40 protein-coding genes, 1 tRNA gene, 1 pseudogene and 1 riboswitch are annotated in these 47,842 nt (G+C 37.4%); of the genes and pseudogenes, 22 read left to right on the top strand and 20 right to left on the bottom strand.

The window, feature by feature from the left end; translation table 11 throughout:
- Positions 1-123: 123 nt before the first annotated feature.
- The 5 genes from IQ247_RS15220 to ndhL form a co-directional block, all read right to left on the bottom strand.
- Positions 124-1,290 (bottom strand): hypothetical protein, encoded by a 1,167-nt coding sequence (locus IQ247_RS15220; protein WP_193921336.1) that lies wholly within the window; start codon positions 1,288-1,290, stop codon positions 124-126.
- Complete coding sequence (locus tag IQ247_RS15215) at positions 1,287-2,222, bottom strand: DUF11 domain-containing protein (protein ID WP_193921335.1); 936 nt, start codon at positions 2,220-2,222, stop codon at positions 1,287-1,289. The genes IQ247_RS15220 and IQ247_RS15215 overlap by 4 nt, the downstream gene beginning before the upstream one ends.
- Positions 2,223-4,198: 1,976 nt before the next feature.
- A complete protein-coding gene (locus IQ247_RS15210) occupies positions 4,199-4,837 on the bottom strand; it encodes a heterocyst differentiation related protein (RefSeq protein ID WP_193921352.1) in 639 nt (212 codons plus the stop codon).
- 812 nt (positions 4,838-5,649) lie between these two features.
- Positions 5,650-5,955, bottom strand: coding sequence for a DUF3007 family protein (locus tag IQ247_RS15205; RefSeq protein WP_193921333.1), 306 nt, complete (start codon positions 5,953-5,955; stop codon positions 5,650-5,652).
- A gap of 27 nt (positions 5,956-5,982) precedes the next feature.
- Positions 5,983-6,234: an NAD(P)H-quinone oxidoreductase subunit L gene (ndhL, locus tag IQ247_RS15200; RefSeq protein WP_193921332.1), complete on the bottom strand. Its 252-nt coding sequence runs from the start codon at positions 6,232-6,234 to the stop codon at positions 5,983-5,985.
- 1,298 nt (positions 6,235-7,532) lie between these two features.
- On the opposite strand from ndhL, the gene IQ247_RS15195 reads away from it, so the two are divergent.
- Entirely contained in the window at positions 7,533-8,861 is a 1,329-nt protein-coding gene (locus IQ247_RS15195; RefSeq protein ID WP_193921330.1) for a Sll1247 family protein, read from the top strand.
- Here IQ247_RS15195 and IQ247_RS15190 read toward each other — a convergent pair.
- Complete coding sequence (locus tag IQ247_RS15190) at positions 8,858-9,790, bottom strand: lysylphosphatidylglycerol synthase domain-containing protein (RefSeq protein WP_228059761.1); 933 nt, start codon at positions 9,788-9,790, stop codon at positions 8,858-8,860. The genes IQ247_RS15195 and IQ247_RS15190 overlap by 4 nt on opposite strands.
- Positions 9,791-10,441: 651 nt before the next feature.
- Here IQ247_RS15190 and IQ247_RS15185 point away from each other — a divergent pair.
- Both IQ247_RS15185 and IQ247_RS15180 read left to right on the top strand, forming a co-directional pair.
- Positions 10,442-10,915, top strand: a complete 474-nt coding sequence (locus IQ247_RS15185) for a DUF6658 family protein (RefSeq protein WP_193921328.1) — start codon at positions 10,442-10,444, stop codon at positions 10,913-10,915.
- A gap of 115 nt (positions 10,916-11,030) precedes the next feature.
- A complete protein-coding gene (locus tag IQ247_RS15180) occupies positions 11,031-11,618 on the top strand; it encodes a hypothetical protein (protein WP_193921326.1) in 588 nt (195 codons plus the stop codon).
- 110 nt (positions 11,619-11,728) lie between these two features.
- On the opposite strand, the gene larC is transcribed toward IQ247_RS15180, so the two are convergent.
- On the bottom strand, positions 11,729-13,054 hold the full coding sequence (gene larC / locus IQ247_RS15175; protein ID WP_193921324.1) for a nickel pincer cofactor biosynthesis protein LarC: 1,326 nt from the start codon (positions 13,052-13,054) through the stop codon (positions 11,729-11,731).
- A 133-nt stretch (positions 13,055-13,187) separates the two neighbouring features.
- Between larC and IQ247_RS15170 the strand changes: the two genes are divergently transcribed.
- From IQ247_RS15170 to rbfA, 5 genes are all read left to right on the top strand, one after another.
- A complete protein-coding gene (locus tag IQ247_RS15170) occupies positions 13,188-13,853 on the top strand; it encodes an L-threonylcarbamoyladenylate synthase (protein ID WP_193921322.1) in 666 nt (221 codons plus the stop codon).
- Positions 13,854-14,312: 459 nt separating this feature from the next.
- Positions 14,313-15,545: a HetZ-related protein gene (locus IQ247_RS15165; protein WP_228059760.1), complete on the top strand. Its 1,233-nt coding sequence runs from the start codon at positions 14,313-14,315 to the stop codon at positions 15,543-15,545.
- Positions 15,546-15,834: 289 nt separating this feature from the next.
- Positions 15,835-16,068 carry a hypothetical protein gene (locus IQ247_RS15160; RefSeq protein ID WP_193921320.1) on the top strand — a complete coding sequence of 78 codons (234 nt, stop codon included), beginning with the start codon at positions 15,835-15,837 and terminating at the stop codon, positions 16,066-16,068.
- Positions 16,069-16,200: 132 nt separating this feature from the next.
- Positions 16,201-16,407, top strand: coding sequence for a DUF751 family protein (locus IQ247_RS15155; protein ID WP_193921318.1), 207 nt, complete (start codon positions 16,201-16,203; stop codon positions 16,405-16,407).
- A gap of 85 nt (positions 16,408-16,492) precedes the next feature.
- Positions 16,493-16,888: a 30S ribosome-binding factor RbfA gene (gene rbfA / locus IQ247_RS15150; protein ID WP_193921316.1), complete on the top strand. Its 396-nt coding sequence runs from the start codon at positions 16,493-16,495 to the stop codon at positions 16,886-16,888.
- 171 nt (positions 16,889-17,059) lie between these two features.
- On the opposite strand, the gene fcmC is transcribed toward rbfA, so the two are convergent.
- The 3 genes from fcmC to IQ247_RS15135 form a co-directional block, all read right to left on the bottom strand.
- Entirely contained in the window at positions 17,060-17,575 is a 516-nt protein-coding gene (gene fcmC / locus IQ247_RS15145) for a filament morphology membrane protein FcmC (protein WP_193921314.1), read from the bottom strand.
- A gap of 5 nt (positions 17,576-17,580) precedes the next feature.
- Positions 17,581-18,732 (bottom strand): filament morphology actin-like protein FcmB, encoded by a 1,152-nt coding sequence (gene fcmB, locus IQ247_RS15140; RefSeq protein ID WP_193921312.1) that lies wholly within the window; start codon positions 18,730-18,732, stop codon positions 17,581-17,583.
- 1,437 nt (positions 18,733-20,169) lie between these two features.
- On the bottom strand, positions 20,170-21,234 hold the full coding sequence (locus IQ247_RS15135; RefSeq protein WP_228059762.1) for a Gfo/Idh/MocA family protein: 1,065 nt from the start codon (positions 21,232-21,234) through the stop codon (positions 20,170-20,172).
- Between the two features lie 520 nt (positions 21,235-21,754).
- Here IQ247_RS15135 and queC point away from each other — a divergent pair.
- Positions 21,755-22,444, top strand: coding sequence for a 7-cyano-7-deazaguanine synthase QueC (gene queC / locus IQ247_RS15130; protein ID WP_193921310.1), 690 nt, complete (start codon positions 21,755-21,757; stop codon positions 22,442-22,444).
- Between the two features lie 25 nt (positions 22,445-22,469).
- Here the strand turns inward: queC and IQ247_RS15125 are convergent, their stop codons facing one another.
- Positions 22,470-23,810 (bottom strand): hemolysin family protein, encoded by a 1,341-nt coding sequence (locus IQ247_RS15125; protein WP_193921308.1) that lies wholly within the window; start codon positions 23,808-23,810, stop codon positions 22,470-22,472.
- Positions 23,811-23,977: 167 nt separating this feature from the next.
- Positions 23,978-24,679 (bottom strand): hypothetical protein, encoded by a 702-nt coding sequence (locus tag IQ247_RS15120; RefSeq protein ID WP_193921306.1) that lies wholly within the window; start codon positions 24,677-24,679, stop codon positions 23,978-23,980.
- A gap of 224 nt (positions 24,680-24,903) precedes the next feature.
- Between IQ247_RS15120 and IQ247_RS15115 the strand changes: the two genes are divergently transcribed.
- Positions 24,904-24,976, top strand: a tRNA-Ile gene (locus IQ247_RS15115).
- A gap of 97 nt (positions 24,977-25,073) precedes the next feature.
- Here IQ247_RS15115 and IQ247_RS15110 read toward each other — a convergent pair.
- Positions 25,074-25,505: a hypothetical protein gene (locus tag IQ247_RS15110; RefSeq protein ID WP_193921304.1), complete on the bottom strand. Its 432-nt coding sequence runs from the start codon at positions 25,503-25,505 to the stop codon at positions 25,074-25,076.
- Positions 25,506-25,615: 110 nt separating this feature from the next.
- Here IQ247_RS15110 and pyrE point away from each other — a divergent pair, with 110 nt between their 5' ends.
- Positions 25,616-26,242, top strand: a complete 627-nt coding sequence (pyrE, locus tag IQ247_RS15105; RefSeq protein WP_193921302.1) for an orotate phosphoribosyltransferase — start codon at positions 25,616-25,618, stop codon at positions 26,240-26,242.
- A gap of 361 nt (positions 26,243-26,603) precedes the next feature.
- On the opposite strand, the gene thiC is transcribed toward pyrE, so the two are convergent.
- Positions 26,604-27,986 (bottom strand): phosphomethylpyrimidine synthase, encoded by a 1,383-nt coding sequence (thiC, locus tag IQ247_RS15100; RefSeq protein ID WP_193921301.1) that lies wholly within the window; start codon positions 27,984-27,986, stop codon positions 26,604-26,606.
- Between the two features lie 7 nt (positions 27,987-27,993).
- A riboswitch (TPP riboswitch) is annotated at positions 27,994-28,091 on the bottom strand.
- A 284-nt stretch (positions 28,092-28,375) separates the two neighbouring features.
- Between thiC and IQ247_RS15095 the strand changes: the two genes are divergently transcribed.
- The 4 genes from IQ247_RS15095 (at position 28,376) to IQ247_RS15080 (ending at position 34,818) form a co-directional block, all read left to right on the top strand.
- Positions 28,376-28,996: a pseudouridine synthase gene (locus IQ247_RS15095; protein ID WP_193921299.1), complete on the top strand. Its 621-nt coding sequence runs from the start codon at positions 28,376-28,378 to the stop codon at positions 28,994-28,996.
- A 250-nt stretch (positions 28,997-29,246) separates the two neighbouring features.
- On the top strand, positions 29,247-30,926 hold the full coding sequence (locus tag IQ247_RS15090; protein ID WP_193921297.1) for a sensor histidine kinase: 1,680 nt from the start codon (positions 29,247-29,249) through the stop codon (positions 30,924-30,926).
- A 284-nt stretch (positions 30,927-31,210) separates the two neighbouring features.
- The gene (locus tag IQ247_RS15085; RefSeq protein WP_193921295.1) at positions 31,211-33,232 is read left to right on the top strand and encodes a serine/threonine phosphatase; all 2,022 of its coding nucleotides are present in this window, start codon (positions 31,211-31,213) and stop codon (positions 33,230-33,232) included.
- 359 nt (positions 33,233-33,591) lie between these two features.
- The gene (locus IQ247_RS15080; RefSeq protein ID WP_193921293.1) at positions 33,592-34,818 is read left to right on the top strand and encodes a protein kinase domain-containing protein; all 1,227 of its coding nucleotides are present in this window, start codon (positions 33,592-33,594) and stop codon (positions 34,816-34,818) included.
- A gap of 163 nt (positions 34,819-34,981) precedes the next feature.
- Here IQ247_RS15080 and IQ247_RS15075 read toward each other — a convergent pair whose 3' ends face one another.
- Together IQ247_RS15075 and IQ247_RS15070 are read right to left on the bottom strand one after the other, a co-directional pair.
- Positions 34,982-35,200, bottom strand: coding sequence for a DUF4327 family protein (locus tag IQ247_RS15075; protein ID WP_193921291.1), 219 nt, complete (start codon positions 35,198-35,200; stop codon positions 34,982-34,984).
- Between the two features lie 1,486 nt (positions 35,201-36,686).
- Complete coding sequence (locus IQ247_RS15070; RefSeq protein WP_193921289.1) at positions 36,687-37,226, bottom strand: class I SAM-dependent methyltransferase; 540 nt, start codon at positions 37,224-37,226, stop codon at positions 36,687-36,689.
- A 395-nt stretch (positions 37,227-37,621) separates the two neighbouring features.
- Between IQ247_RS15070 and IQ247_RS15065 the strand changes: the two genes are divergently transcribed.
- Entirely contained in the window at positions 37,622-37,849 is a 228-nt protein-coding gene (locus IQ247_RS15065; RefSeq protein WP_193921287.1) for a DUF2281 domain-containing protein, read from the top strand.
- Positions 37,846-38,250: a type II toxin-antitoxin system VapC family toxin gene (locus IQ247_RS15060; RefSeq protein ID WP_193921285.1), complete on the top strand. Its 405-nt coding sequence runs from the start codon at positions 37,846-37,848 to the stop codon at positions 38,248-38,250. The genes IQ247_RS15065 and IQ247_RS15060 overlap by 4 nt, the downstream gene beginning before the upstream one ends.
- A 43-nt stretch (positions 38,251-38,293) precedes the next feature.
- Here IQ247_RS15060 and IQ247_RS15055 read toward each other — a convergent pair whose 3' ends face one another.
- From IQ247_RS15055 to IQ247_RS15045, 3 genes are all read right to left on the bottom strand, one after another.
- Positions 38,294-40,498: an O-linked N-acetylglucosamine transferase, SPINDLY family protein gene (locus IQ247_RS15055; protein ID WP_193921283.1), complete on the bottom strand. Its 2,205-nt coding sequence runs from the start codon at positions 40,496-40,498 to the stop codon at positions 38,294-38,296.
- Between the two features lie 98 nt (positions 40,499-40,596).
- On the bottom strand, positions 40,597-41,145 hold the full coding sequence (locus tag IQ247_RS15050; RefSeq protein WP_193921281.1) for a type IV pilin-like G/H family protein: 549 nt from the start codon (positions 41,143-41,145) through the stop codon (positions 40,597-40,599).
- A gap of 250 nt (positions 41,146-41,395) precedes the next feature.
- Positions 41,396-42,727, bottom strand: a complete 1,332-nt coding sequence (locus IQ247_RS15045; RefSeq protein ID WP_193921279.1) for a class I SAM-dependent methyltransferase — start codon at positions 42,725-42,727, stop codon at positions 41,396-41,398.
- Between the two features lie 699 nt (positions 42,728-43,426).
- On the opposite strand from IQ247_RS15045, the gene IQ247_RS15040 reads away from it, so the two are divergent.
- The 5 genes from IQ247_RS15040 (at position 43,427) to IQ247_RS15020 (ending at position 47,640) form a co-directional block, all read left to right on the top strand.
- The gene (locus tag IQ247_RS15040; protein WP_193921277.1) at positions 43,427-44,068 is read left to right on the top strand and encodes a Uma2 family endonuclease; all 642 of its coding nucleotides are present in this window, start codon (positions 43,427-43,429) and stop codon (positions 44,066-44,068) included.
- Between the two features lie 80 nt (positions 44,069-44,148).
- Positions 44,149-44,361 (top strand): hypothetical protein, encoded by a 213-nt coding sequence (locus tag IQ247_RS15035; RefSeq protein ID WP_193921275.1) that lies wholly within the window; start codon positions 44,149-44,151, stop codon positions 44,359-44,361.
- The gene (locus IQ247_RS15030) at positions 44,351-44,779 is read left to right on the top strand and encodes a type II toxin-antitoxin system VapC family toxin (protein ID WP_193921274.1); all 429 of its coding nucleotides are present in this window, start codon (positions 44,351-44,353) and stop codon (positions 44,777-44,779) included. Before IQ247_RS15035 ends, IQ247_RS15030 begins: the two co-directional genes overlap by 11 nt.
- 298 nt (positions 44,780-45,077) lie before the next feature.
- Positions 45,078-46,445, top strand: coding sequence for a thioredoxin-disulfide reductase (gene trxB, locus IQ247_RS15025; RefSeq protein ID WP_193921273.1), 1,368 nt, complete (start codon positions 45,078-45,080; stop codon positions 46,443-46,445).
- A 307-nt stretch (positions 46,446-46,752) separates the two neighbouring features.
- A complete protein-coding gene (locus tag IQ247_RS15020) occupies positions 46,753-47,640 on the top strand; it encodes an ABC transporter permease (protein WP_193921272.1) in 888 nt (295 codons plus the stop codon).
- Positions 47,641-47,659: 19 nt separating this feature from the next.
- Here the strand turns inward: IQ247_RS15020 and IQ247_RS15015 are convergent.
- A pseudogene (locus tag IQ247_RS15015) lies at positions 47,660-47,842 on the bottom strand (hypothetical protein); the annotation flags it as partial.

The raw sequence follows: 47,842 nt of genomic DNA, 5'->3' as shown, positions 1-47,842 counted from the left end.
ACTCAACTACCTTCCTCCCTGATTTCGCTTACGCTCAATTTTGGTCGGAAGGTGTTTCTTTTTTGACCCGTGATTCATCTCGCCGCCAAATCGGAGATTATGGCGGGAGTCTTCTCACGGAGTTTAGGTAAACAACCATTCTCCAACTTTACCAGTCGCGAATATCTGGGAATCCAAGTCTACCTCGGTTCCATCATCTGCATCCGGGTCAAGGAATTCTCTCCGACTACCCCAGAAATTCGTACCTCTAGCACCAATGCGGAGGTTTATAATACCCGTGACTAGGGAAGGTCGTAAGTAAGTGGTAAATTCTACTTGAGTATAGGCTTCTATCGGTTCGTCGATCAGTTCGTTATTAAATAGAGTCGTATCTCTAGTGCTGTCTAAAAGGATTTCCCCATCAATTGCTCGCTCTCTCTGTCTTAGGGTAGATGTGGGTTTTTTGATTTCATGAACAGCCGCCCGGATACGGACAGTTTGAGGTTTCAGCCCTGACTGTAAAGTGCCAATAAACTCACCATTGACCACAAGTGCCTGGTATCCTGGTGCATCTGGGTCTTGATCGGAACCAATAAATTCACCCGCGCTGCTTGTTAGAGTTACCAATACATCTTTGGGAATAACCTCCCCTTTCTCGTTGATAATCTGTCCCCGGATCTGAATTGTTGAACGTCCATCAGCTTGGACTACCGGGTCTCCTACAGGTGAAATATCCAGTTGCACCTCACTACGACTTCTTTCTCTCCTTGCAGGTGTCGAATTTTCTTGGAGAGGATTTAGGGGTTCTGCTTGGGTTTTCTGGTCGTTAGGAGCAGTAGGAACCGACTGCTGTCGCTCAAATAATGACTCTCCTTGTTGTCCAAACAAAGAGTCTGACTGCGAATTTCCCCCAGAGCTAGGAGATACTAAACTGTCTCCTATTTGTGCAAGTTCGACTGATTGCTGTGGAGTTGGAGAAATCTCTTGACTTTTATCCTCTTCTGATGGCTTGGCAGACAGTGAAACTTCAGAGATGGAAGGTTTTCCCTGCTCTTGACTTTTTACCTCTTTTCCTGTATCGAGAGCCTCTCTTAATCTAAGACTAATGTCTAATTGAGTCTTTTCATCTGACTCAGCAGCTACAGCACCGTTAGAAGACATTGCAGAAAATCCGACAATCGCCATAACTATCGGTAAAATTCCCGCGCTACCTAGCTTTAATAAGACAGATAACATCGTATGGAAAAATTGTTTTTGGTGACGATAGTTGTTACTATTGCTCAATCGCACGTGAGATAATTTCTTAATCATTGCTTACCCTCCGAAAATGCAGGCGTAACCGCAAAATTCACCCGCACCATACTTCCAGGTGATAATTTCACTAAGCGTGACGGGCTATTTGTCTCAATAAAATATTTATTCGGAGCCAGAGAGTAGCCTGGTAAACTAGTCAAATCCAGCGCCGCTGAACGATAACCGGAAATCACATTAGCTAAAGAATACAAACCATTGGCATCGGTAACAATACGGTTGCCATCATCCATGTAAATCACCGCATTCGGTATCCCAGGTTCGTTTGGCTGTTGTTCACCGTCAAAGTTTTTATCAATAAATACTCTGCCAATCAAGGTACCGCAGTCGGATAAAATTCCCGATCTAATCCGCAATCTGTGGCTTGATTGGTTACTTCGCAAACCCCCAGCTTGGGCTTGTGCTAAGTTTGTTCCGCTTCCGCGTACAGCATCTGGAGTTAGCTCAGCCGCGTAATTAATTACTAAGCTTTCTCCCGGTTGCAAAGTAGTTGTCGAGTTGATTGTGACATTTGTACCTCTACTCGAAGCATTAATACTTGGTTCGCTAAACTCCACCGCTCGATCACCAACAGAACCCCGCAGTGACTGAGAAACAAATCGCAATCCTAACGGTAATCTATCGGTAACGCTGACATTTGTCGCTGGCGATCGACCAACATTTTCAATCCGCAATGTATAAATTACCGTATCCCCAGGTTCCGCAGCAGCGCGATCGCCAGTTTTGATCAACCGTAAATCTGCCGGAGAAGCGCTCAGAATTACTTGATTAGAATCAACTCTTTGATCGGGTAAATTATCGGCTCCACCACTTGCGGTATTCTCTATCACTGTTTGACCAACAGTCGGTATAATTCCATAAGTAATAACACTCAAGGAACCGATGGTTAAAAAGAGGCTTTTACGCCTTAGCCATGAGATTAAAGATATCATTGGAAGGCATCAATGCAATAAATAGCTAGGTTTTCTCAAGTATTGGCTTTAACTAAAAAGCCATTTTTTCTCAAATTCAAATTCTTAACTAGTAGCCAAGAATTGTATCGCTAAAGTTCACTAAGTTATACATAATATCGAAGAAAATTTTATTTTTGATTTCTCCTTGTGTGCAAAATGTATATTTTTTTGCAATCAGAGCATATTATCAACTACTTGTCAAGATAAAAACCAGTTGCAGATAGGTTTAAATCCCGATATTTTAATGTCCTCAAATCAAACAAGCTCAACGAATAAACTAACGGATTAGGGCTTTTTATCTCAAAATAATTAACCCTTATCCCCAGATTCAACTAAAAATAGTAGGAAAAATGTTTCTATGCAATCCGTACATTAAAAACATTTTTTACTACGTTTCTGTGAATTTATTTACGTAAATATACGCTTTGAGACGAGAACAAATCTGGATTATGTGGGGACGGAAATTCACCTATTGGACTGCATATCGTCAATAGGGAAATAACCTGACTACCTGGTTTAAATTGCGATCGCAGTTGTTTATTACTCGTGGATAAAACGTGTAATTTATTCGTTAAAGGTATTACGTTTAAATTTTTATTGATTGAAATGAGAAAAATTTTGTATCAATAAAGCAATAAGTGTGTTTGTCTGAGTAATTTGATATCCGCCGTTTAGTTTTAGGTATTAAATAAGAAATATTCATCTTTGCCTCCATTACCTTCACACCACTGTCATAAAATTGCTTAAGGTAGAGTATCCCACGTATGGGTTCTTTTTGAGTCACTAATTACATACAGACAATAATTAAAAGTTGTCAGATTAATTATTCTCAGGGTTTGCTCAGACTTCTACACACCTATCGAAGTATATATTTAGAAAACTGAACTTAGCATTTAGTTGTGCTTTAGAGAATCTTTACTTAATTTTCAGCTATATTTTAGATTCTCATAAATTAGCATCTTAGAGGTGTTCCTTAGACTGTATGTTTCCAATTTACAATTTCGGGACTACTCAATAACTTACTTTGCTGAATCTTTATTTTTTTAGGTCACACTTCAGTAATATTACTCAGAAAATACTTCCAAGTAATCAGGGATGTTATATTTTATTATGTATTTTTTTTACATTGTCATTCATCAGTAATAAAACCGCTAGTGAGAATACTTAAGTTTTTCCTCAGCAGTAAATAAAACAATAAGTAAATATATGCAATATTTTTTTGTCTATGATATTTGATTTAGACTTAGGATTTTCTAAGCTTGTCATAATCAGCAATTTTGATGAAGACTTAGTTTATTCTTTGCTTACACCGTTTTTATAAAAAATATTTACCATATTAACTGTAATATATTTTACAATTAAGTTCTATTTTTGTATATTGCATTTTACAAATAACTCAGGGATTAAAAGTTTATTTTTATACTTTTAATTAGTATAAAAACTTAGGCTCAGGTGTAATAATTTTATATAGACAGTTTATAAAGTGTCTACTATGTGGGAATATTATTGTGTATTCTTTACTTCTTGTTGTCTGTTTTTACTGAAAACGAGATGAATCTAGCGAAGTCATAACATCATCATTTTCATAACAAAAACTTATGACGTTTTAGATTGACAACAGTGGATATAGCGGTGTTCAATTGGGTGCAATACAAATAAAATTGGTAAAAATCGGGCAAAGAGGAATGTCCACACCACAATTTGAATATATTCTACTCAACCGCAAACCGCTATATTACTCGTCAATAAACTCAATTTTTTATAGCGTAAAAAAATGAAGGAAGATAAGCAATTCGCGCATCTTCCCCCACTAATAGTAAGGTGATTATAATTATTTTTAATTTTCGCAACAAAATGTAGCGAAACTTAATGCCAATAATGATTAATAATCAATCTAATATTGTAAAAACTGGTTGCGCTGTCATCGTGCAAATGCAGCGCGATCGCACTGGATTTTAGTAAGTATCGTCGTATTCAGGAGTTTCGATACGTCTTTCGGAGCGAGGAGGTAAAAACTCCGCACGGCGTACCGGAGGAGATATTGTATGACCAGAGCCATTGTAAGGATGAATGACCTGTACTGTTCTTGTAGGACGATGTTTTGGAGAGAATAAAGCTGAGACTCCAGCAACTACAATACCACCACCAACAGTCAGTGCCATACCTCCAACAGCCCAAAGTATATTAGAAGACCACCAAGCTTCTTGGGGCTGTAGCGCAGTTTGTTGTGCGGCATTTTGGTTTTGTTGAGCGTTTAATTGTGATTGGTAGTAAGTTTGTATTTGAGACTGAAACTGTTGAGTTTGATTCTTCAACTGGTCGTTTTCTCGTTGAAGCATATCAAGTTGGTTTTTTTGACGTTCTAACTGCGTCCGCAACTCAACCGTATCTGAACCAGGAGGAATCTGGTTTGGATAAACTGGTAAGCCAGGATAAGTACCTGGTTGAGCCATGTAGGGTGGTGCGACTATGGGTGCTTGGACTTGGGGAGTACTGTTAAAATTCGGCACGGAATTACCAGAACCCTTCAACAGCAAAAGAGCTGCTAGCCCAGCGACTGCAACTCCGCCAATAAATGCCATACTTTCACTCATAGCGCTTTCTCCCATAACGCGACAAAATTAAAATCATTGATAATCTATACTCTCTCACACTCATCATTTATACCTTATTCAATTCCATATAATAACCAAAACATAAAACTTAGTACCAAGTACTTTTTTTACTACTGGTAATAGCTTTATATATTCAAAATCATATCTGTAAAATTGTCTAGTACAGATAGCAAGATCAAACATTGTTGTGATCATTTTTTCATATAAGTTTTTCTTGTTATCAATAAATATTAGTAATCAAGCATCTTTAGCCGAAATTACCCACTAGAATCATTTTCCAGCTTGTTTGAGCGGTAAAATTACCCGGTTTTGAACACTGACTTTTAAAAAACATCGCTAACTTAACACAAAAATAGTTGTCCTAGGAGAATTACGGTGAATCAAAGTAAGAATACTTATAAAATATCAATTATGTAAAAAAAAGCCTCAGTCTATATAGTTATTTCGCACGTTTGCTTAATTCTTCACTGCCAAAGAAACCGGAATTTTATCATCTTACTCCTATCCCGCTAGAAAATTACCTATTTCTCTTTATCTCTTTGCTTTGCATTCTCTCTCTTGAAAAGTTGCTCTACTTGGGGATACCCCAAGACCGCACTTTTCGCTGTGTCTCTGCGGTTTTTTTTCGGTAATCTTTTAACGGGAAGGGAGTAATATCTAAAGTAGCTTGTATATCACAGTGGATATTTTTGACCAAAGATTTATCTTAATTTGGGATTTAAGTTTTTGTTCGGGGTAAAATCCCCGTTAGCTTCAGGGGGGTTGGGTGTAATTGCAAATAATTTTCAAGCTTATTTATCTTCCTGATGTTCCACCTCAGCTAAAAGTTGATCTCTTTGTTCGGGAGAAAGTTGGTCTAGCTGATGTTGCAAAAAGGCTTTTTCGTATTCTTCTCGTTGTTGATGATAGGTCATTTTATTTCCCACCGCACGAAAAACATAGCTGAGCAGCCAGCCAATTAAACCTCCAACTAATAAAACTTGGCTCCAAATACCAGCGCTAAAGCTATTAAAACCCAGAAGCTTAAAAGTTACATAAGCTAAACCACCTAAACCAAAAACGCCAAATACAATTCCAATAGCGTCAATGCGTCGCATTTTTAAATATGACCTACCAATACATGATTAAACTTCAATTTGTCGCCGCCGTGGTCGAAAATTAACAAACGGTGATAGAAGCAATAAACCGGGAAAGAACAAGAACACGAGAAAATACATGAAGCCACGTTCAAAGGAACTAACTGAGTACCAGCGAAATTTCATGTAGGTTAAAACCATGACTGGAATGACCAACAGGTAGGAACCTGCCAAAAGTAGGTACATCAAAGGTACCATGATGGTTTCGCTGTTTAAATAAGTGAGTAGACTTGATTGCATATATTTTCCATTATTAACTGGTTGAATATATTTTCTATCATAAACTTAAGCTGGGACTCAAGGAAGTATCGCTGGTCGCAATATTCCCCATGATCTGAAAGTAAGGTATTAGATTAATAGTCTGTCCCATTAGTTTTCAAGGTTTGTTGTTGGGATGCGCGCCCTTGATTGGAGCGATAAATCGTTACTACAAACCCATTAATTATGATGGGTTGCTTTTTAGTCCATTTGAATGGGCTTTTGCTGTTAGATGGGGAATTATATTCCCCAGCGGAGTCAAAACGGCAGGTGAGAGACCAGCAGATTGTATGCTCCTAGAGTATCACAATCACCGTTTTAGATGAATTTCAAGCCTTCGTGATGTGAATCACGACTCAAATATCAGAAAAGCGTCAAAAAAAATTTGGAAAAATGTTGGACAAAATACGTAATTAATGCTCAAATAGATGAGGAGATATTTGCTGCTAACAGCTGATATCGACGAGTCCCCAAAAAAACATGGGGGTGTGGCGGAATGGTAGACGCTACGGACTTAAAAAGTTGAGCCTTGTTGAAGAAATTCTACAAGTGGATGCTCTCAAATTCAGGGAAACCTAAATTTTACGTTTAAATATTACGTAAGATATGGCAATCCTGAGCCAAGCCGAATTAACTTTAATAGTTCGGAAGGTGCAGAGACTCGACGGGAGCGACCCTAACGTAATTGCAAGCAATTGTTTAATTATTTGTAAAGTCGAGGGTAAAGGGAGAGTCCAATTCTTAAAACCTAATGTTTGAGAAAACAATCAAGGTAGTAGCGAAAGCTGCGGAAGAATGAAAATCCGTTGACTGTAAAATGTCGTGAGGGTTCAAGTCCCTCCACCCCCATTAATGTTATTTATGGTTTTGTTGTCCCAGATGTAATTGCATTTGGGATGTTTTTATATTTGTATTTGTATTTGTATTTTGCGATGGTGAGTGTGAGAATATAGATCCCCGACTTTTTGGAGAAGTTGGGGATCTAAACACCGTGATTTCGATACATACAAATAGGATTGCTATAAAAAATTATTTTCCTGATTTTAATAAATAAACAAGAATTAACTAATTAAGGATACGGTCGAATCCCAGTATAATTTTAAATTTTCAAGCGCGGTAATTACACAAGTGGGTGCAATATTTTTATCCTAAAATCATAAGTTTATCAAATTTATGTAAAAAATACATAAGTTTAAAATAATCAGATTGAAGCTCCTGTTTGTGAAGGATAAGCTAGTAAGAATATAAGCAGGAGACTTTTGGGTCTATATAACCATAATATGATTGTTGATAGCTTACCGATAATACAGGGTAAAAAGCATCTTCTTGACTTGAATCATAGAGGATTGGATGTGCAGGCTGCACAAGAAAAAGTTTATAGCTTTTTTGTAGAAATGGTTCAAAACCATGAACCAGAAGATGTTTTACAAGAATTTAAGAACTTATTTGTAGATTGCTTAGATTCAGGTAGCTCAGATTACGAGTTAGGAATCTACGACATTTTTATCGGTAGTAACGAACCGGAATTTCGTAATACTCTGAAACGGACTTGTTATATACTGATTAATAATTGGGAAAATCGTCGTCAATATAAATATATTCAACAGTTAATTGATTTATTTACGAAGTATACACCCAAAACAAATTTAACTAGTTCGAGAAAAATTAATATTTTTAGAGCTTGGTTAATCAACTTTGTTAATAGTAAGGATTGTCAAGAACTAAAATTATTTGCGATTAAACACGAAGACCAAAGCAAACTGCATTGGACAAATCGCTATAGTTCTTATTTATTAATAGCTCAGTCAACGGATAAAAACAACCCCAAAGAACAACAACAAGCAGCAAAACGTCTTTCTAAACAATTAAAAGATAAATTTAAATTTGAATTAGCAATGTATATTGCTCGTTCTCAATCTGCTGCTTCAAATGTTAATCGTTACCAAAATCCAAGTATTTTGGGAGATGAAGTTTTACGTTTGATTAAAGTACTTGTTGTCAGAAAGGGTGCATTTAGTTATGAAAATATTGCGAATATCTTTATTAAACAGACTAGGAATCAAAATTTAAAAGATTTTAAAGAAAGCTTGCTTAAATATTTGCTATATTCCCTCAGTCAACAAGATTTTATTGAAACTTTGCAACAGCAGTTATCGGAAAAATTGTTAGTGTGGAAAACAGAATATAACCAAGAAACTATTAATCAGAATTTATTGCTGAGAATTTGTAATAAAATTATTGATTATTTAATTTCAGAGAATGGGAAAGAACCCTCCCAGTTATTTACTTTACTGCTTTCTCAAGGAAATCCACTCAACTTAGTAATTGTACTGCTAAAAATAGTTTTAATTAGCAAAAATTCCCGTCGTCATTTAGAAATGCGGATTGCGAATTTGATTTGTTATTATGATATTTATCCTGAAGAAGAATGTAAGTGGGTAATTAATTTCATAGAAATATTTACGATAACTTTTGCAATTTATGCAGATAATGTGGAATACAATTTAATTAAAATGCAAGAAGATTCTGCTGGTGATGAATTGCCAACAAATTTAGATACTTATCGAATATTTTCTCAATTAAAGCTACTTAGAAAAGAAAATTATTAAATAAGACGTTCATCCAACCAAGCAAAACTAGCAGCAATAGTTTCGGCTAAAATGCTAATTAAACGATATAAGCCACTAGCAGCAATTATCAACGCGGTGGGAAAAAAGTGCTGTAAAAGTGCTATCGCAGTTGTTTCAAATATTCCTAAACCAGCTGGAGCGCCGGGAACGACTAATCCTAATAACCAAGCAAAACTGAATGCTCCGATGATTAAAGGAATTTGACTTGGATTAATTGGGGCTATTGCATATAAAGTAAAAATAAAACCCGCGCTACGCAGTAATAGAAATCCCAATTCTCCTAATAAAGGTAGTAGCGGATAACGATTTAGACTTAAAGAAACACCATTTAAATTATCTGAACTAGATTTGTTTTTGCGACGGTGTGCAAAACGAATTAATGGATTAAGAAATAAAGGGTGAAGTATAGATAGTACAACAACTAAACCGAATATTTGCCCTATTAATAAAATAATAGAACCGGATGCCAAGGTAAATTTGCTGCATAAAATTACAAGTATTAAAGCTGCCGCTAACATTAATAAGGGTTCGAGCAGTACGCTGATTGTAGCAGCACTAGTACTAACCCTGAGATTTTTTGCAGCCATAATTCTTGCGATGTAATGTCCTACATTGCCTGGTAAATATTTAGCAATATTTGTTTTGAGGTAAGCTTGAATAAGTTGTATTGAACTTATTGATTGATGCAACTCTTGAAGAATCCAAGTCCATACCCACCCAGCCCAAGCGTGTGCTAACAAAGTTATTCCAGTCGCAATTGCTAAAATTGACCATCCAACTCCATCAATACGAATAGCTGCAATTTCTTGCCAATTATTTTTCAAAGCATTTGCTAAAAAAAATAACGTTCCACCTAAAAGTAGCCAGCGTAAAACTTGCTTAATCATTTCTTTAATTTTGCTGTTCATTTTTTTTTCGATAGACTAACATCAAAAATAATATGTTAAATTAGCAAAAATTCCTAGTTTATTTGACTATTTAGTTTTTTAGTAGAGAAATTAATTAGTGATTTTTTGATGATAAATATTAATTTGCATATACTTGATTTATTTGTATTTATTCATAATTTATCTTAAGTAAGTTAATTTATAAATGATTAAAGTTCATATTTGAATTAAGATTTTATTAAATAATTCTTTAGAGGATGTTTTAAAAATCTAATTTAATACTTTACTGGCGACTAGAAGTCGCGGCTAAGCAGGTTATTAATTAACTAGTCCACCCAGGTGTACTTTAGTTATTTAGTAGCGGTTTAAACCGTCGGATAGCTTCAAAACATCCTCTGAGATGGATTTATAATCATATAAATTTATAACTAAATTTTTATATATTTTGATAATTATTGATGTGTGATTGGCATAATTCAGTAAGAATTTGATTATTTAGTGATTATTTAGACTTATATCCTTCCAAAGTCAGAGAAAGGTATTGTAAAACTAATCAAAAGAATAAGACTTTCGCTAGAGGAAACATCTGCTTTTTTTGATGTAATCTTGACAATTGATGACCCAATTAAGCATGGATATAAATTTAATGAGATTAATGGGAGGAGAACCTAGGTGAATCGTTTAACCGGATTTTTCCAGAAATTACAACTACGTCAAATTGTGACAATATTCATTGCTGGAATATTATTGTGTATGACCAGCATAGTTTCTAGTAATGGTCAATATGCTTTAGAAGTAAATTCAAATAATGCGGCATTGCAAGCAGATAAATTAGCTCAACTAGATATTGACTCGCAATTATTGATTGCTGCAAATAAATCTGATGGATTGCTCTATCCTGGTGCTGAGACACCTCAAGGTAGAATAGCTAAAGAGAAAGAATTGCCAATTAAGAACTTAGAAAATATCAATGATCCTGAACCTGGTGGATTGATTCAACGTAGTCCAGACTTGGGGAATCGTGTAGAAGAACGGATTGATGCTGTGAAACAATCTGTAGAAGAAGCTTCCAGTTTTCTTAAGGATAAGGCTCAAGAAGCAAACGCTAGACCGGAAATACAGAGAAATCCGGCTTTAGGTAAATAAAACTAACTTTTCAACAACTAAAGAATCAATTAATATTTGAAATTTGGTTGTTTGTTATTTTATCAAGTAATCAATTGCTCAAACATTAAAGTAAAAAAAGAAAAAGGAGTAAACAATGAATAAAGTATTTGCTGCAATCAGAAAAATTCAAATTAAGCAGATTTTTACTGCTTTTGTATTAGGAACCTTGCTATTTATTACCCAAGCTTGTAGTTCTGTAGATGCGAAATCTCCTGATTCTACCTATCGAGGAGGAATGAATCAGTATAGCGATGTAGACCCAAGAAGTAAAGATGTGGAAGCTGCTGCAAAATTGAAAGCTAAGGGTTTGAGAGATAATGCTGAAGTTAACGTTATCGACCAAACTGGTAGCTTATCAGGTAATACTCGTCGCACTTTGGATAAGAAAGGAGAAAACCTCGAAGATTTCGGCAAAAATGTTAAAGAAAGTACCGGATATGCAGTAGATAAAGCACAAGATAGTGCCGAAGATTTTGCTGAAGGAACTAAGAGAGGAATTCAAAACATCAAAGAAAATACTTCTAATGCTTTTGGTAAAGTTACTAATAATGCAGAAGAAGCAGCCAAAGATGCAAAAATAAATGCTCAACGGGCTGCTACAGATGCGAGATTAGGTACTGAACGGGCTGCTGAAGATGCTGGGAATGCAGTACAAAGAACCATCAGAGATGCAGTTAATTAATATCAGTTAATACAACTGTTTAATTAGCTTTTGATTGGGTAGGATATTGAAAACCTACCCGATTTTTGTTGTTGCTGAAATAATCCTTAGAAGTCGGGTTTTTAAAATACTTACTTTTGTTGATTTTTTGCATACCAAGATTGTAATGCTAACCTGTGAATTTCTTGCCAGGAAATACCATATTTTTGAGCTAATTCCGCACAGTCTGCATATTCAGGATGTACATTTGTTATAGTTTTATTTTTTATCGTCCCCCTCCAAGCTACCTTAACTTTAACTTTGCCATATGCTGTTTCTAATTCTTGGATTTCTCTTTGTAATACTGCACGTTGTTGAGTCAAGCGACGAATTCCTAATGTGGTAGTTTCACGAAATAAAACTGTTTCACATTTCACTAAACTTTCTGGTTGACAAATAACCGTTAATAAAATTCCCGGACGAGATTTTTTCATTCCTACAGCTTGGGTAAAAACATCCAGCGCCCCAACTGCAAATAATGCTTCAAATATATAACCAATTGCTTGAGGACTAATATCGTCTATTTGGGTTTCTAGAACTGAAATATTTTCTAAATAAGGACTCGAATTATTTTGATAATTATCTTGAGGATGATTCTCAAATTGATGATTTACATGATCACGTTCAGCGACGCTAGCTCGATGGTGATTAACTGGTTTTTGTATAGTTTCACCCAACCAAACACGTAAAATATTTGGTATTGGTAAATCTAAATTACCCGCACCCAAACCAACTTTTTTCAAAGTCATATCTGGTGGCGAACCAAATTCTGTTGCTAAAGCTGTTACAATAGCCGCACCTGTTGGTGTGACTAATTCCCGTTCGATACCGTTGCTATAAACGGGACAGTTTCGTATTTCCCATAATTTCAATACCGCAGGTACTGGTACAGTCATCATTCCATGTGCAGCGCGGACAGTTCCTCCCCCAGTCGGTAGTTTAGAGCAGTATAGTAAAGGTAATCCTTGGTCATTGCTGTCAATATCCAACCAATCTAAGCCCAAGCAAGTACCAACAATGTCCACAATCGCATCCACAGCACCTACTTCATGGAAATGTACCTTTTCTGGAGCAATACCATGTACTTCTCCTTCTGCGACTGCTAGCTGTCGAAATATTGCCAAACTCCAAACTTCAGCTTTTTGTGGTAAACCAGCCGATTCGATCATTTGCTCAATTTCTGGTAAATGTCGTCCGTGGTGATGGTGATGATTATCAAGTAAATCTACATGAACTTTAGTTGCTTGCTGCAAATTGCGGTGAACTGGTTGAGTCCATAATTTATATTCTTGTGCAATTCCTAACTTGTTGAGGTTTTCAATTAAATATTCAATACTTACTCCCAAACTTACTAAAGCCCCCAAACACATATCACCAGAAATCCCAGTTGGACATTGAAAATAAACAATTTTACTCATGATTACAGTGAACAGTGAACAGTTAACAGTTAACAGTTATCAAATTAAAATTAAAATTAAAATTAAAAGTTGATTTTGCTTTTAATTTTTGAATTATTTGAATTAATTTATTACATAATCAAATTTTTAATTCATGGCAAAAATTTTGACTCTTCATCCTGATAATCCGCAAATTCGTAGAATAGAAGATATTATTGCAGCGCTACAAAGTGGTGCAGTTATGCTTTACCCTACCGATACAGTTTACTCCATTGGTTGCGATTTAAATGCTAAATCGGCGGTGCAGCGAGTACGACAAATAAAACAGCTAGCCAATGATAAACCACTGACATTTTTATGTCCTTCTCTTTCTAATGTGGCTACTTATGCTTTTGTCAGTAATACAGCTTATCGGATTATGAAACACTTGATACCAGGAACTTACACGTTTTTACTACCAGCGACCAAATTGGTACCGAAGTTAGTACAAAACCCCAAACGCAAAACAACTGGAATTCGAGTACCTAATAATACGGTTTGTTTGACGTTATTGGAGGCTCTAGGAAACCCAATTATTTCTACTTCCGCTCATATTCCAGCTTCAGATAGTGACGATGAGGACACATGGATTGAACAAGAATCCTTATCGCGGGTAGAGTTATTTGACCGGATGGAAGGTTTAGTAGATGTAATTATAGATACCGGCGAAGAACCTGGTTGTCAAGTCTCTACTATTGTAGATATGACTGAAGAACAGCCAGTAATTATACGTCAAGGATTGGGTTGGGAGCAAGCTGCAACATGGATAGAAGGAAGTTAGAATCACAACTGCTGTAGAAACCGGGTTTATTGCTACGTGTGTAAAGGAATCATGAATAAACAAGCAATGCTCAAGGTTAGTGGAAAACATCGTTCCCGTATGTAGGGGATTTATTTGCTGACAAAAATCAAAAAACCCTGTTACTTCACCTTGTCTTTTTAATTAGTTTAAATACTCCAATTTCTAAATTGTCACATTCACCAAGGTAAAATGAGCATAGGTACAGCGCGGTTCAAAACCTTACATCACAAAGCTTTGAAGCTATTTCCAGTATTTATACTTAGGAGTGTGACAGTAGCGTTTTGAAGAAACCCTAAGAAAGCGACACACCGGCATATCCGGAACTTACGGATATTTCTTACATTCATAAGTGTGAGCAGCGAGCAAGGTTGAGTCTTGATAAGCTTTTCCCCAGGCTGCGAGCTATGTAGTTACGGTGCAGTACCAAAAATAAAAAAAATGATGAAAACAAACTTTGCTAATCTACCGGAATCTACATCTGCTGTTGAAAACGAAGCTGCAAATTTACAGCCCCAGGGAAATAACCAGGATAGTAACAATGTGTTAATTCAGCAGATATGTCAAGAGTTGGAATCTCAAGTTAAAGCTACTCCTGAAACTATTCAATTAATCGCTACACGTATAGCCAAAGAAGTAGAACGCATTTGCGAGAAAAGCTACCGCATTCAAACATCCGGACAAGTTAAATCTTGGTTATTTAGTTTAGCGCGGCATCGCTTGCAAAAATGCTTGCATTATTATCAATTAGGTTCCAGACGCGGTAGAGTAGAATTACATAGCACTCTTGGTTCAATGGTTTACCGCCATATCAGTCTTCCCGGTTGTCAGTTGGGTTTTGATGCACGTTACAACTTGATTGAAGATTTCCTCCAAGCATTCTATATCGAAGCGATTAAAGCCTTCCGTCGGGAAAACGAATTACCTCAAGACTACACTCCCCGAACTCGGCTGCAATTAGGAGAGTACATGGCATTTACCGAACAGTATGCTAAACGTCGTATTTCCCTACCAGGAAACGCTAACCAACAATTAATCATCCTCCGCGCTCAAGGCTTTAGCCGTCGTTTACCTCAAGAAACCACCGTTGACATGGAAATGGCTTTAGAATCTGCCAAATCCGAAGATGCAGAAGCATACCAGCGCAACTCTGCTGTTCAACAAGTGCGATCGCAAATGGTTGCACAATCAAATTTTGACCCAGCAGAAGAAGCAGAGCGCGATCGGGTTATTTCTGAACTGGTGAATTACCTGCAAGTTCAAGGTCAAAGTGACTGTGTAGATTATTTATCGTTGAAACTCCAAGATTTGAGCGCTCCAGAAATCGATCGAATTCTCGGTTTAACCAGTCGTCAGCGCGATTATCTACAACAGCGTTTTAAGTACCATGTAGAAAAATTCGCACGCACCCATAATTGGCAATTAGTACATCAGTGGTTGGGTGCAAGTTTGGAACAAAAATTAGGAATGTCTTCTACTCAATGGGATGCTTTTGTCAATCAACTTTCCGAACAACAACGTCAAATGTTGGAATTGAAAAGCGATAAACAAAACGACCAAACAATTGCCAAAGTACTTAAATGTACTCCGAAACAGCTACAAAAGCGCTGGACTAAGTTGCTAGAACTAGCATGGTCTATTCGTAACAGTAATAGTGAAATTCAAGCAGGTTAAATAAGTAGATTAATAATATTTAACCTACTGCCGCTTTATTTTACTTTTACAGAACTTACAATGACTATAGATGATCGACATCAGTGCTTAAATAGTAAAAACACTCCCAATGTCCCCGACAAATATATAAATTAGTTTAGATAAGTTAGTTTGTCAGGGGATAAATCAGGAGGCTCTACTAAGATTAAAAGGTCACAAATAATCGCCAATAAAAAAACGTCCTAACCCCAAAAAATAAGAGTATTTTTAAATCAACTGTCATAAATAGGTGATAAATCTTACCTCAAATATGAAAATTTCAGATAAATATTTGAAAATTGATTTCGAGATACAGTTATTCGCGTATTCGATAAATCTAGCTTCGCAATTACATATAATAATTTTTCCCAATTTACTTGCTAATTCTGCACAAATTAAATTATTTAGTAAAAGAATGATGAGTGCAACAAGTAAAGTAGCTCATATTGCTGATAAGATGGGGGGAGAAAATCAAAAAATCACCAAAAATATTGCTATTCGTTAAAATAATGCCGATTACTTGCATGAAGAACCAGATAAATTTAAATTAGATGAGAGATGTACCAACTATTAGATTACAATTTATTGAGTAAGTACATCAAAAAATCTACAGTTAATAACAAGATACTCAAAAAAAATGTTTGATGGTTTTTGGGATAACGTGTCTCGCTACCCCCGCTACTTGGTAACTACCGCGTTGGGTATATTTTTGAATGCGTTTGGCTGGTTAACACCAATATTTAAGCGCCCTATCACCTCGATTATTTTTATCGGAATCTTAGTGGGCATTTTTGTGTTTATTTCTTTTACCCTGCGTGCAATGCTTGGTTTAAGTACAATTTAATCTAGTAGGCGATTTGTGAGGGGTGTTTAACCCTGCATCAATGCCGAGTTTTTGTAGTAAAACCTCTGTTAGGAGGCTTATTTTTATGGCTACTAATCGCCGCGTTTCCCGCGTTGCTGAATTAATTAAACGGGAAGTTAGCCTAATGTTACTCAACGGGATTAAAGATGACCGAGTGGGTACGGGAATGGTCAGCGTTACTGATGTAGATGTTTCAGGTGATTTACAACACGCTAAAATCTACGTTTCAATTTATGGTACTGATGAAGCCAAAGAAGAGACAATGGCTGGTTTAAAGTCAGCGACTGGTTACGTCCGTAGCGAACTTGGTTCAAGAATCCGTTTACGTCGTACCCCGGAAGTAATCTTCTTGGAAGACCGTTCAATTGAAAGAGGTAACAGGGTACTATCGCTTTTAGACAAGATTAAGAGCGAACAAAAGCCCGAATTGCAAATAGAAACTCAGGGAGAGGGGGAGTAGTAGAGGTTGTTAGTTTGACATTGTTTATACCTAAAAATAAACATTCATTAAAATATAGCTGTCAAACACCATTTGCAATTAATAAGACGGCAGAGAAAACCTCTTGCTGCGGAATTAAATGCGATCGAAGATGTTTGACAGCAGCACAAAAGATATACACCCTGTTTTCCTTTAAAAATCATCCACAAGTTCGCTCAAGCGGCTGATTAAGGGGTCTTCCTCTTTATAAGGATTACTAACAGTAGAAGTCGGCATAGAAGTATTATTTAATACTTCAGACACCTTTGATTGAGTTGAAGGTTGAACGACAGAACCTTGATTGATCATCATTGCCAACTGAGCCACTTGCTGACTAAGCTGTGTCAAATGTTGTTCCATCGTTACCAACCGATTTGATTCCCTAGTAAAGAAACGTTCCTCAAGGTCAGCCAATTTTCTTTCCAGGTCAGCGATGTGTTCTCCCACCCCGGATGATGGTTTCGGTGTTGCTGTTGATGTTGGTTGCGGATCTGGTCGTACAGATTCCGGTACGCACAAAGCTTGCCATAAAGCTTCTTTACAGAGGTCGCTGAAAGTCTTATCTGGCTCTGTTTCTAAGTGCCTTTCAACAACATCTAACAAGCTTTCATCCGCTACCCCTGGATTGAACGTAACAGATTTAACTACTTTTTTTGACCATTGGAACATCAGTTTTAAGACCTAGAAGAGCGACTGGCAGATAATTGTGCCTCTCCATAAATATACTGCCCCAAAGCATTAGCTTCTCGGGAAGGTGCAGCTAAATGGGCATTAATTTTTGCTTCTTTGAGCAAGCGTTGAATGTCTTCCCAGAAAAATTCACCACCACCCCCGGTAAGAATTACGTCTGTAACACGTTCTGGCAGCCATGCTAACACACGAGTGCAGATTTCGCGGGAAAACATTTCGATTAGGTTAGGAAGGAAATCATCTAGATTGGTAGGCTTACTGGAACCTCTAGGACGGTAGAAGCGTTCACCTTTGGGCTTATTTACCGCAGCAATCAAAGATAAAGATTGACTGTCTGCACCTTCAATTTCAGCGGCTACGAGTTCGTAAAATTTGCTCATACCAAAGTCTTCACTTTTGGAAGCTCCTCTTGCGAAACGGAAGTTATCCACCATCAAACAATCTGTAGTTTGGTGTCCAATATCCACAATCGCGGCAGAAACTTTGGTGAAGTCGGGCGCTCCAGGTCCCTTCTTGGGTTGGGATTCACACCACAGCAAGCTACCATAGCCTTCTGGCATTACCCAAACTTTATTAACGTTGATTGTTACAGACTCACCACGGAAGTTCATTACGTGAGGGCCAGTAACTTGAGATATGAGTTGTGCTTTTTCTTTTTCAAATTGTTCTTGAGAAAGATAAGGAAGACCTAAGATTACGGAAATATCATCTTTAAGCTTAAAGTATCCCACACAAGCCAAAACTTTAATCAGTGCAGCTTCAACTTTAGATTGACCGACTCCTAAATCGGCTCCAAAGTCAGCTGCGAGTTGACCAACAGCATAACCATTACCTTGATACTCCAGCCAAAGATCCATCAAAGGATCTGTTGCACGAGCTTCAAAAACTCCTCCATGAACTTGTTCCATTGTCATTTGTTTGACATTGGAGGAAACAAAAATCACACTATTCGGCTCGCGACTAACGCTGGTTTTGGTAGAAGTCCTACCAAGGTCTACACTAAGAAGATTCTTACTCCCACCATTACCGGGATTCGTCAGCTTGGGAGTTGTGTTAATCGGAGTAGATGCCGTGATTCTGTTCATCGGTATCGCAGCGGCATTCATCGGGGTAGCAGCGGAAGGTTGGTCTGTCATGGAAATTCCTAGTTTCTACTTAGCTCTAACAAGGTATCATGCTAATCTTACAAAAAAGAATCAACTCTAATTGAGATGCGAGCAAAAATTACTCGTGTACCTCAGTAATCGACTGTTTTTGTAAGTTAACGAAGTATGAAGTCAAACAACGGGAACTAAAGTCTGTTGTAACAGCTAGAACCGTTTTGGTTTTTTCAGTCCAGGCTTTTTATGTATTCTCTCAAGAAATAAGGCTTTTTTATTATCGCTTTTACGATAAGTGTTATGGCCATACTATCTTTGTAGATTTGTTTAGACGGGTGACAAGCTACAAAATACAAACTACTTCATAACTGACTAGATCGCGCTTTTTCTGAGTATGTTAGCAAACCTACTCATGTACCGCCACCATATATGTGTAAAACAGGTAAGTCAGTAAATATGTATTGGTGAATTTAAAATTACAAAGCGAAATGAATAAGCTACAGACCGATAACGTCATTTTTGACTGGTTTGAGTTTTGCTAAAAATATTTAGCCTGATACAAATACCTGCCTTGATCAAAAAAAGCGATCGCGGATCATAATTTGTTGGTTTTTTATTTTTAACGGTATACACAACCCCCAGCAACTAGACAATGATGAAACATTAGATACATTAAGTTTGAATTTGAATTGATTGTATGCTTCATAAAAAGTGCATTATTTTGGTGTCAACAATCAAGATAAATTGACTACACTCTAAATAATTTTTATTTTTATTTTCCTAAAATTAAATATTCGTATCATACATAGCAAATTTCAGTTGAGTCCAATACACTAAAACCTCACCGAACAAGGCAAAAGTAAAAAATAAAAAGGCAAAAGTAAAGAAAAATAAAAATGGTTTAAGCACCATTATTTATTTATGGAACGAAGTAAAAACATTTGTTTCGAGACACGTAGTGCCTTCAAACAATACGTCCTTATCAAATCCCCTTAATTTATTTATGGGGATTATCTTTTTACTTTTTACTTTTTACTTTTTAACCCCTCCCCTCTCCGATGCCTTGGAGAGGGGAGGCTTTGGGCGGGGTGAGGTAAAATTTGTATTGCACCCAAGTGAAAACCGCTATATAGCAATGGTCATATTGGTTAGGACATCATATTAGACATCTGGTGGAAATTAATTATGCGTCATCCAGAAACCTTGTAGAGAGGCGAAATTTCGCGTCTCTACATTCTTTTTCGGAGATGTCTATTTTGTTCTTAAGGGAACAGGCAACAGGTAAATGTCCTAATAATTATGACTACCGCTATATCTATCATTTATCTGAACGCAAAAAAAGGAGTATTAAGTAAGCTAATACCTACTCAATACTCCGATCGATGGCTAAAATAACGCTTTAAATTCTCAGAATACAGGCTGAATACTCAAGTCCGGTGAAAATTTCTCAAATTTCTCAAATTTCTCAAATTTCTAAATAGTGGAACTAAAAGATTGCATTATCGGTTCTGATTGGCTATCTAAAGGGTTCCAAACTTTGTCAGATACAGCCATTTGTTCGATTAAACTAGCTAATCTCAAGGCTTTGAGAGCTTGTTCGCCACCCACTGAAGGCTGATTACCACCGCGCACGCAATTCACAAAGTGTTCTAATTCAGCCCCTAATGGTTCTACATTTGAGGTGTAAACTTTTTCAATTAAACCGTCTTGTCTGTATGTTTGTCTGTTGTCTGTTATTGAGTTAGTGGGGTATCGGTGAATCCAAATTTCATTGTTGAGGAAATCAGCTTCGGTAAATGAATTTTTGGAATGAGCTACAATTCTACGGATTTTGCGGTGAGTGATTTTACTAGCAGTCAAGGTAGCAACAATACCATTAGCAAATCCCAGCGTCGCAGTGACATAATCCAAATAGGTAGAGTTGGGAGTACAGGTACCGCTAGCCGCTAACTTCACTACTGGTGCAGCAGCTAATTCTAAAAGCAAGTCGATATCGTGGATCATCAAATCCAGCACTACTGAAACATCGTTTGCCCGACTTGAATAAGGACTCATGCGGTGAGCTTCTAAGGCGAGCAATTCGTCAGTTTTGATGATTTTAGTTAATTCTCCAAAAGCTGGCTTAAAGCGCTCTATATGCCCTACTTGCAAGATACAGCCAGATTCTGCTGCGGCATTAACCAAAGATTCTGCTTCAGAAATATTTGCAGCAATTGGTTTTTCGATTAGAACGTGGATTCCTGCTAATAGACAATTTATCCCGACGGCATAGTGTAGGCGGGTAGGAACGGCAATACAAACTGCCTCAAGATGAGGCAATAACTCGCAGTAATCCTCGAAAAATTTAGTTTTATATTTACTGGCGGTTTCCAAGCCCCGCTCAATATCAATATCGGCTACACCAACTAGTTCTACATCTTTCATCGAACTTAGTACACGGGTATGATGTTGCCCCATGTTACCTACACCAATCACGCCTACACGAATGGGACGTGGTTGATGGCGCTGTACGTATCCATTGTTTTCTCCCGCTGACATGCTGCTATCTTGCACTCTAATTTTCTCTCCTCAACCACCAACTTTAAAGACGCTACAATTGTTGATTTTTGTACTTTTTTGCCAACAAAGCAGCAACCTAATAACCATCCAGATCGTAACCAGATGGTAACATAGAGGTTCTATTTATGAAGAATTTCAAAGTTCGTTGTGAGTTCCCGATATCCGTCTTTCTTTCGTATATCCGAGCATTGTTAATCTTTTTTTTGAATTATTCACAAAAAAATATCATGTCTTTTGATTAACTTGAAATTTTCGTTAGTATTCTTAAATGATTGAAATTCAACCCGTAGAATTTAATCAAAAAGTCTCCGGTTTTGCAATTAAACTTCAATTTGTATAGATAAGACTGCTATAACCGTTAGCGCATAATAATGGAGTGAAGCAATCACAAAGGTTGAAGGATGGTTAATCGTATGCAATTTAGGTGTTGCCCCTCCCTACCTCTCACCGTCAAGCTGCTAAGTATAGCCATGGCGGGAGTCTCCAGGAGGAAAGACAAATGAAAGCTGTAATTTTATTATCAGGAGGACTTGACTCCTCCACTGTTTTATATCAAGCTTTAGCTGATGGATATGAATGTTACGCCATCAGTTTTGATTATCAGCAAAGGCATCGAAAAGAATTGCGCTCGGCGGTTTCAGTAGCCCAAAAAGCTGGTGTAACCCAACATCAAGTTGTTAAATTTGACTTAACGCAATGGGGTGGTTCGGCGCTTACAGATAATTCGATTAGTTTACCTCAAGAGCGTTCTTTGCAGGAAATGTCTCAAAATATTCCCATTACTTACGTCCCTGCAAGAAATACGATATTTTTAAGTTTTGCCGCTTCTTATGCCGAAACTATCGCCGCAGAAAAGGTTTATATTGGTGTAAATGCTTTGGATTATTCGGGATATCCAGATTGTCGTCCCGACTATATTAAAGCAATGCAAGAGGTATTTCGTTTAGGAACCAAGCAAGGACGTGAAGGAAATCCCATTAATATTGTTACACCTTTAATCGATTTGAAAAAAACCGAAATTATTCAATTAGGTAACAAATTAGGAGTTCCTTGGGAATTAACTTGGTCTTGCTATAGCGGTGGTGATGTCCCTTGTGGAGTTTGCGATTCTTGTCGTTTGCGTCTTGCTGCTTTTGCTGAATTGGGATTGACAGACCCGGTGGAATATGCATTCAGGTCAAAGGTTTAAGGTCAACAACTGTCAACTAACTCTGTTACAGCCTTTTTAGTTGAATTTGCTGTAATCGGGGACCTGTTACTGATGCTACTGTAAATTCTATATTTTGATAGCGGAAGCTTTCACCAATGTTGGGAATTTTTTGTAAGTGGTATAGCATAAAGCCTCCGAGGGTTTGATATTCTTTTGTTAAAGGTATATGGAGTTCTAATACTTCGTTGAGGTCTTCTAAGTTGATTTGCGCTTGAACTAGAAAAGTTTGCTCGTCTATCATTTTGATGAGTAGGTCATTGCTGTTTTGCGTTTCGTCAATGTCACCGATGATTTGAGCAATTACGTCTTGGATGGTTACTAATCCTACTGTACCGCCAAATTCATCCACTACTACGACCATAGCTAGCTTTTCTTGTTGCATCATGGGTAATAGTTCATTTAGGGGTGTATGTTCTGGTACGAACCTTGCAGGACGCATACAGGAATGAATTTGTGTGTCTAAAGTTAATTGTCCTAATGCTAAAGGCTTTGTTAAGTCTTTAAAATAAATGATGCCGCGAATATCATCTAAGGATTCTCCGAATATAGGGTAGCAGGAATGACCATCACCTGCCATTTCTTGGAGAAAATTTCGTAAGGTTGCGTTTTTAGATAGCGCTACTATGTTACTGCGGGGAACCATTACTGCTTGTACTGTCACTTCCCCAAATTCAAAGATATTTTTTAACAGTTCTCGTTCTCTGGCTCTTAAACCAGTGGATTCTCTCTCTGTGGAAATAATTAATAACAATTCTTCAGGAGTAACTGGTGGTCTCCAACTTTTGCCTGTGTATTCTATACCGAATAGGCGTAATAAAAAACGAGTTGATTGATTAAGAATCCAGATAAAGGGGCTGAAAAATCTCACAATAGCTGTAACTGAAGGCCCCAAAAACCTGGCTAATTCTTCCGAATAAAGCATTGCTACGGATTTAGGACACAATTCTCCTAGAACTATTTGTAGATAAGCGACTAAAAAAAAGGCGATCGGTATTGATAAGGAATGAGCGAGGAAAACATTGATTGTTCTGGGTATGGGTAGAGATTGCAGCAATATATTAATCAATTCTACAATCGTACTTTCTCCAATCCATCCCAGTGCCAAACTTGAAAGAGTAATCCCTAACTGGGTTGTGGAGAGCAATCTATCAATGCTACGTTGCAATACTTCTACTGCGATCGCTTGAATATCCCCAGCTTCCACTAACTGATGTATTCGCGATCGCCGTACTGTCACCATTGAAAATTCTGCGGTGACAAAAAAGGCATTTATGGCAATTAAAAGTAAGACTGATAGCAATCTCAGCCCTACTTCCGACCAATTTAAATTATCAAGACTATTCACAGTCTTTGCTCACGTAAAACTCAAGCCCCACTATCCTGGATTTTTCGATGCTGTATTTTTACATTAAAGTTAAATTCAAGTTAATTTCAAGTTAAATTCAAATTATTAGCGATGAATCTAGATACTCAATGTAAAATACAGAATCTAACACTTAATATTCCCAATATCTACTTTTCTACAGGAATATTTGACACTTCCAACCGTAATTTTTGTGCTGGATAATCTGTAAGGGCTAAGGAAATTTGTTTGACATCATCAAGTAAAGCAGCAGGAATACTCACAGTACCATATGATGGTGGTGCATCAGAAGCTAATTCTGATGGTAAACCTTCTGTGGAAGCACTTAAAGTTCTTCCTTTATCGTCAGTCACGTCTAGGAAACTATAAAGAAAGCGCACGGAATCATCACCTTTATTATCCATCTTTACTTTTAGCAACAAAGCGCCCCCCGAATATTCGGCTGACTGTACTGCAAGAGTTACACCTTCGCTTTCGGCTTGTATAGGAAATCCTGCTTGGAGTTTTTCTGGAGCTTCTGGTGGCTTCTCCTCTTGTTTGCGTTTGGTATCTTTTTTACCTTCTTCTAAATCATCGATTGTTTTTGATTTAGCGGCTTTGGTTTTACCTTCGATGCGTGATTTTACAATGGAAAGGATTTCTTCTTCTTTGACAAAGACTACACCTTCTTTTTCTTGACCACCAGTTGTGCCTTTCCTGGCATACTTGGTAGTAGGACGAGTATCCGGCGCTGTGACTCCTTTAAGAGCCGCACTTCCCAAGGTAAAACCCCAAAAAGCGCTGACTGAACCAGCCCCTAACATCAGGGTTAACAAAATCAACGTTAGAAGTACAGTAGAATTTAGTTTCATTCTTCGGAATTAATATAGCTGTTCGATGTCAGGATAAAGCAAAAGTGTTGAAGTTTGTTTTCGATAAAAACGGAAAACTTGATAGATAATACTTGATAAATATTAGTTTGCACTATTTTATGATTAAATGATGTAGCGCAAAATCTGATATTTTTGATTTCTTGAATTATTTTTAATGATTTTTGTATACAAAAAGGTAAACTCACGGTATAATGATTAATCAGCCAGGGTTGGCCGAGCGGTTGAGGCAACGAACTCATAATTCGTGTTAGGCAGGTTCAACTCCTGCACCCTGGATTTAACAATAAATTTAACTTCCTACATTTAGCCATTAGTCCTTCGGATCGAGAACTAATGGCTAAGAAATATTTATCTATACCTCTAATCTTCTCTTTTAGCGACGTGGTAGACTATCAAAGCGGAATTCAGTTCCAACTTGTAACTGAGTAGCTCTCAAGCTAGGAGAACCTAGTAACGAGGTATTATAAGGATTTGGTAAATCTGGAGTCCGAAGATATGGGTCGTTGGTTGTTTGTTGCTTGAGTACATCTTGATAAAGAATGTTTACTAGCTTACCATCTCGTTCAATTTCGTGTTCAGGAAAAGAATTCTTAAACAAAGAACCAGATCCAAATATCCAATCTATTTCCCTAAATAAACCTTGGTTATTGTAAAAGTCGGGATAATTTTTGTAAAATGCTTTTTCAAATACTTCATTTGGTGTTTGATAGCTGGATGTTTCGGTTTCTGCTATGGCGATCGCCGGCAACCCAATGGTAGCAGCAAGCACTAATAACCCACTTAGGGCTTTTAAGTTTAAGGACATATTAACAACTCCTGTATTTTGGTGCGAATTTTGACCGCTGACTTATCCTAAATGTCAGAATTCGCATAAGTTCAACTAGTCCGGTGTAACATAATTTTTGATGTTTTGTAATGATTTATCGCGCTGAAAGTTCTACCCAAACTGGTTTATGGGCTACTAATACTGATTTGAATCTTGTTCGTCAGCAGCTACTAGATTTATTTTGTCAATTTGCTTATCAGGAGGGAGATTTTGTGCTTTCTTCTGGAGTGCGTAGTTCTTATTACATCAACGGTAAGGAGGTAACACTCCATCCCCAAGGTGCTTTGGCAATTGGTCGCATTCTTTTAAATATGCTACCTTTGGATACTCAAGCTGTGGCAGGTTTAACTTTAGGAGCCGACCCGATTGTCAGTGCTGTAAGTGTGGTTTCTGCACTGGAAAGCCGACCTATACCAGGTTTGATTGTTCGCAAAGAAGCTAAAGGTCATGGAACCAAAGCTTATGTAGAAGGTCCAAATTTACCGGAAGCAGCTAAGGTTGTAGTCTTGGAAGATGTTGTGACTACAGGGCGATCGGCAATGAAAGCTGTTACCAGGCTTAGAGATGCGGGTTATACAGTTAATCAAGTAATTTCACTGATAGACCGTCAGCAAGGTGGAGCGGAATATTATCAATCCGTAAATTTACAGTTTGAATATGTGTTTTCAATTACTGATATTCAGACACGATATAAGCAGATTGTAATTAAACCCTAATTAATAATGTAGAGACGTAGCAGTGCTACGTCTCCCATATTTAGATTTGCATCGAACAATTTATATTAATAATTCGAGCAAATCAGATAATTGAAAGATTCGTATTTTCCCCAGGATTAATGAGACGTAAAGAATTGGTTTTTCCCCAGGATTAATGAGACGTAAAGAATTGGTTTTTTCCCAGGATTAATGAGACGTAAAGAATTGGTTTTTTCCCAGGATTAATGAGACGTAAAGAATTGGTTTTTTCCCAGGATTAATGAGACGTAAAGAATTGGTTTTTCCCCAGGATTAATGAGACGTAAAGAATTGGTTTTTTCCCAGGATTAATGAGACGTAGCACTGCTACGTCTCTACATTACTAACTTTGTGCTAAGGCTTGTTTATTGCTTTTTGCCAAGAATTTCTCTAGTTCGGTTAATGCGTCAGCATCTACTTTGGTTTGCATAGGACAAAATTTAGGTCCACACATCGAGCAAAATTCAGCAGTTTTATAAATATCGGCTGGTAAGGTTTCGTCGTGATATTCTTTAGCTCTTTCGGGGTCGAGGGATAATTCAAACTGACGATTCCAGTCGAAGTTATAGCGAGCGTGGGAAAGTTCATCGTCTCTGTCTCTTGCTCCCGGTCGATGTCTAGCAATGTCGGCTGCATGGGCTGCGATTTTATAGGCAATTAACCCATTACGTACATCTTCGGAGTTTGGCAATCCTAAATGTTCTTTTGGAGTCACGTAGCAAAGCATTGCGGTTCCGTACCAGCCAGCCATCGCTGCACCAATTGCTGAGGTAATGTGGTCGTAACCGGGTGCAATGTCGGTAACTAAAGGTCCAAGAACATAGAAAGGAGCTTCGGAACATTCTTCCATCTGCTTTCTAACGTTGAACTCGATTTGATCCATTGGTACGTGTCCGGGACCTTCTACCATTACCTGTACGTCGTGTTCCCAGGCTTTGCGGGTTAATTGTCCAAGGGTTTTAAGTTCGGCTAATTGTGCTTCATCGGAAGCGTCGTGAGTACAGCCGGGACGCAAAGAATCGCCTAAGCTGAAGGAAACGTCGTATTTTTTGAAAATCTCGATAATATCTTGGAAGTGGGTATAAAGCGGATTTTGCTTGTGGTGATGTAGCATCCAACGAGCAATAATACCGCCACCGCGAGATACAATACCCGTGATCCGGTTTCTTACTAAAGGTAGATGTTCGATCAAAATCCCGGCGTGGATTGTCATATAGTCCACACCTTGTTGAGCGTGCTTCTCAATAATGTTGAGAAAATCATCAGCAGTCAGGTTCTCAATATTACCATGGACGCTTTCTAAAGCTTGATAAATTGGTACGGTTCCAATGGGAACGGGTGAAGCGTTAATAATAGCGGTACGAATTTCATCTAAATTTCCGCCACCTGTAGATAAATCCATGACGGTATCGGCACCATACTTAACCGCTAACTTCAGCTTATCGACTTCTTCACTTAAATCGCTGGAGTTAGGGGAAGCACCGATATTCGCGTTTACCTTACATTTAGAAGCAATGCCAATACACATTGGTTCCAAATTGGTATGATTAATATTCGCTGGGATAATCATTCTACCCCGCGCCACTTCATCGCGAATGAGTTCGACGGGCAGATTTTCCCGTGTGGCTACATGGTGCATTTCTTCAGTAATCACACCTTGACGAGCGTAATGCATTTGAGAAACGTTGTTCTTGCCGCGTCGCTTAACAACCCATTGTGTACGCATATTCGGTTTCCTCAATAAACAGCTTCCCTCCGCCGGTATTATCCGGACTCAGGTGCAAAGGGTGTAATCTCAGCCCGTTTTCAACAGGCACCCCTAGCATATTGAAAATTATCCTATCACTTTTTTGCTAATGGAGATAAATAGGTTAACAATTATCAATGGAGGACATGGGTAATGGGTAATAGGTAATGGGGGATGGGTAATCAGGGAAATAATTTATTTTGATGGATACGTTACGCTAATACTTTCAAATCCTAATTTCAATTACCAATTACCAATTACCCATTCCCAATTACCCATTCCCAATTACCCATTCCCAATTACCCATTCCCAATTACCCATTCCCAATTACCAATTCCCAATTCCCAATTACCAATTACCCATTCTCAATGTCCAAGAAAAAATATCGCTACATCATTTTTTATAAACCTTATGGTGTTCTGAGCCAGTTTTCTAAGGACAATCCAGAACAAAGTACTCTTCAAGATTATATTTCAGTCAAAAATGTGTATCCTGTAGGACGTTTAGATACTGACAGTGAGGGTTTATTATTATTAACGAACCACGGACAGTTACAACATCGCCTTTGTCATCCTCAGTTTGGGCATTGTCGCACTTATTGGGTGCAAGTAGAAGGTATTCCGGATGCAACTGCTTTAAATAAGTTAGAACAAGGTGTGGTAATTAAAAATTACCGTACTCAACCAGCAAAAGTACAATTCTTATCGGAAGAACCACTTTTAGCCGATCGCATTCCCCCGATTCGTTTTCGCAAAAATGTACCTACAGCGTGGTTGGAAATGACTCTGAGTGAAGGGAAAAATCGTCAAGTCCGTCGTATGACTGCATCTGTGGGATTTCCTACCTTACGGCTGGTACGAGTCCAAATAGCACACCTCAAATTAGATACTTTAGAATTGGGACAATGGCGCGACCTTACAAAGGAAGATGTAAAAATTTTACATGACTTAGTATTTTCTAATAGTTCGCTACCAAATAAAAGGGTATAACAACCATCACCCCATTAAGTCAATATTTGATTAAAATTCGTAATAAGTAAGTTATTTACTAAAAAAATATATTTAATCAGATTAAGGTATTGAATATACCGATAAAAAACCAAATAATAAAGTGATTTATTTGACAATTTAATCTAAAATTTTCTCCAAATACTTCTGACTAAATTTGTCCTAGAAGCTGTATAATACTAATTTTTTATTCTTAATCAACTTATTGCTAATGTTGGGGTGCATTCCTATTATGAGTCTAAATCAGTCATTCAACTGCTATCAAACTCACCAAAGACAAAATCTTGTATCTGCAAAATCTTCAAGCTTGGAACTTGTGCCTGAAATCACCTCGAATTTAGAAATTTACACGACGGAAGCTTTGCGTCGTATTCAAGAAGAATTGGATTGGTATCGTAATTTATATGACCAAAATCCCGGTATCAATTTTACTGTAGATTCTGCCGGAATGATTTTGTCTGTAAATCAATTTGGTGCAAAGCGTTTGGGTTATTTACCCCCTGATTTGCATCAAACATTAATTTTTAATATATTTGCTTTTTTTGAACGGGAAAAATTATCCGATTTATTCACAAGATTGTTAAACAATTCCTCAGAAAAAGTCGAAGATGGAGAATTTTGTTTAAATTGTCCGGACAGTCAAATTATTTGGCTTAAAATCAAAGCCAGAAAATTACTGGATAGACAGCAAAATCCGATCATTTTGATCGATTGTGAAGATATTACTGCTTATAAACTTGCTCAAGCTTCAAATTTAAAGGAGAATAGTTTCCTGGAATTAGCTGCTCGCATACCAGTTATGTTATGGATGACGGATGATAAGGGAGTGCATAACTTTTTTAATTCTTGTTGGTTAAAGCTTACCGGACGTAAAATTGAGCAAGAATTGGGCTTGGGATGGTTAGATAATTTACATCTTGAAGATAAAAATGCATATTTATCAACCTACTTTCAAGCAATCAAACAAAAAGAAAAGTTTCAAATACAATATCGTTTAAAAAGTGCTGATGGTGATTATCGTTGGATTTCCGATAAGGGTGTACCTCGATTTTCATCTGATAATGAATTTATTGGTTATATCGGTTGTTGTATTGATATTACTGAATGTAAAAAAGCTGAAGTGGCAATTAGGGAAAGTCAAATAGCCGCACAAGCTCAATTAGAAGAGATGGAATCTCTCAACCGTCTTAAAGATGAATTTTTAAGTACAGTATCCCACGAATTACGCACGCCCTTAACTAATATGAAAATGGCGATTCAAATGTTGGGAATTAAGTTAGAAAAAGAACATTTACCTTCTGACACATCTCAATCAGTTAATTATTTCAACAATCATTCCAAAATATCTCGTTATTTTGAAATATTAAATAATGAATGCGAACGAGAAATCAACTTGATTAACAATTTTCTCGATTTACAGCGACTCGATACTAATGCTAAACCATTGGTATTGGAAAAAATTGAAGTATCTCAATGGCTGGAGCGAGTAATTGAATTATATAATACACGCAACCGTAACTGCTGTCGGCAAAGATTAAAGTTAGAGATGGAATCTCATTTACCGTCTATAATTTGCGATCCGTTCAGTTTAGAACGCATTTTAGTAGAGTTGCTGACTAATGCTTGTAAGTTTAGTCCAATTAATCAAGAAATTATTGTTAAGGCTCAGATAAAATCTGATAATATTCAGTTTCAAGTGATCAACACTGGCGCGGAAATTCCTACTGCTGAATTACCGCGTATTTTTGATAAGTTCTATCGGATTCCCAGTAATGACCCTTGGAAACAAGGAGGTACCGGGTTAGGATTAGCATTGGTACAAAAACTGACCAAGCATTTAGACGGATTTATTGAGGTGGAAAGCGGTTCTAATCGTACAATATTTTCTATTCAATTACCTCTTGAGAGATAATTTATCGTTTCGATAACTGCTTTTTATTACTCGTCAGATGTTTGTTCCCTAGGGAATCATAATTTTGTATTGCATATCCGGAAAATTATCCTACAATTAATTTGCCTACATTTCAAAGTTATAGTTAATATACGTCACAATTAAAATAGTTATACTTTTTTACATGGTAGAACCAAAAATATCAACATTTGCTTTGCCATCGGCAATGCGGTTAATCTACCATTAATCAACGCCGGCGTAACGATTACAAGCACAAATGAGCGGGAGTTAAGGACGCGGATATAATGCTGATTTGTCCTCAGTGCAATTTTGAAAATCCTAATAGCAACAAATTTTGTCAGAACTGTGGCGCATCCTTAACTGAAAAGGAATGTCAACAGTGTGGTGTTTTCCTCCCTCTGAATGCAATCCAGTGCCACAGTTGCGATACGGTTTGTTCCGAAATTTGGTTGGCGATCGCCATCAAAGAAGGTACGGAAGTTGTAGGAATAGATGAGGAGGAAACCGAAGAACAAGCAGTACAAGAACAAGGAGAACAAACAGAGGAACTAGAAAATACAGAAAATTTGCCTCAACAAACTCCTAATTTATTTGCAACAGGTTCTTATTTAGATTGTGAAAAACGCTATCAAATGCTTGAACCATTGCCAGCTTTCTTTGAAAATGCTGTGAATGCTCAAGCCTCTGTGAAAGTGATCGATTGTCAACCTTATCAAGTGTCGCCAATCAAGGCAATGTTGGCAAATCCACAATTTCAGGAGTCGATAAATCCATCCGTAACGAAAGCTCAAATTCCCAGCCTTGCTAAAACTTATATTGCCTTACAACCCTACTTGAACCTGGGAATTCCCTATATTCATGATGCATGGCAACTGGGGAATATGCAGGTGATTGTACTTGAAGACCGTTCTGATTGGGTTTATTTATTAGAACTATGGCAAGATGATAAAATTACATCGTTGCAGATTACACATTATTTTTATCAGATGACTCAGTTGTGGGATTTGCTCGAACCGTTCAATTGTCGTCAAAGTCTTCTAGATTTAACTAATTTACGAGTTGATGAAGACCAGTCGTTAGTGTTGCAACGTCTATGCGTAGATATACGCAAAAAGTCAGAATCATCCCCAGAGCAAGAAGAATTACCTACCATCAAAGCTTTAGGAAAGATTTGGCAAGCATTATTTAGCCAATCCCAACGCACTCAATTTGGTCAGTTATTAGAACTGTTAGGAAATTTGGAATCGGGTAAAATTGCCACAACTGAAGAATTGCGATCGCACTTGCAATTAATTTCTCAAGAGTTGCAAGGGGAGTCGAAGCAAAGCGAAAATAATGTAGAAAATAATTTGAGTATTGATTGCTGCGAAGATGAAGAAATTTCCCATCCGACAATTTTACAGCTAGATGAATTAGAGCAAAGTCCAACAAAAATTGACGATACACCCACAATAGTTCTGCCGATGCAGCTAGCAAGCTTAGAAAATGCAGGGTTGACTGATGTCGGAAAACAACGCGATCATAACGAAGACTATTTTGGCATTGAAACAAAAATTCATAAAGTCGATCTGCCCAAAAGTCGAGTAGCAGGAGCGCGGGGCTTGTATATTCTTTGCGATGGCATGGGAGGACACGCAGGTGGTGAAGTTGCTAGCGAGTTAGCAGTAAGTACTTTACGGCAGTATTTTGAAGAACATTGGCAATCAGAGGGACTACCCAGTGAAGAAGTTATCCGGGAAGGAGTTCTTCAAGCCAATCAAGCGATTCACGAGGTTAACCAGCAAGATGCTCGTTCTGGTGTGGGTCGTATGGGTACTACATTAGTGTTAGTTTTAATACAGGATACTCGTGTAGCGGTGGCTCATGTGGGCGATAGTCGTCTTTATCGGGTAACTCGTAAAGGGGGTTTAGAACAGATAACAGTAGATCATGAAGTAGGTCAAAGAGAAATTTCTCGTGGGGTTGAATCGAGCATTGCTTACTCTCGTCCAGATGCTTATCAGCTAACTCAAGCTTTGGGACCTAGAGATAATAATTTTATTGCTCCGGAGGTACAGTTTTTAGAAATTAATGAAGATTCGCTGTTTGTTCTGAGTTCGGATGGTTTATCGGATAACGATTTATTGGAAAAATACTGGCAGACTAATTTGCTGAATTTAATCAGTTCGGAAGCCAATTTAGAAAAGGGTGTAAGAGATTTAATTGAATTAGCTAACCAATATAACGGTCATGATAATATTACCGTTGTACTTGTCCGAGCCAAAGTCCGTCCAAATTTAGACAGTCAAATCATAGATAATTTATGAATAATTAATATGAATAATTAATAATAAATTTATCTTGTTTTAGCTATAGCTGGGTTTTCGGAGTTTCTAAAATCTCAAATCTGATAATTTAGCTCAAAGTTATGATAGATAAGTAGTTACACCAAATTCAATATATATATATACGTCAGTTCAAGCTTTAAAAAGTCGGGTTTTTTATCTTAAATATTCGTAAAACCAGATAACCATTATAAAAACTCGACTTCTCACCTCACGTATAAATATTTTTGCATCCCTACTTACCTAGATAATCTGTGCTTAAATTAAGACATTGATAATTTCAAGTTTTTCTGTTTTTCTCTTTATCACTCATCCTTAATAATTTATAGTTCCTAAGTATCGTGATTACTCTAACCCTATTAGAAGCACAAAACAAAACCCCGCTAAAAAATTGGTGCTTTGATGAATCTTCGGTAATTCGGGTTGGACGAGCGGCAGATAATGATATTGTTCTCGATAGTAATTTAGTTTCTCGATATCATTTAGAACTGAGAAATAACAATTATAAAGGTAATGTTGATGATTGGGAAATTATTAGCAACGGTACCAATGGCACGTTTTTAAATGGTGTTTTAGTTACTCGCATCCAGTTAACGGGTGATTGTTTGCTGCAATTAGCCCGGGGTGGTCCAATTTTGAAACTTGAACTTTTACCCGAACTACAACAGCAATCGACATCTGCGAAAAAACCTGTAGCTGCACCTACAAGCTGCACCCATGAAGGAAATTCCCCCGATAATCTATTTTGCATTTATTGCGGTAAACCTCTATCGGTACAGCTAACAATTCGTCACTATCAAGTATTACGAACATTAGGACAGGGAGGGATGGGAACTACCTACCTAGCTTGGGACCCCATAGGTATAACTACGGCCCGTCCCCAATTATTAGTGCTTAAACAAATGAATGCCGATATGGCAAAAATTGCCAAAGCACAAGAGTTATTCCAACGAGAAGCCGATACTTTAGGATTGCTCAGCCATCCGGGAATCCCTAAGTATTATGACTTTTTTGTGGAAGACAAGAAAAAATACTTGGCGATGGAGTTAATCCACGGGCAAGATTTGGAAAAATTTGTTTATCGCAAGGGACCTGTAACTTTAAATCAAGCCATTGAATGGATGATCCAAACTTGCGATATTTTGGATTATTTACACAGTCAAAATCCACCGTTGATTCACCGGGATATCAAACCGGCTAATCTCATGGTGCGAAATTTTGACAATCGTATAGTTGTGCTGGATTTTGGCGCTGTGAAAGAAATTGGTACTGCACCAGGAACTCGTATCGGTGCAGAAGGATATTGCGCTCCCGAACAAGAGCGGGGACAGCCCCTAACTCAATCGGATTTATACGCTGTTGGACCAACTTTAATTTTTCTACTCACAGGGGAGAATCCATTCAAATTTTATCGTCAGCAAGGACGAAGTTTTCGGTTTGATGTAGCCAAGGTTCCCACTATTACCCCCATGTTAAAAGAAGTAATCGACAAGGTTACAGAACCTCTACCACGGGATAGATATCAAACCTCAAAAGAACTTGCAGCAGCATTAGCAGCCTGTAGTTGAATTTTACTATCTTAAGAAGGATGAAATAATTTCTACTCGGCGGTTCAACCCGCACTCAGGCAGATTAGAGATATACATTCCACATAATGGTGGAGTTTCTAGCCCTTGTAATAACGACTTATAGTCGCCATATACTTTCAGACATCCTCTGTGACTTCATATTTTATTCTTCATCCCATCCTTCTACTGCCAGCAATTCCTTAACAGGATCTTGCATAGTAAATCCGAAATCAACCAATTCGCGTTTCCAGTGTTGCCACTCGTCGCCGTAAAGCAAAGCAATTTTCCAAATGCTATCTGTCGGCTTGATAATATTTGAATCTACGAGCGATTGAACATTGCGTTGCAATTTCACCATTGGGTGAATTACTTGTTGAGTCATAACCTCAAATGAAATAAGACTGAAAGTTTAGGTAAATGCTTGAATCAAAAATGCTTTCCGTTTTGCAATTATGGTCTCTGCGTAGAGTTTTGTAATGCACGCAAAGCAAGTCTCACTATTCTTGAATATAGCACAATTAATTCCACATAGTTACTGTTAATTTTGGTTTTGTTCGGTAATCACTACTAACAAACTTTTGAACGCAGCAAAAGCCATTAAAATTACTTATCAAACTAATCAACTTGTCAGCAACCTCGCAGATTTCGCACAATTAAAGAAAATGTTTCCTCTTGTGCTGCCTAATTCAATACAATATGTACAAATCATGACAAATGCGATTGATAGCAGGGAATTTGTAACACGATTTCACATGGCGGTGAACATGAATAGTGAGTTGTGAATAATCACCGTTTTTATTAATCGTTATCTACATTATCGCAAACATCTAGATTTTGATCAGATATAAACAGTTTCTTTATAATATTTTAACAATTGCTCATCTCTGGTACTGTCTCAGAGAGAACATTAGATCAGTCACACTCCCAGCCAAGAAGTAGATACAAGGTTTTATGTTTGTTTGTTCGATATTATGGAATTAATAATAGTTGATGAATTTGATGAAATTGTCAATGTTTGATTTATATGAAATTATCTGTAATTTTGTGTTAGGTGAAAGCTTCTACTTTGGTAATTGGGGCGACTTTGTTTGACAAAATATAGTGATAGTTTTGCTGCGGTATTGGTATGCTAAAAACGAAAAAAATTTTTCAATTAAACTACAAACGAAAGTATTTTTTAATTTTTTGCTCCCATCATAATTAATGAAATGGACTACTAGTACTCCGCCACATAAGTTATGAGGGGTACCCGGTAGTGCGAGCCGGAAAGCTCGCTAGCTACTACAAGGGAGCGAGACGCTCCCACTACGAGTGTGTTAACCATCAAAATTAATGTGGCGGGGTACTAGTGGTCCGCCACATAAGTTATGAGGGGTAATCAATGTAATATTGTAGGTTGGGCTGAACGTAGTGAAGCCCAACACCCGCGTTGGGTTGCGCTTCGCTTAACCCAACCTACGAAGAGGTATTTTAACTCCTCAAAATTAATGTGGCGGAGTACTAGTGGTCCACCACATAAGTTATGAGGGGTAATCAATGTAATATTGTAGGTTGGGCTGTTCGCGCAAGCGTTGCGAAGCAAAACGTAGTGAAGCCCAACACCCGCGTTGGGTTGCGCTTCGCTTAACCCAACCTACGAAGAGGTATTTTAACTCCTCAAAATTAATGTGGTGGAATACTAGTAGTTCATTTCATTAAATTTGACGGTTTGTATTTTAGTCCTATTTATAGGACTTTTACCATTAGACGGGGAATTACATTCCCCGGCGGATTGGGATAAAAACCCGTCATAATCAATGAAAAGAAATACTACTGATCTGTCCCATTAATTTTGGTGGGTAATTGACCACTACAAGCGAAAGTATTTTTTAATTTTTTGCTGACTTTATAGCAATAACATTTAGACTAATTAAGGTATCAGATATTCTTAAGCTGCTGCAATCTTGAAATAAACCAAATTCTGATACGGGTTCATATTGTTGAAAACCGACTTCTTCCAAATACAAAGCTAAAATATCAAAATCAAACCCGACTTTATGAACATCATGTTCATTAGTTTGTCCCCCAAACATAATCCGCATAAGGTGATGTTTCTCTAAAGGTACGAGAGAGGGATGCAGATACAACCAACAAAGAGTTTGTAAATTAGGTACACTGATATAAAGTTTACCTTCTGGTTCTAGAACACGGTGCCATTCAGAAAGAGTATTGAGCAATTCATTATTTAGACCATAATAAAAATGTTCTAAAACATGGCTAGCATAAATTGCTGCAATCGAATTATCTTTAAACTGTTGTAAATTAGCTGCATCACCGATAAAATCAACTTCTTCTCGTGGTTCAATATCGAGAATTTTCCATTCAGCATGAGGTTGTTTACCTCCGATATGAAGTTTAATTGGTGTCATAATAATTGTAAATAACAGTTAAAAATTTAGCTTTTTTAAAAACTAGTGCTAGTACAGGACTAAACATCTATGCTACAGATGACTTGAAACTTTGCATTTAAAGGCAAAGGAACGCAAAGTATTTGTTTGAGATTATGGCTAGCAAGGTATTTGAGTATAATTCCAGAAATCAGCTATTCACAGTATATAAAGTTCTTAATGCTGTTTTAACATCATCCTAGGGGTAAGTGTCAACTATTACATCACCAATTCAATAATAAATCTATCTACTTTCTCATGTTTCAATTGGGATTTTTATGGTAATTTAGGAGATATTCAATCAATACTAAATGGTATTGTTGTGAAAAAAGTGTTTATAATTTTTTGCTTTGTTTGATAAGTAATAAATAAAAGTGATGAATATTGAAGCAGCCATCATTGAGAATTTGCGAGTATTGCCTGAAGAAAAACAACAAGAAGTTTTAGACTTTGTAGAATTTCTTAAAGCTAAAAATCTGTTAAAAAGTTCTTCGCGTAAAATAAAAGGAATGTGTGCAGACCTTGACGTTCACATTTCAGAAGAAGATATTACACAAGCACGTCGTGAAATGTGGGGAAACTTTCCTAAAGAGGATATTTCATGACTGCTGTAGTCGCGGATACACATACAATAATTTGGTACATAGTAGAACCACAAAGATTATCAACAAATGCTTCATTAAGACTTGACCAAGCTTCAAATACAGGACAATCAATTTACATATCTACCATCTCAATTGTTGAAATTTCTTATTTAGTAGAGAAAAATAGATTACCGGAACTTGTACTTCAACGCTTGCTAAGTGTTTGTGATACTTCAAACGCATCAATTGTTAGCGTATCGCTGAATAGAACTATAGCTGAAGTTCTACGACAAATTAATCGTGATACCGTACCAGATATGCCCGATCGAATTATTGCAGCAACAGCACTTTATCTCAATTTGCCACTAGTTACGCGGGATGCAAAAATACAGGCTTTGGCAGAAATTGATACGATTTGGTAAAAATCCCTGAGTATTTTTGAAAGATGCCCGGTTTCTTCTATATTTACCTGGCGCGAATATAATTCACCCACATTTGCTCGTAAGCTTTCTCCATTTCACGGGTAAATTGTTTAGCATTCCATAATGGTGCAGTTTGACGAGATTGTCTGAGCTTCCAAGAAATTTCTTGTCTTAATTTGGCATCTTTCCCCAAACGAATTCCCCATTCGATATACTCTTCATCCGTCCAAGCAATGCCTTCGGTTATACCAGCATTCATCATCATCGTGTAGCTGTTACGAGCGGCAAATTGTTCGCCAACTCTTGTTACTAAAGGAACGCACATCCAAAGAGTTTCCAATGTTGTTGTAGCACCGTTATAGGGGTAAGTGTCAAGTACGACATCAGCAATTGCTAAATTAGCGCGGTGAGTTGCTTCTGTAGGAGATAAAGGTAAAAAACGTAGTTGAGATGAAGAGACACCTTCTCCCTCAGCAACAGTTTCAAAAAACTCTTGTGAAGAATCTTTATCCGCAAAACCTTTTATCAACAAATAACTATTGGGGGTTTCTTTTAAAATCTTCATTTGCAAACGTAGATTTGGGAGATTGATTTTATAGCTACTTTGCACCATAAAGAAAATAATAGCATCGCCAGAAATTCCTAAGTCTTCTCTTCGCAATGTGGGTACATCTACTTCAAAACCATCTACCGCAATGTAAGTTTGAGGTAAACGCCAGATTTTTTCGCTGTAGTAATCTTCAGCATCGGATGGTAAAACATAAGGATCGGCAATAAAATAATCTATGCTAGGTAATCCAGAAGCATCCCAACCTAACCAAGTTACTTGAATTGGAGCGGCTTTCGCAGCCATAATTTTTCCTTGAATATCAAGGGTAATGCTATCTAAATCTATAAGTATATCAATCTCATCAAGTTGAATTTTCTCCCATATTTGATTATCATTATGAGCAAATGTATAAAATTTGTATGAGCGATCAAAAAAATTTATCTGTGTAAAATCAGATGTTTTATGATAATTATTAATAGAATAAGTATATATTTTAAATTTGTCTGGATTATGATATCTAAAAATCCATCGACTTAGCCAACCTACGGAATGTTTCTTTAAGCAGTGGGAGATATAGCCGATTTTTAAAATTTTCTTTTTAATATTATTCGTTTTTGTGATAATATTTTTTTGCAAATAGCCATAGTTATTTTGAACTATTTGAGCAATTTCGTTTTGAAAATGACGATTTTGTCTGGCATTGTCTTCAAAATACGGTAAGAAAAATGCAGCACAGTGCAAACGATTGTTAACTGTCTCTTCAATATTAGTAGGATTATCTGTAATCAAATTAGTTAAGATTGCTTTTTGATGCTGTAGTTGAGAATAGGACGTTTCCCAATCCCTACATTCTTTCTTTAATGCGCTAATGAATAAATGATTGGCAAAGACTTTTTCTGGTAATGTCTGTGCTAAATCATATGAATGTTTAGCGTTGACAATGCTTTTATCAAACTGGTGTGAGTCTTTATAGAAAAAGCTCAGATGTAACAGTAATTCCTGATTATTTGGTTCTAAAGCAATACATATTTCTGCCAAACGTGATGCTAGTAAAGGCTGTTTACGGTAATAAGCAATATCTATAGCAGACAACATTACAGCATCAATAAACTCTTCTCTATTTCCAGAATAATGTAAGCAGGCTTTTATAAAATCAAATATAAATTCTTCTATTTTCGGAAATCCTAATACATTTTTTAGTGTTGATAGTAATAAACTAATGTCTATCTCGTTCGCTTTATTACTTATTAATTCTATTATATCAAGAGATTCTATCAAGTCTTTTGTGAATTCTCCTACAATGATAGATAGATTAACTATATATAATAAATTATTAATATCATGTGGATTGATTTCTCGTAAGTGCTGTCGTAGTATCCACGCTAATTGGTATTCTTCTAAAGATTCTCTTCGATCTGCTTCTGTATTAATAACCGACGATAATTCCTGCGTCCATTGTTCAATTTCCTCTGGTTCTCCTTCTTGCATCCCCATAAACCAGGTCAACTGAGCTTGTTCTTGTTCGCCCTGAAGAAGTAGACACAAACCCAGATGCCAGTAATAAACTCTTGTATCAAATTCATTTGTAATCAGTTCTTCATAAAATCTAGCTGCTTGAATATAGTCTCCAGCTTGGAAATGCTTTTCTGCTAATTGTTGTAAGCTATTTTGTGGAGTAACGAAATTTAATGTTTGCATCTTAGTTTTTTCTAGTGTAAATGTTAGAAAGAGTGAATTAGTTTTTCTAATTCACTCTTGATTTAAAATTCAAATTCGACTTTGTATTTTAGCTCTTATTACTTAAGTGTCTTCGTACTAGTTGGGCAGGAATTACCTGCAATATCAGTGATACCAGCACCTACAGCATTGGTTTCACACATAAAGGCGATACTTGTATAGTCTGTGGTAGCGCTAGTTCCAGTACCTGAAGTGACTGCTAGTAAATGCACTTTACCTAAATAATCTTTTACAGGAGCAGTTATACCTGCTTTTCTCGCGGAATAGTTAACTACATAAACACTCGTTCCAGTATTTTTTTTAGCAGCCTTATAATCATAAAGTTCAGTCTGAGTTTTTATGCCAATACCTACCTCATTAACATCAGTAGTGAAATCACTATTTTCCAAAAAATATGCTTGTTGACCTCTATTCATTGAACCAATATAAGTTTTCGCTTCAGACTGTTTAGCCTTATTCGCTTGGTTCAAGAAAGAAGGTAAAGCAATAGCGGACAAAATCCCAATAATAATAATTACAACTAACAATTCAATTAAGGTAAAACCTTCGTCTTCTTTCTTATTACGAAGGATATTTTGTAAAAACTTTGCTTTAAGTTCGGTTTTCATTAGTGTTTCCTTTAAGTGGGGATGGGTTATTGAGTTCTAGATGTAACTTACCCACTTTGACTGAGAGAATTAACATTTTGGAAAAAAGTTTTTTGGGAAAACTGGAAACCTGGAATGGCAAGAGATTTTGTTACAGAATTACAGAAATGTAGTTATGTAGAAGAAAACCTACTGGTTCACCACATTATTTGTAGAGACGCGATATATCGCATCTCTACATGGGTTCGGGGATAAATGAACCAGCCAGAATTTATGACCTCTTACCCTCTAACATCACATAACCAAGACTTTCGAGCCTTAAAAATAACTGTTGCAGCATATAAAAGGCTTGACTTTGATCCGTAGGTTCTAAAGTAACCGGATCTAAAGGTCTAACTTGCTTCCAGCGCTCAGCCAAGTTTGTCATTGATTGAGGTTGTTCCAGCAAAGGAATTAAGCAAAATGACATGGAGCTATCTATACTCACGGAATCTTGAATTACTTGTAAGTGTTCGCTAATAATAAAAGGTCTGATTTCTGTAATACAGGATATTAGTTCTTCTCGAAATTTAGGAGTTTTTAATTGGGGATGTAGATGCACTTTTGCGTTTTCCCAGTTAGAATCAGTCCATTGTTCAACTGGTACAAATGATTGCGCTTGATTGGGATTTCCGCAGTATAAATCAAGTAAGCGATGTATCGGATGAAATAATTCAAATAAATGCAGTTTTTGCTCAGCAGAAAGTTCTGGTAAACTCATACCCAGAAAAGCAGGTAAATCATCAGGTTCTTTAAATAGAGCCATTAAATCCCACTGCCACCAATTAACCATCTTTATAAATTCTAAATTAGCAGCTTTCAAAAGTGAAAAGAATTCGGGAATAGTGGCTCCTTTATCTCCTACAAGCAATTGATTAGCTAATATAATATCTTTGCCATCAGCTTCATTATATTGAGAACTCCAAGTTTGAGCTTTAAGAGAAACACCATCTTTCAATGCGTTCATAATTTCCTGCACTATGCCAATTTCCATATCTTCTGGGTTATCGTTCATCAAACCCATAAATTTAAATAGATTTTGAGCGCGGAAAAAATTAGCCCTTTGCAGTGAACTGTGAAGATTGACACGCATAATACCATCGGGTTGCAAAACTGCTTTCATCGCTTGTAACCCTTTTACAGCATCAGGAAGCAGATAAAGTACATCATCGCAGTTTATATAATCAAATTTCACGCCTAGCTTGGGTAAATCCTCAAGAAAACTTACATGGAATTCTGTATTATCAAAACCGTGATGTTCCAACCGTTGCCGCGCTAATTTTACAGATTCTTCCGAAATATCAACACCAATAATTTTTGCTCCGGGATTCGCTTCTGCAAGTACAAGGGATTTATATCCACTACCACATCCAGCATCTAAAATGACTTTTCCTTTAGTATCTATAACTTTTTGATTTCTTAAATAATAAGCTGTTACTAAACTATGAATATAGAGCAAATTCGGTTTATCTTTAGGAGATTCATCAAGAGAAATTCTTGGATAAGGTGCGCTGTCAAATTGCTGACGAATTTTTTCTACTAAATCTGATGCTTGAGCTTGCATAAAATTTTCTCCTGATACTAAATTTTTTCTAGTCACGTTTGGACTTAGCATTCTAAGCCAACGGCTTACTCAAGCATTAGTATTCCCAGTTTTTCAGATTTCTAACATTCCATAAAGAAGTCGGGTTTTTTGTCCTGAAATATCTGTAATATCAGATAACTGTTATAAAAACCCAACTTTTCACCAACCGAAATATCTGTAATATAAGAGGTTGTTTGAAAAGTCTAATTTCTTTATCTGGCGGTTAAAACCGCGTCTACACAAACGAAACCCGTCTGCACGGGTTTATATTCACCGTTTCTGATAAAAATAATCGCAATTATTTATATTGTGTTGTCTTTAGGATTTATCTGGCGGTTGAAACCGCGTCTACACAAACGAAACCCGTCTGCACGGGTTTAAAATAGATTAAGTCCACGCAGGTGGACAATGCGGCGTGTAGTCGCGGTTTGAACCGCCGATGATTTTTCAAACATCCTCTAAGAGCGTGTTTATAAATAAAAAATAAAATTCTTGTAGGGTGTGTTAGATGCACGACTATGTTCTGCCCTCAACATATAATCTTAATACATCTAACGCGCCAACAACTTTTGGTGCGTTACGGCAAATTTTCACCTACTCTTTTTCCTATCGAATCCCAGAAAGCCGTAACACACCCTACATAAAACCCGACTTCTCACTCAACGAGGTATTTTCAATATGGTGGCAATCTCAACACCAGCAGAAACCAGAACTTTACTTGAAAACATTAGCTGGCAAACTTTCAAAGCCATGCTAACTGACATGGGAAGCTCAAGAAATACCAGACTCGCTTATGAAAACGGGACATTAGAAATCATGGCTCCAGATATGCCACACGAAAACTCAAATCGCGTTATTGAGGGTTTTGTGATCGCATTATGTGAAGAAATCGGCGAAGAGTACAAGCGTTCTGGCTCGCTAACTTTGACACGGGATGATTTAGAACGAGGTGGGGAACCAGATAGCAGCTACTATATACAAAATGAATACCGCGTTAGAAATAAGGAAAAAATAGACCTAAGCATCGATCCACCACCGGATTTAGTATTAGAAGTAGAGTATTCTAAACCGAAAGTAGATAAGTTTAAAATTTATGCTGCAATTGGTGTTCCTGAATTTTGGCGGTTTAATGGCAGTGTTTTACGAATTTATGTACTTAACGACGGACAATATTTAGAAGTAAAACAAAGCCCTACTTTTGGTACGGTACCTGTAAAGGAAATTCCTCGGTTTATTCAAGAAACTAGAATCAATGGTGAGATGGCTACAACCCGCGCTTTTCGGGCTTGGGTGAGAGAGCAGAATTCACCTGGCGGTTGAAACCGCTTCTACACGAACGAAACCCGTCTGCACGGGTTATTGTTAAATTAATTATAAAAAAGCGATATTGAGCCATTGCCATGACAATCAAACAAGAGGTTTTTGAAGCAATTGAACAACTACCAGAACAGCAGCTTGAAGATGTATTGCAATATATTAAACAGCTAGCAAGTATCCAAACAACAGTTACCAAGCCACTCACTCCCGTCAACGATCCCCTCGCTGACTTCATAGGTGTAGTCTCTCACGGCTCCCTAGCTACAAATTTAGACAACGAACTTTATGGCGATTAAGCTTTTTATTGATACATGGGGCTGGCTCACACTGCACGATAAAAGTGAACGCTATCACCTTGAAGCCACAAAAGCTTATCAAAGTGCGATCGCTAAAAATGGTCAAATTTATACCACTGACTATGTTCTTGACGAAACATTTACTTTCTTTTTTCGACGACTTCATGTAACTCGTGCTGAGCAATCGATGAAATCGCTACTGTCAGCCTTTTCAACCGATGATTTTTATTTAATTCGCATTACGGAAGAACGCTTTACCCAAACTCAATTACTCCGTTCTAAGTTTCTCGACAAGCCTCTCATCTCTTTCACTGATTTGACCTCAATGGTTGTCATGCAAGAATATGGCATTACAGCAATTCTTACCGAAGATGCTCACTTTACCCATGTAGGTATGGGTTTTGAGCTAGTTCCTTAATTGAAACTAAGCTGTTAAGTTAAGTCTCTAAATTGTATATACAAATTTTATCTGGCGCTTTGTTACCGCTTCTACACAAACGAAACCCGTCTGCACGGCTTATATTCACCGTTTATTTATAAACACCCTCTAAGAAAATTTAATTTCTAAAATCACAAGATAATAATATTTTCGTAATGTCCTAAGACGTTTCTTTCTGTAACACACCCTACAAGATTTATTAACAACCTATACACCAACCCCAAAAATTTGCTATACTCAATTAAACGTAGTCGTTATGAGTTTACTTTAATATATTATGACAAATCCAACGGTAGAAAACTTAGTAATTATCGGTTCAGGTCCTGCGGGTTACACGGCTGCTATTTACGCGGGACGTGCGAATCTCAAACCAGTTGTATTTGAAGGCTTTGAAGCTGGGGGATTACCTGGTGGACAATTAATGACAACTACTGAAGTCGAGAATTTTCCCGGTTTTGCTGCTGGAATTACTGGTCCGGAATTAATGGATCAAATGAAGGCACAGGCAGAACGCTGGGGGGCTGAGCTATATACTGAGGATGTAATTTCGGTTGATTTGAGTCAGCGTCCGTTTACAGTGCGCTCCTCTGAACGCGAGTTTAAAACTAATAGCATCGTAATTGCAACCGGGGCGACGGCGAAGCGTTTGGGTTTACCCAGCGAGCATCAATTTTGGAGTCGTGGCATATCAGCTTGTGCGATTTGTGACGGTGCAACTCCGTTGTTTCACGGTGCAAACTTAGCCGTAATTGGTGCTGGAGACTCGGCGGCAGAAGAAGCAATTTACCTGACTAAATACGGCGATACAGTGAACTTGTTAGTTCGTAGCGATAAAATGCGAGCTAGTAAAGCTATGCAAGACCGGGTTTTAAATAACCCGAAAATTATAGTGCATTGGAACACCGAAGCCATAGACGTGTTTGGTAATGAGAAGCACATGGATGGAATCAAAGTCCGGAACAACAAAACTGGCGAAGAAACCCAATTACACGTTAAAGGATTATTCTATGCCATCGGACATACACCCAATACATCATTATTTAAAGGGCAATTAGAACTGGATGATGTGGGTTACATTGTTACCAAACCCAACTCCGTAGAAACCAGTATAGAAGGCGTATTTGCTGCTGGGGACGTACAAGACCACGAATTTCGTCAGGCAATCACCGCAGCAGGTACAGGCTGTATGGCAGCAATGTTAGCGGAACGTTGGTTATCCTCTCAAGGATTGATTCAGGAATTCCGTCAACAGGTGGAAAACAACGAATTAAAGCCGCAACAAGAAGAAAAAACTACCGCCAATACTGAAGATGATTTTGACATTAAAGCTACCCGTCATCTAGGTGGTTATGCTCTGAGAAAAATATTTCATGATGGCGATCGCCCTTTGATGGTCAAGTACGTTTCTCCCGGTTGTGGTCCTTGTCATACCCTCAAACCGATATTAAATAAAGTAGTGGATGAATTTGAAGGTAAAATCCACTTTGTAGAAATTGACATTGACAAAGACCGAGAAATTGCCGAACAAGCAGGAGTAACCGGAACCCCTACAGTCCAAATTTTCAAAGATAAAGAATTGTTGCAAGAACTCAAGGGAGTGAAACAAAAGAGTCAGTATCGGCAACTATTAGAAAGCATTATCTAAAGGTTAAAGGTTGAAGGTTAGAGGTTAGAGGTTAAAGGTTAGAGGTTAAAGGTTGGAGGTTAGAGGTTAGAGGTTTAAGGTCAAAGGTTGTGAGGAGGGAGTAAGTATTTATACTTTTTGACAGGATTTTGTATATAAACCATAATACGCGGAGGCGTTTTAGGTTTAAAATAAATTCTTCATACTTACATAATGCCCCATTCTTGATTCCAGTAACCTCTAATCTAACCTTTAACCTTTGACCTTTGACCTTTAACCTTTGACCTTTGACCTTTAACCTTAAACCTTATAACTTATAAATCAACTTATGACCGTTGCTAAAGGTTTCCTGCCGAGATTTTTGCCTTTCATAAATAAAAAACCTACCCTTTCTCAACAGTTAATGTTGGTTGGGTTAACTATGACTTTGGTATTTATTTTTCTGGCATTGTTTGCTCCCATTCTTCAAAATGTGGGATTGCTGCAAGATCCAACTGAATTTCTGGATAACCCAATTCACACACCACCTTCATTAACACACTGGTTTGGTACGAGTCGCTTGGGTTACGATATCTTTTCTCGTACTGTGTTTGGCGCTCAAGCTGCATTACAGGTGGTCATCTTAGCTACAGCATTAAGTATGCTAGTTGGCGTGCCTTTGGGTATGTTGAGCGGCTATATTGGCGGTAGATTGGATAAAGTATTGCTATTTATTATGGATAGTATTTATACTTTGCCAGGATTACTGCTTTCGGTAACTTTGGCGTTTGTAGTGGGAAGGGGAATTTTAAATGCAGCCCTGGCGATTAGTATTGCCTACGTACCGCAATATTACCGAGTTGTTCGTAACCATACAGTGAGCGTAAAAACCGAAGTATTTATAGAAGCAGCACAAGCAATTGGTGCTAACACTTGGCAAGTACTTTCACGGTATTTATTTTTGAACGTAATTCAAAGCGTACCCGTATTATTCACCTTAAACGCCGCCGATGCAATCTTGGTTTTGGGTGGTTTGGGCTTTTTAGGATTGGGGCTTCCCGAAGAAGTACCAGAATGGGGACACGATTTGAAACAAGCCTTAGCTGCACTTCCTACAGGGATTTGGTGGACTACACTTTTTCCCGGATTAGCGATGACAACGATGGTAGTAGGGTTATCCCTACTCGGTGAAGGGTTGAATGAGTTTGTCAATCCCCGTTTAAGGAAACGACAATAAGTTAGTTAGGAGTTAGGAGTTAGGAGTTAGGAATTGGTAATTGGTAATTGGTAATTGGTAATTGGTAATTGGTAATTGGTAATTGGTAATTGGTAATTGGTAATTGGTAATTGGTAATTGGTAATTGGTAATGGGTAATTGGTAATTGGTAATTGGAAAATTCATAACTCCGGTGGTTTTCCCCCATCTCCCCATCCCCTTG

Origin of the sequence: Plectonema cf. radiosum LEGE 06105 (assembly GCF_015207665.1) — a bacterium.
In the GTDB taxonomy this organism is placed as follows: domain Bacteria; phylum Cyanobacteriota; class Cyanobacteriia; order Cyanobacteriales; family Nostocaceae; genus Rivularia; species Rivularia radiosa_A.
Note: the sequence above shows the minus strand (reverse complement) of the source record. Positions and strands in the feature narration are given on the sequence as shown.

What these genes read in the sequence shown, in the direction of transcription:
- IQ247_RS15055 (WP_193921283.1), bottom strand. Translation starts at nt 40,498, where the DNA reads ATGCAAACATTAAATTTCGTTACTCCACAAAATAGCTTACAACAATTA.
- IQ247_RS15085 (WP_193921295.1), top strand. Translation starts at nt 31,211, where the DNA reads ATGCTGATTTGTCCTCAGTGCAATTTTGAAAATCCTAATAGCAACAAA.
- IQ247_RS15035 (WP_193921275.1), top strand. Translation starts at nt 44,149, where the DNA reads ATGACAATCAAACAAGAGGTTTTTGAAGCAATTGAACAACTACCAGAA.
- IQ247_RS15210 (WP_193921352.1), bottom strand. Translation starts at nt 4,837, where the DNA reads ATGAGTGAAAGTATGGCATTTATTGGCGGAGTTGCAGTCGCTGGGCTA.
- IQ247_RS15040 (WP_193921277.1), top strand. Translation starts at nt 43,427, where the DNA reads ATGGTGGCAATCTCAACACCAGCAGAAACCAGAACTTTACTTGAAAAC.
- IQ247_RS15215 (WP_193921335.1), bottom strand. Translation starts at nt 2,222, where the DNA reads ATGATATCTTTAATCTCATGGCTAAGGCGTAAAAGCCTCTTTTTAACC.
- IQ247_RS15065 (WP_193921287.1), top strand. Translation starts at nt 37,622, where the DNA reads ATGAATATTGAAGCAGCCATCATTGAGAATTTGCGAGTATTGCCTGAA.
- larC (WP_193921324.1), bottom strand. Translation starts at nt 13,054, where the DNA reads ATGAGTAAAATTGTTTATTTTCAATGTCCAACTGGGATTTCTGGTGAT.
- IQ247_RS15160 (WP_193921320.1), top strand. Translation starts at nt 15,835, where the DNA reads ATGAAAATTTCAGATAAATATTTGAAAATTGATTTCGAGATACAGTTA.
- IQ247_RS15220 (WP_193921336.1), bottom strand. Translation starts at nt 1,290, where the DNA reads ATGATTAAGAAATTATCTCACGTGCGATTGAGCAATAGTAACAACTAT.
- ndhL (WP_193921332.1), bottom strand. Translation starts at nt 6,234, where the DNA reads ATGCAATCAAGTCTACTCACTTATTTAAACAGCGAAACCATCATGGTA.
- IQ247_RS15110 (WP_193921304.1), bottom strand. Translation starts at nt 25,505, where the DNA reads ATGTCCTTAAACTTAAAAGCCCTAAGTGGGTTATTAGTGCTTGCTGCT.
- IQ247_RS15070 (WP_193921289.1), bottom strand. Translation starts at nt 37,226, where the DNA reads ATGACACCAATTAAACTTCATATCGGAGGTAAACAACCTCATGCTGAA.
- IQ247_RS15075 (WP_193921291.1), bottom strand. Translation starts at nt 35,200, where the DNA reads ATGACTCAACAAGTAATTCACCCAATGGTGAAATTGCAACGCAATGTT.
- IQ247_RS15095 (WP_193921299.1), top strand. Translation starts at nt 28,376, where the DNA reads ATGTCCAAGAAAAAATATCGCTACATCATTTTTTATAAACCTTATGGT.
- IQ247_RS15190 (WP_228059761.1), bottom strand. Translation starts at nt 9,790, where the DNA reads ATGAACAGCAAAATTAAAGAAATGATTAAGCAAGTTTTACGCTGGCTA.
- pyrE (WP_193921302.1), top strand. Translation starts at nt 25,616, where the DNA reads ATGATTTATCGCGCTGAAAGTTCTACCCAAACTGGTTTATGGGCTACT.
- IQ247_RS15205 (WP_193921333.1), bottom strand. Translation starts at nt 5,955, where the DNA reads ATGCGACGCATTGACGCTATTGGAATTGTATTTGGCGTTTTTGGTTTA.
- IQ247_RS15045 (WP_193921279.1), bottom strand. Translation starts at nt 42,727, where the DNA reads ATGCAAGCTCAAGCATCAGATTTAGTAGAAAAAATTCGTCAGCAATTT.
- fcmC (WP_193921314.1), bottom strand. Translation starts at nt 17,575, where the DNA reads ATGTTCCAATGGTCAAAAAAAGTAGTTAAATCTGTTACGTTCAATCCA.
- IQ247_RS15120 (WP_193921306.1), bottom strand. Translation starts at nt 24,679, where the DNA reads ATGAAACTAAATTCTACTGTACTTCTAACGTTGATTTTGTTAACCCTG.
- IQ247_RS15060 (WP_193921285.1), top strand. Translation starts at nt 37,846, where the DNA reads ATGACTGCTGTAGTCGCGGATACACATACAATAATTTGGTACATAGTA.
- IQ247_RS15165 (WP_228059760.1), top strand. Translation starts at nt 14,313, where the DNA reads ATGATGAAAACAAACTTTGCTAATCTACCGGAATCTACATCTGCTGTT.
- IQ247_RS15135 (WP_228059762.1), bottom strand. Translation starts at nt 21,234, where the DNA reads ATGTCAGCGGGAGAAAACAATGGATACGTACAGCGCCATCAACCACGT.
- queC (WP_193921310.1), top strand. Translation starts at nt 21,755, where the DNA reads ATGAAAGCTGTAATTTTATTATCAGGAGGACTTGACTCCTCCACTGTT.
- IQ247_RS15180 (WP_193921326.1), top strand. Translation starts at nt 11,031, where the DNA reads ATGAATAAAGTATTTGCTGCAATCAGAAAAATTCAAATTAAGCAGATT.
- IQ247_RS15020 (WP_193921272.1), top strand. Translation starts at nt 46,753, where the DNA reads ATGACCGTTGCTAAAGGTTTCCTGCCGAGATTTTTGCCTTTCATAAAT.
- fcmB (WP_193921312.1), bottom strand. Translation starts at nt 18,732, where the DNA reads ATGACAGACCAACCTTCCGCTGCTACCCCGATGAATGCCGCTGCGATA.
- IQ247_RS15030 (WP_193921274.1), top strand. Translation starts at nt 44,351, where the DNA reads ATGGCGATTAAGCTTTTTATTGATACATGGGGCTGGCTCACACTGCAC.
- IQ247_RS15195 (WP_193921330.1), top strand. Translation starts at nt 7,533, where the DNA reads ATGATTGTTGATAGCTTACCGATAATACAGGGTAAAAAGCATCTTCTT.
- IQ247_RS15050 (WP_193921281.1), bottom strand. Translation starts at nt 41,145, where the DNA reads ATGAAAACCGAACTTAAAGCAAAGTTTTTACAAAATATCCTTCGTAAT.
- IQ247_RS15090 (WP_193921297.1), top strand. Translation starts at nt 29,247, where the DNA reads ATGAGTCTAAATCAGTCATTCAACTGCTATCAAACTCACCAAAGACAA.
- thiC (WP_193921301.1), bottom strand. Translation starts at nt 27,986, where the DNA reads ATGCGTACACAATGGGTTGTTAAGCGACGCGGCAAGAACAACGTTTCT.
- rbfA (WP_193921316.1), top strand. Translation starts at nt 16,493, where the DNA reads ATGGCTACTAATCGCCGCGTTTCCCGCGTTGCTGAATTAATTAAACGG.
- IQ247_RS15170 (WP_193921322.1), top strand. Translation starts at nt 13,188, where the DNA reads ATGGCAAAAATTTTGACTCTTCATCCTGATAATCCGCAAATTCGTAGA.
- IQ247_RS15155 (WP_193921318.1), top strand. Translation starts at nt 16,201, where the DNA reads ATGTTTGATGGTTTTTGGGATAACGTGTCTCGCTACCCCCGCTACTTG.
- trxB (WP_193921273.1), top strand. Translation starts at nt 45,078, where the DNA reads ATGACAAATCCAACGGTAGAAAACTTAGTAATTATCGGTTCAGGTCCT.